This window comes from Ktedonobacter sp. SOSP1-52 (assembly GCF_016587395.1).
Window position 1 is genome coordinate 2,409,381 of the sequence record NZ_BNJH01000001.1, and the last position, 55,858, is coordinate 2,465,238.

At 52.6% G+C, this 55,858-nt stretch carries 56 protein-coding genes and 8 pseudogenes (2 of these 64 only partly in view); 22 read left to right on the forward strand and 42 right to left on the reverse strand.

Annotated elements, in window-relative coordinates; all coding sequences use genetic code 11:
* Together JMJ16_RS11360 and JMJ16_RS11365 are read left to right on the forward strand one after the other, a co-directional pair.
* Positions 1–66, forward strand: the 3' portion of a protein-coding gene (locus JMJ16_RS11360; protein WP_201381268.1) for a CU044_2847 family protein. Its footprint begins 246 nt before the window's first position; the window shows 66 of its 312 coding nt (coding positions 247–312); its start codon lies beyond the left edge, outside the window; the stop codon is at positions 64–66.
* Positions 67–72: 6 nt separating this feature from the next.
* The gene (locus JMJ16_RS11365; RefSeq protein ID WP_201382831.1) at positions 73–957 is read left to right on the forward strand and encodes a tetratricopeptide repeat-containing serine protease family protein; all 885 of its coding nucleotides are present in this window, start codon (positions 73–75) and stop codon (positions 955–957) included.
* A gap of 176 nt (positions 958–1,133) precedes the next feature.
* Here JMJ16_RS11365 and JMJ16_RS11370 read toward each other — a convergent pair whose 3' ends face one another.
* Positions 1,134–1,925 carry a hypothetical protein gene (locus JMJ16_RS11370; protein ID WP_201381270.1) on the reverse strand — a complete coding sequence of 264 codons (792 nt, stop codon included), beginning with the start codon at positions 1,923–1,925 and terminating at the stop codon, positions 1,134–1,136.
* Positions 1,926–2,296: 371 nt separating this feature from the next.
* Here JMJ16_RS11370 and JMJ16_RS11375 point away from each other — a divergent pair.
* Positions 2,297–2,905: pseudogene (locus JMJ16_RS11375) on the forward strand (IS6 family transposase); the annotation flags it as partial.
* Between the two features lie 153 nt (positions 2,906–3,058).
* Here JMJ16_RS11375 and JMJ16_RS11380 read toward each other — a convergent pair.
* On the reverse strand, positions 3,059–4,324 hold the full coding sequence (locus JMJ16_RS11380; protein ID WP_201381272.1) for an amidohydrolase: 1,266 nt from the start codon (positions 4,322–4,324) through the stop codon (positions 3,059–3,061).
* Positions 4,325–4,453: 129 nt separating this feature from the next.
* Here JMJ16_RS11380 and JMJ16_RS11385 point away from each other — a divergent pair, with 129 nt between their 5' ends.
* Entirely contained in the window at positions 4,454–4,822 is a 369-nt protein-coding gene (locus JMJ16_RS11385; RefSeq protein ID WP_236601407.1) for a transposase, read from the forward strand.
* 177 nt (positions 4,823–4,999) lie between these two features.
* Positions 5,000–5,647, forward strand: a complete 648-nt coding sequence (locus tag JMJ16_RS11390; protein WP_201381274.1) for a trimeric intracellular cation channel family protein — start codon at positions 5,000–5,002, stop codon at positions 5,645–5,647.
* A 270-nt stretch (positions 5,648–5,917) separates the two neighbouring features.
* Here the strand turns inward: JMJ16_RS11390 and JMJ16_RS11395 are convergent, their stop codons facing one another.
* From JMJ16_RS11395 to JMJ16_RS11415, 5 genes are all read right to left on the reverse strand, one after another.
* Positions 5,918–7,726, reverse strand: coding sequence for an ATP-binding protein (locus JMJ16_RS11395; protein ID WP_201381282.1), 1,809 nt, complete (start codon positions 7,724–7,726; stop codon positions 5,918–5,920).
* Between the two features lie 539 nt (positions 7,727–8,265).
* Positions 8,266–8,628: a hypothetical protein gene (locus tag JMJ16_RS11400; RefSeq protein WP_201381284.1), complete on the reverse strand. Its 363-nt coding sequence runs from the start codon at positions 8,626–8,628 to the stop codon at positions 8,266–8,268.
* A gap of 11 nt (positions 8,629–8,639) precedes the next feature.
* Positions 8,640–9,605, reverse strand: coding sequence for a sodium:proton antiporter (locus tag JMJ16_RS11405; RefSeq protein ID WP_201381292.1), 966 nt, complete (start codon positions 9,603–9,605; stop codon positions 8,640–8,642).
* Complete coding sequence (locus JMJ16_RS11410; RefSeq protein WP_201381294.1) at positions 9,602–9,835, reverse strand: hypothetical protein; 234 nt, start codon at positions 9,833–9,835, stop codon at positions 9,602–9,604. The genes JMJ16_RS11405 and JMJ16_RS11410 overlap by 4 nt, the downstream gene beginning before the upstream one ends.
* Before the next feature lie 362 nt (positions 9,836–10,197).
* Positions 10,198–11,535: an NAD(P)/FAD-dependent oxidoreductase gene (locus tag JMJ16_RS11415; protein WP_201381296.1), complete on the reverse strand. Its 1,338-nt coding sequence runs from the start codon at positions 11,533–11,535 to the stop codon at positions 10,198–10,200.
* Between the two features lie 473 nt (positions 11,536–12,008).
* Here JMJ16_RS11415 and JMJ16_RS11420 point away from each other — a divergent pair, with 473 nt between their 5' ends.
* Positions 12,009–12,389, forward strand: coding sequence for a hypothetical protein (locus JMJ16_RS11420; protein ID WP_201381298.1), 381 nt, complete (start codon positions 12,009–12,011; stop codon positions 12,387–12,389).
* 368 nt (positions 12,390–12,757) lie between these two features.
* Here JMJ16_RS11420 and JMJ16_RS11425 read toward each other — a convergent pair whose 3' ends face one another.
* The 3 genes and pseudogenes from JMJ16_RS11425 to JMJ16_RS11435 form a co-directional block, all read right to left on the reverse strand.
* Entirely contained in the window at positions 12,758–12,970 is a 213-nt protein-coding gene (locus tag JMJ16_RS11425; RefSeq protein ID WP_201381300.1) for a hypothetical protein, read from the reverse strand.
* Positions 12,971–13,001: 31 nt separating this feature from the next.
* Positions 13,002–13,139, reverse strand: a complete 138-nt coding sequence (locus JMJ16_RS11430; RefSeq protein WP_201381302.1) for a hypothetical protein — start codon at positions 13,137–13,139, stop codon at positions 13,002–13,004.
* Positions 13,140–13,350: 211 nt separating this feature from the next.
* Positions 13,351–14,449, reverse strand: a pseudogene (locus tag JMJ16_RS11435) (sensor histidine kinase); the annotation flags it as partial.
* Positions 14,450–14,537: 88 nt separating this feature from the next.
* On the opposite strand from JMJ16_RS11435, the gene JMJ16_RS11440 reads away from it, so the two are divergent.
* Entirely contained in the window at positions 14,538–15,674 is a 1,137-nt protein-coding gene (locus tag JMJ16_RS11440; RefSeq protein ID WP_201380589.1) for an ISAs1 family transposase, read from the forward strand.
* Between the two features lie 13 nt (positions 15,675–15,687).
* Here JMJ16_RS11440 and JMJ16_RS11445 read toward each other — a convergent pair.
* A pseudogene (locus JMJ16_RS11445) lies at positions 15,688–17,550 on the reverse strand (PAS domain-containing protein); the annotation flags it as partial.
* Positions 17,551–18,632: 1,082 nt separating this feature from the next.
* Here JMJ16_RS11445 and JMJ16_RS11450 point away from each other — a divergent pair.
* Positions 18,633–19,151, forward strand: a complete 519-nt coding sequence (locus JMJ16_RS11450) for a hypothetical protein (RefSeq protein ID WP_201381303.1) — start codon at positions 18,633–18,635, stop codon at positions 19,149–19,151.
* A 323-nt stretch (positions 19,152–19,474) separates the two neighbouring features.
* Here the strand turns inward: JMJ16_RS11450 and JMJ16_RS11455 are convergent, their stop codons facing one another.
* The gene (locus JMJ16_RS11455) at positions 19,475–19,642 is read right to left on the reverse strand and encodes a hypothetical protein (RefSeq protein WP_201381305.1); all 168 of its coding nucleotides are present in this window, start codon (positions 19,640–19,642) and stop codon (positions 19,475–19,477) included.
* Between the two features lie 42 nt (positions 19,643–19,684).
* Here JMJ16_RS11455 and JMJ16_RS56935 point away from each other — a divergent pair, with 42 nt between their 5' ends.
* On the forward strand, positions 19,685–19,969 hold the full coding sequence (locus JMJ16_RS56935) for a helix-turn-helix domain-containing protein (RefSeq protein WP_201381307.1): 285 nt from the start codon (positions 19,685–19,687) through the stop codon (positions 19,967–19,969).
* A 186-nt stretch (positions 19,970–20,155) separates the two neighbouring features.
* Here the strand turns inward: JMJ16_RS56935 and JMJ16_RS11465 are convergent, their stop codons facing one another.
* Positions 20,156–21,166 carry a hypothetical protein gene (locus tag JMJ16_RS11465; RefSeq protein WP_201381309.1) on the reverse strand — a complete coding sequence of 337 codons (1,011 nt, stop codon included), beginning with the start codon at positions 21,164–21,166 and terminating at the stop codon, positions 20,156–20,158.
* Between the two features lie 16 nt (positions 21,167–21,182).
* Entirely contained in the window at positions 21,183–21,983 is an 801-nt protein-coding gene (locus tag JMJ16_RS11470) for an acyl-homoserine-lactone synthase (protein WP_201381311.1), read from the reverse strand.
* A gap of 1,425 nt (positions 21,984–23,408) precedes the next feature.
* Between JMJ16_RS11470 and JMJ16_RS11475 the strand changes: the two genes are divergently transcribed.
* The gene (locus JMJ16_RS11475) at positions 23,409–23,795 is read left to right on the forward strand and encodes a response regulator (protein WP_201381313.1); all 387 of its coding nucleotides are present in this window, start codon (positions 23,409–23,411) and stop codon (positions 23,793–23,795) included.
* Positions 23,796–23,987: 192 nt separating this feature from the next.
* Here JMJ16_RS11475 and JMJ16_RS11480 read toward each other — a convergent pair whose 3' ends face one another.
* On the reverse strand, positions 23,988–24,188 hold the full coding sequence (locus JMJ16_RS11480) for a phage holin, LLH family (protein WP_201381315.1): 201 nt from the start codon (positions 24,186–24,188) through the stop codon (positions 23,988–23,990).
* 170 nt (positions 24,189–24,358) lie between these two features.
* Here JMJ16_RS11480 and JMJ16_RS11485 point away from each other — a divergent pair.
* Positions 24,359–24,640 (forward strand): annotated as a pseudogene (locus JMJ16_RS11485) (reverse transcriptase domain-containing protein); the annotation flags it as partial.
* 126 nt (positions 24,641–24,766) lie between these two features.
* The gene (locus tag JMJ16_RS11490; protein WP_201381317.1) at positions 24,767–24,982 is read left to right on the forward strand and encodes a hypothetical protein; all 216 of its coding nucleotides are present in this window, start codon (positions 24,767–24,769) and stop codon (positions 24,980–24,982) included.
* A gap of 19 nt (positions 24,983–25,001) precedes the next feature.
* Here JMJ16_RS11490 and JMJ16_RS11495 read toward each other — a convergent pair.
* From JMJ16_RS11495 to JMJ16_RS55960, 9 genes and pseudogenes are all read right to left on the reverse strand, one after another.
* Positions 25,002–25,712 (reverse strand): annotated as a pseudogene (locus tag JMJ16_RS11495) (IS6 family transposase).
* Between the two features lie 126 nt (positions 25,713–25,838).
* Positions 25,839–26,360, reverse strand: coding sequence for a hypothetical protein (locus JMJ16_RS11500; RefSeq protein WP_201381319.1), 522 nt, complete (start codon positions 26,358–26,360; stop codon positions 25,839–25,841).
* Between the two features lie 88 nt (positions 26,361–26,448).
* Positions 26,449–26,805 carry a hypothetical protein gene (locus tag JMJ16_RS11505; RefSeq protein ID WP_201381321.1) on the reverse strand — a complete coding sequence of 119 codons (357 nt, stop codon included), beginning with the start codon at positions 26,803–26,805 and terminating at the stop codon, positions 26,449–26,451.
* A gap of 460 nt (positions 26,806–27,265) precedes the next feature.
* A pseudogene (locus tag JMJ16_RS11510) lies at positions 27,266–27,511 on the reverse strand (DDE-type integrase/transposase/recombinase); the annotation flags it as partial.
* Between the two features lie 60 nt (positions 27,512–27,571).
* Positions 27,572–28,382: pseudogene (locus tag JMJ16_RS11515) on the reverse strand (IS6 family transposase).
* A gap of 233 nt (positions 28,383–28,615) precedes the next feature.
* Positions 28,616–28,942: a hypothetical protein gene (locus tag JMJ16_RS11520; protein ID WP_201381323.1), complete on the reverse strand. Its 327-nt coding sequence runs from the start codon at positions 28,940–28,942 to the stop codon at positions 28,616–28,618.
* Between the two features lie 111 nt (positions 28,943–29,053).
* Entirely contained in the window at positions 29,054–29,215 is a 162-nt protein-coding gene (locus tag JMJ16_RS11525) for a helix-turn-helix transcriptional regulator (protein WP_201381325.1), read from the reverse strand.
* 442 nt (positions 29,216–29,657) lie between these two features.
* A complete protein-coding gene (locus JMJ16_RS11530; RefSeq protein WP_201381326.1) occupies positions 29,658–30,644 on the reverse strand; it encodes a hypothetical protein in 987 nt (328 codons plus the stop codon).
* A gap of 237 nt (positions 30,645–30,881) precedes the next feature.
* A complete protein-coding gene (locus JMJ16_RS55960) occupies positions 30,882–31,007 on the reverse strand; it encodes a hypothetical protein (RefSeq protein WP_255553178.1) in 126 nt (41 codons plus the stop codon).
* A gap of 259 nt (positions 31,008–31,266) precedes the next feature.
* On the opposite strand from JMJ16_RS55960, the gene JMJ16_RS11535 reads away from it, so the two are divergent.
* Positions 31,267–31,473: a hypothetical protein gene (locus JMJ16_RS11535; RefSeq protein ID WP_201381328.1), complete on the forward strand. Its 207-nt coding sequence runs from the start codon at positions 31,267–31,269 to the stop codon at positions 31,471–31,473.
* Positions 31,474–31,742: 269 nt separating this feature from the next.
* Positions 31,743–32,204 (forward strand): NUDIX hydrolase, encoded by a 462-nt coding sequence (locus JMJ16_RS11540; protein ID WP_201381330.1) that lies wholly within the window; start codon positions 31,743–31,745, stop codon positions 32,202–32,204.
* Positions 32,205–32,210: 6 nt separating this feature from the next.
* On the opposite strand, the gene JMJ16_RS11545 is transcribed toward JMJ16_RS11540, so the two are convergent.
* The 6 genes from JMJ16_RS11545 to JMJ16_RS11570 form a co-directional block, all read right to left on the reverse strand.
* The gene (locus JMJ16_RS11545; protein WP_307813094.1) at positions 32,211–33,812 is read right to left on the reverse strand and encodes an ISL3 family transposase; all 1,602 of its coding nucleotides are present in this window, start codon (positions 33,810–33,812) and stop codon (positions 32,211–32,213) included.
* Between the two features lie 245 nt (positions 33,813–34,057).
* Positions 34,058–34,972 carry an LLM class F420-dependent oxidoreductase gene (locus tag JMJ16_RS11550; RefSeq protein WP_201381333.1) on the reverse strand — a complete coding sequence of 305 codons (915 nt, stop codon included), beginning with the start codon at positions 34,970–34,972 and terminating at the stop codon, positions 34,058–34,060.
* Between the two features lie 185 nt (positions 34,973–35,157).
* Complete coding sequence (locus tag JMJ16_RS11555) at positions 35,158–35,577, reverse strand: MerR family transcriptional regulator (RefSeq protein ID WP_201381335.1); 420 nt, start codon at positions 35,575–35,577, stop codon at positions 35,158–35,160.
* Between the two features lie 214 nt (positions 35,578–35,791).
* Positions 35,792–37,093 (reverse strand): transposase, encoded by a 1,302-nt coding sequence (locus JMJ16_RS11560; RefSeq protein ID WP_201381337.1) that lies wholly within the window; start codon positions 37,091–37,093, stop codon positions 35,792–35,794.
* A 156-nt stretch (positions 37,094–37,249) separates the two neighbouring features.
* Positions 37,250–37,423: a hypothetical protein gene (locus JMJ16_RS11565; RefSeq protein WP_201381339.1), complete on the reverse strand. Its 174-nt coding sequence runs from the start codon at positions 37,421–37,423 to the stop codon at positions 37,250–37,252.
* 56 nt (positions 37,424–37,479) lie between these two features.
* Positions 37,480–37,923: an exonuclease domain-containing protein gene (locus tag JMJ16_RS11570; protein ID WP_201382835.1), complete on the reverse strand. Its 444-nt coding sequence runs from the start codon at positions 37,921–37,923 to the stop codon at positions 37,480–37,482.
* A 544-nt stretch (positions 37,924–38,467) separates the two neighbouring features.
* Between JMJ16_RS11570 and JMJ16_RS11575 the strand changes: the two genes are divergently transcribed.
* The 3 genes from JMJ16_RS11575 (at position 38,468) to JMJ16_RS11585 (ending at position 40,188) form a co-directional block, all read left to right on the forward strand.
* Positions 38,468–38,875, forward strand: coding sequence for a VOC family protein (locus tag JMJ16_RS11575; RefSeq protein WP_201376648.1), 408 nt, complete (start codon positions 38,468–38,470; stop codon positions 38,873–38,875).
* 378 nt (positions 38,876–39,253) lie between these two features.
* Positions 39,254–39,748: a hypothetical protein gene (locus JMJ16_RS11580; RefSeq protein WP_201381341.1), complete on the forward strand. Its 495-nt coding sequence runs from the start codon at positions 39,254–39,256 to the stop codon at positions 39,746–39,748.
* A complete protein-coding gene (locus JMJ16_RS11585; protein WP_201381343.1) occupies positions 39,745–40,188 on the forward strand; it encodes a recombinase family protein in 444 nt (147 codons plus the stop codon). The genes JMJ16_RS11580 and JMJ16_RS11585 overlap by 4 nt, the downstream gene beginning before the upstream one ends.
* Before the next feature lie 85 nt (positions 40,189–40,273).
* On the opposite strand, the gene JMJ16_RS11590 is transcribed toward JMJ16_RS11585, so the two are convergent.
* From JMJ16_RS11590 to JMJ16_RS11605, 4 genes are all read right to left on the reverse strand, one after another.
* Positions 40,274–41,026 carry a hypothetical protein gene (locus JMJ16_RS11590; protein WP_201381345.1) on the reverse strand — a complete coding sequence of 251 codons (753 nt, stop codon included), beginning with the start codon at positions 41,024–41,026 and terminating at the stop codon, positions 40,274–40,276.
* Between the two features lie 30 nt (positions 41,027–41,056).
* On the reverse strand, positions 41,057–41,242 hold the full coding sequence (locus JMJ16_RS11595; protein WP_201381346.1) for a zinc ribbon domain-containing protein: 186 nt from the start codon (positions 41,240–41,242) through the stop codon (positions 41,057–41,059).
* Between the two features lie 227 nt (positions 41,243–41,469).
* On the reverse strand, positions 41,470–42,330 hold the full coding sequence (locus JMJ16_RS11600) for a class I SAM-dependent methyltransferase (protein ID WP_201381348.1): 861 nt from the start codon (positions 42,328–42,330) through the stop codon (positions 41,470–41,472).
* 180 nt (positions 42,331–42,510) lie between these two features.
* Positions 42,511–42,720 carry a transposase gene (locus tag JMJ16_RS11605; RefSeq protein ID WP_307813076.1) on the reverse strand — a complete coding sequence of 70 codons (210 nt, stop codon included), beginning with the start codon at positions 42,718–42,720 and terminating at the stop codon, positions 42,511–42,513.
* Between the two features lie 14 nt (positions 42,721–42,734).
* On the opposite strand from JMJ16_RS11605, the gene JMJ16_RS11610 reads away from it, so the two are divergent.
* Complete coding sequence (locus tag JMJ16_RS11610) at positions 42,735–43,451, forward strand: IS6 family transposase (RefSeq protein ID WP_201381350.1); 717 nt, start codon at positions 42,735–42,737, stop codon at positions 43,449–43,451.
* Positions 43,452–43,924: 473 nt separating this feature from the next.
* On the opposite strand, the gene JMJ16_RS11615 is transcribed toward JMJ16_RS11610, so the two are convergent.
* Positions 43,925–44,500, reverse strand: coding sequence for a DinB family protein (locus tag JMJ16_RS11615; RefSeq protein ID WP_007913552.1), 576 nt, complete (start codon positions 44,498–44,500; stop codon positions 43,925–43,927).
* A gap of 198 nt (positions 44,501–44,698) precedes the next feature.
* Between JMJ16_RS11615 and JMJ16_RS11620 the strand changes: the two genes are divergently transcribed.
* Positions 44,699–46,306, forward strand: a complete 1,608-nt coding sequence (locus JMJ16_RS11620) for an ISL3 family transposase (RefSeq protein ID WP_201377749.1) — start codon at positions 44,699–44,701, stop codon at positions 46,304–46,306.
* Positions 46,307–47,102: 796 nt separating this feature from the next.
* Here JMJ16_RS11620 and JMJ16_RS56940 read toward each other — a convergent pair.
* The gene (locus JMJ16_RS56940; RefSeq protein WP_201381352.1) at positions 47,103–47,525 is read right to left on the reverse strand and encodes an N-acetyltransferase; all 423 of its coding nucleotides are present in this window, start codon (positions 47,523–47,525) and stop codon (positions 47,103–47,105) included.
* A 213-nt stretch (positions 47,526–47,738) separates the two neighbouring features.
* Between JMJ16_RS56940 and JMJ16_RS11630 the strand changes: the two genes are divergently transcribed.
* On the forward strand, positions 47,739–47,897 hold the full coding sequence (locus tag JMJ16_RS11630; RefSeq protein ID WP_201381354.1) for a hypothetical protein: 159 nt from the start codon (positions 47,739–47,741) through the stop codon (positions 47,895–47,897).
* 321 nt (positions 47,898–48,218) lie between these two features.
* On the opposite strand, the gene JMJ16_RS11635 is transcribed toward JMJ16_RS11630, so the two are convergent.
* The 6 genes from JMJ16_RS11635 to JMJ16_RS54050 form a co-directional block, all read right to left on the reverse strand.
* A complete protein-coding gene (locus JMJ16_RS11635; protein WP_201381356.1) occupies positions 48,219–48,806 on the reverse strand; it encodes an ATP-binding protein in 588 nt (195 codons plus the stop codon).
* Between the two features lie 655 nt (positions 48,807–49,461).
* A complete protein-coding gene (locus JMJ16_RS11640) occupies positions 49,462–51,408 on the reverse strand; it encodes a S9 family peptidase (protein WP_201381358.1) in 1,947 nt (648 codons plus the stop codon).
* 1,051 nt (positions 51,409–52,459) lie between these two features.
* Positions 52,460–52,630, reverse strand: a complete 171-nt coding sequence (locus tag JMJ16_RS11645; protein ID WP_201381360.1) for a hypothetical protein — start codon at positions 52,628–52,630, stop codon at positions 52,460–52,462.
* Positions 52,631–52,645: 15 nt separating this feature from the next.
* Positions 52,646–53,536, reverse strand: a complete 891-nt coding sequence (locus tag JMJ16_RS11650; protein WP_201381367.1) for a tyrosine-type recombinase/integrase — start codon at positions 53,534–53,536, stop codon at positions 52,646–52,648.
* A gap of 115 nt (positions 53,537–53,651) precedes the next feature.
* Entirely contained in the window at positions 53,652–54,149 is a 498-nt protein-coding gene (locus JMJ16_RS54045) for an IS5 family transposase (RefSeq protein ID WP_236601241.1), read from the reverse strand.
* On the reverse strand, positions 54,094–54,519 hold the full coding sequence (locus JMJ16_RS54050) for a transposase (protein WP_236601243.1): 426 nt from the start codon (positions 54,517–54,519) through the stop codon (positions 54,094–54,096). The genes JMJ16_RS54045 and JMJ16_RS54050 overlap by 56 nt, the downstream gene beginning before the upstream one ends.
* A gap of 273 nt (positions 54,520–54,792) precedes the next feature.
* Between JMJ16_RS54050 and JMJ16_RS56945 the strand changes: the two are divergent.
* A pseudogene (locus tag JMJ16_RS56945) lies at positions 54,793–54,957 on the forward strand (DUF4158 domain-containing protein); the annotation flags it as partial.
* A 13-nt stretch (positions 54,958–54,970) separates the two neighbouring features.
* Positions 54,971–55,858 carry the 5' portion of a DUF4158 domain-containing protein gene (locus JMJ16_RS11665; protein ID WP_305068094.1) on the forward strand. 111 nt of this gene lie beyond the right edge of the window, so only the first 888 of its 999 coding nucleotides appear in the window; its start codon is at positions 54,971–54,973; its stop codon lies off the right edge, out of view.

Genomic DNA, 55,858 nt, shown 5'->3' on the forward strand with positions numbered 1-55,858 from the left:
TATGTTGCTAAAACAAATTTTGGAGCAAATGTGCTTGTGAGGATGACGCTCAAAAATCAGGGGTAGCGGTAAATGGACAATTCATGGCAAAACTCAGTAGTCCTAATTACCAGTGGCGCTGATGGCAACAACGTCTATGGAACAGGTTTTGTAGTCCATCGGGATGAGCAAGGAACCTACTTGCTCACTTGCACCCATGTTATCGATGATGTTGGCGGAAAAGAGTTGGTAAGAGTGAATAATATTCCAGCGAAGGTGATAACATCAGCCCCTGTTGATGGTGCTGATGTAGCGGTATTACTCGTAGTCGGGTTGGCGGATAAACCGATACTTGGTCCATATGTGAATAGCATAAAGAGTGAAGCGCTTGAATTTGCAGGGTATTATCATTTAGATGATAATCCCAAGAAAAAACTTGTGTTCAAACGGTTTCGCGGGAGCTTCACTGGCGTAATACAAGCAGGAATGACATTAAATACCCTCGTTCCGTTTTGGGAGATAGAAGTCGAAGGTAAGGACGAACTGCGGCCCGGCAATAGTGGCTCACCGGTAGTCAATAAAAATAACTATGTAATAGGGATAGTAAATACACGACTTGCAGACAAAAAAAGGGGTTGGGTCACACCTATCAGGGTTCTTGAGGATATCTGGCCAGAGATGTCTCCAGATTTATTTGTACAAAGGACCGACGATACGAGTGAGGAAACTACTCAGCTTGCCTTCGATTATCTGGATATTGACGATAAATATATTTCTATGTTTTATGTGCAGCAAGCCGAAAAACTTATAAATGTCGGTGAATATGAACAAGCTTTACAAGCGTATGAAGTGGCACTTAGCTTCGACTTATATGATCACGAATTGTATAGAGAAAAGGCTGTCTTGCTAGAAAAACTTGGACGTTATGATGAGGCATTAGAGGCATATCGGCAAGCATTAGAACTCCAAGAGATGTAGTTAAATCATCTCTTGCTTTTTTTGACGCAATTCATTAAATTATATCTATTTGGGTGGTCACTCTGAATAGCGGTGATAAAGAGATGCCAAATGGTACAATCCCGCTTTCAGAGCGGCTTTGCGAGATCATTGTCTGGGTCCTAGAAGCGCATCACCTCTATACAGAGCGACTACTTCTATTTGGAAAGTCGCCGTAATACTTCCTCAATCCACTTTTCGGGCAAAGATTGTTTCCTAAAAATTTCTCGAAGTTGAGCATTCGTTATATCAGGATTAGCTTCTTTCATGAACTTCGCCGTCTGGAGCATCTTTTCTACATTTGTTTCCATTACTTCAGGTATATCTTTGATATGTGATAACGCGTCTGGACGATGGATGTCTGCGCTAGGGAAACCTGTAAGTTTATTCGCCTCTCGGCGCGTTCTTTTTTTGTTCGAGTACAGCCAATTTTCGCCGTTCATGTAATAGATCGCCGTCATTGTTCCAAGCCGCCACGTAAGCGTAGATGCAATAATACCATCTAAGACAGCGTTTGCTGCGAGACCTGCAAATGGGATGAGTGAAGCTCCTAGTCCCAAAAAAAGTTGTGGCCACATTTCTGTAATAAGCTCCACTAAAAAATCGGTTGTAAAATCGAAGAGCAACTCTGCACCCACATCGTAGACAGTCTCCTCAATAATGGTACTTGCCTTCATACCCTTTGTTATCTTGTCAGGAGAGGCTTTATAAATGTAGGCAAGCTTTTGCGTCAGAGGATTATAAATCACTGGGATAGCGGCAACCAGTGCACCTGCTAATCCAGCGAAACTAGCAACCGGAACAAAGATACCTATAACCCCACTACCCAGACCAACAGTGATATCCATAGCTTTATGTCTTTGGGCATAAATCGCAATGACCTCATTAGCTAATTTATTACGTGCTTCCCACTGAAACGCGCTATTTGGAATACCAGGGACATCACTCATAACGGTTGACTCCTCCAAACTTTAGCAAATGAAAGAAAGAGTGAGTAATGACTCTTTCGAGCGTCTGCTACCTATGTATTTTAACAGAAATGAGTGTAAATGTATAGATTATTTGTGGGATATATGGAATGAGGATCTCGTGTATAATAATTGAATAGGTTGGCCCCAGAGCTACATTGGCCCAATAGAGCTAGTTTTCTATGCCGAGTCGCTGTTCCTACCATGCTCAAACTCCTATATTGCGAAAGAAGCTCTAGAGAAAATTGGTACCCAAGCATGAAGCCAGTTGAAATAGAATTATTCATCCAATATCATTAATACCCTTTTGCTTGTTCCTCCTATGTCCTATTTTCCACGTATCTCGGCTTTAGGTCTTTTTAGCGCGTGGTTTCATCTTTACGCACGAGGCCGTTCGCGATTGGGAAGCACGATTCGCCCCATTGATAGCGGAGCAGTTGCGAATCAAGCGGCATGGGAAGGTGGGAAGATCCTGGCACGTTGACGAAACCTACCTGAAAGTGCATGGGAAGTGGTGTTATTTGTATCGAGCTATCGACCAGGATGGAACGCTGGTGGATTCCATGCTGAGTGAGAAGCGGAATATGGAAGCGGCTAAATGTTTTTTTCGACAGGCTGTTGACGTTGTTGGTCATATTCCCGAGCAGGTGACGACAGATGGGCATAGTTCCTATCCGCGAGCAATTCGTGAGATAATGGGCAGCGATGTTGTCCATCGAACGAGTAAATATCTCAACAATCGGTTGGAGCAAGACCACCGTGGAATCAAACAACGATACTATCCAATGCGCGGTTTTGGAACAGTTGAAGGGGCAGCACGCTTCTGTTGTGCCTTCGACGAATTGCGCAATTATCTTCGTCCTCGTCGCACCATGGGTGAAGCGGTCTCTCTCCTAGAACAACGACAGGTTTTTCTCCAGCGTCTTGCTGCTCTCCAGACAGCTATACAAGCAACCTCATAGGTCAACGAGCGAGAGGTGAGCCTTCCATTTGTCCGAGAAGCTTTTCTGTGATCTCAGTTCTGACAGAACCTGTCAGCATGGCAGTTGTATTTCCTGTAGTCATAAATATGAACCTGGAAAAATGATCAGGCGGCAAGGACGCCATCTGTCACGTCATGGCTTGCCCAATTGAGAAAGGGCCGCGACCGAAAGTGCCTGTAAACCTATCTTCAGTGAGCGGTCCCGGTCAGGGGCATAGTAGGGCGAATGTGGGCCTGGAACATCCCCTTTTTTCCTCTTATAAAGCTCAGGATTGGTGATTCCAAGGAAATAATAGCAAGAAGGCACGCCCGCCCCGCCTGGAATATGTCCGTAGAGAGAAAAATCTTCACTGGCAGTCATTGCCGGAATCTCTTTGACGCGGTTTGCTCCGAAATGCTGAGTAAGTGCCGCCGTAACTTGCCTAGTTGGTTCGGGATCGTTATAGGTTGCCTGGGTGGCTTCCATAATTGAAACCTCGGGAGGCTTCGGAGCATTGGAGGCCGCTGCTTCAGCCCGCGCAATCCGGGTAATAGCAGAGTAGATGTGTTGAAAGATCTCATCTTCAAAAGTCCGAATGGTGAGATCGAGTTCCGCCTCATCAGGGATAATATTGTAGCGCGTCCCGCTTTTGATCACGCCAATGGTGACAATAGCTATCTTCCCCGGTGTGATCTCGCGCGCGACTATTGTTTGCAGGCGCATCACGACCGCGGCAGCCATCACGACCGGGTCGATACTTTTTTGTGGCAGCGAACCGTGCGCGCCGATGCCAAAAAGGCGGATGCGCACATTATGCTCGGCCGCTAAGGTATAGCCAGGGTGATAACTGATGGTCCCCGCTGGGAAGGAGTTGGTGTGCTGGGCCAGAGCAACGTCAGGTTTAGGAAAACGCGTAAAAAGCCCATCGTTAAGCATCGCTCGTGCACCTTCCATTGTTTCCTCGCCAGGTTGCGCTACGATCATCAATGTCCCCGACCAATTCTGCTTCCCCTGCGCGAGCAACATGGCCGTCCCCACCAGGCAACTGGTGTGCACATCGTGCCCGCACATATGGGCGACCGGGACCATTTCTCCAGCGCGGTTTTTCGCTTTCACCTTGCTGGCATAGGGTAAGCCAGTCTGCTCTTCTAAAGGGAGGGCGTCCATATCTCCGCGTAACATGACTGTGGGTCCTGATCGATTGCATAGTATGCCTACGACTCCTGTGCCCCCAACACCGCTTGTGACGTCAAAACCGGAAGATTTGAGGTGTGAAGCTACTTTTGCGGCAGTCTTGACCTCCTGCATGGAAAGCTCCGGGTGCTCATGCAGATCGGTGTACAGTGCTTCAATGGCAGGATAGATAGTGTTCAGGTTATTAAGCACAACTCCTTCGCGTGATACTTGTTTCGTTGTCATAGGAATATCTCCTTCTCATGGATGAATCTGCGTTCCAGCTTCGATGCCGCTTTCTCTCATCCTCCTTCACTAACACGCTCAATGAGAAAAGGGTGACTCACTTTTTCCAGGGTTCTCATCGCTGGCAGGTTGTCACAGACAACCTCAACGTTCATCAATCTGAGCCCCCTGGTGCGATGGGTCGCTCACATCTCAGGCATCGAAAAGGATCAGGGGAAGAAAGGCGAATATGGCATCCTGGCCTTGATGCCCCGCCGAGCTGCCTTCTTGAGTGATCCCACCCATCATGTGGTCTTTCATTACACGCCCAAGCACAGCTCGTGGCTCAATCAGATCGAGATCTGGCTTTCGATCCTGGTGCGCAAGGTGCTCAAGCGTGGCTCCTTTCTCAGTGTGCAAGATTTGCAAGCCAAGGTGCTGGCTTTCATCGACTACTATAATGCGACGATGGCTAAGCCCTTCAAGTGGACGTCTCAGGGCAAAGCGTTAACCATCTAAACCACCGAAGGATTCCGGTTCCCATGTACTAGTTCTTCGACTTGCGCCAAAGAGCCGATTAGAATAGAGTATACACATTGGCTTGAGCAGAGAGTATGCTTCAATAAATAGCCGGTCGTTCGGTCCTGCGTGGCACAATGTGGCTTGCTGGTTCCTGTGAGAAGGGCGAGGAATAAGATGTACTCAGTCGTTTTTAATCCTATCCTGGAAGAGTCCCTTAACCTTGTTGGCACCTTTGCCTTTGCTGAGTCTGGCGCCCTTCTTGCAGTCCGCAAAAATTATGATATTGTTGGTATGGCAGTGCTGTCTGTGATAACAGCAATCGGCGGCGGAGTCATACGTGATCTGATTATTGGAGCTGTTCCTCCAGTAGCTTTTACCGACGCGAGCTATTTATGGATAGCGCTCTTCGTCACGGGTCTGACCTTCTTTGCGCATTCGCTGATAAATCGGCTCAATGCCGCGGTACTCGTTTTCGACGCCGCTGGGCTTGCTACGTTCTGCATCTCAGGCGCGACAAAAGCCCTGGTCTACGGTCTCAGCCCGCTGCCAGCTATTGCGCTCGGTACGCTTACGGCTGTGGGAGGCGGCATCATGCGTGATGTACTTGCTCAGGATCGGCCAACAGTGCTGAGGGCAGGGAGTGAGCTTTACGCTCTCCCCGCTGCTCTTGGCGCAACGATTGCGGTGATTATACCTCACTTTCCTATAAACGGCCCTCTCTCAGTTGGCCTCACCGCGGTCTTCGTGTTCGCGCTGCGCCTGCTCGCGTTGCGGTACGGCTGGAAAGGTCCTCGGCCCTGGCGCACCAATAATGGGCATTAAGGACGCGGGTGAATGGTTCTGTGCCTGCTCAAAGACGGAAAATGCGTACTTGGCAACCTAATAAGCAAACAATATACCCATCTCCTAAGACATCTCCTACATAGCGGAGCCAGAATTCTCGGTTCGAGTTGCCTGTGTCAGCGTTCTCGACCTGTTGCAGCATCAAGCATGCAATAAATCGAGAACGCTCCAGATCACCCACAGTGGCGTGCAGGAACAGTGTGTCTGCGTGCAGCGTAGACAGGAAAACAAGAGCTTCTCTTGCGTCTGTCATACTCCTGCAGGTCTTGCAATCGGTAAGGTCAACCAGAATGTCGTTCCCTGACCGGGGGCGCTCTGAACACCAACAGTGCCATGATGGCGTTCGATGAGCGCCCGGCACAGGTAGAAGCGTAATCCTAAACTCAGATCCAGTTCATGCTGAACCGCGCTGCCTTTTCCCCGATAGAAGCGATCCCAGAGCCGACCCTGCTCTTCAGAGGGGATGCCTGGTCCTTCGTCATGGACTGAGACGCGTGCACGCTGGTCCTCTTCTTGCACATTGACCGTCACGGGCCGCTCTGCCGGGGAATAGGCGAGGGCAGTGGCCAGGTAAATGGTGAGCACCTGGGTGATCCGCTCGGCGTCGGCGAGGACCAGCATGGTGGGCTCGGATGCCAGGATCTCTAGCTCGATCGCACGTTTAGGCACGGACGCTTGCTGCTTTGCCACAGTTTGTTTGACCAGGACGAGCAGATCACAGGATTTCAACGAGAGATCTAGTTGATCGGTCTGGAGACGCGCGTCATCGATTATATCCTGAACCATGCGTTCTTGCAGCTGGACGCTTTGCTCGGCGGCTTCCAGAGACTGCCGGGTCTGTTTAAGGTGCTCACCCATGCGCTCAGATTGTTGGTCCAGATCGCGCTTTAACCGCTCTAAACGGCGCTGCGCTAACTGCAGATTGCCCTTGATCCCCGTCAGCGGGGTGCGCAGTTCATGGCTGGCCAGCCGCAGGAAGTCGTTGCTCAGCCGCTCCGCTTCAGGCAGCACACGCTCTCTGGTCTGTTCACCCCCGTACTCTGGCAAGTAGGAGAGGCATTCAATGAGAAGCAGGGCTTGCGCGGCGACGGCTCTCACGAGATCAATCTCCTCCTGGCTATACCCATTCTCCCACCCGTGCTTGGAGATCAGAAGCATCCCAATCAGGTTCTGCTGCCAGAACAGAGGAATCACCAGGAGGGTCGCGGTCCCCAACTCTGCAGGATACCCGGTCGGAATGCGTAGGCGATGCGGCGCGAGAATCACTTCCTGGTTGGCCTGGAGACGAGCAAGCACTGTTTGGTCAAAAAAATCGGCGAAGAGAAGGTGCCCGCGCTTCTCCCGGAACAGGCGTTCTTGCTCGGCGGAAAAACCACTGCCCACGATATGAAAAATATGAAATGTTGGAGCGCGAAAAGCCATCAGGCTCACGCGCCAGCACGCCAGGACCTGACGAATGACATCCACGAGCTGCTGGTCCACGAAGATCACCGGAGGGGAGAAGAGGAGGGTTTTATCAGGGAACGCTAAAGAGAGGTGCTCAGGAATGCGCGCGATCGCTTCGTTCAAGTGCACCAGCGCTTCGTAGACACGCTGGATGTGGAGGGCCTTCTGATAGCGGGGTGCCACCTCATGAAAGACCGAGAGCATACCTCTCGGCTGCTGCTTGGCATCTCGCACCAGTGAGCAACGCATTTCGAGGAACACCTTGCGGTGGGAAGGGAGACCGAGCACAAGGGTTTGTTCGTAGGAACGGGATGTAGTAGCTTCCTTGTGGGTTGTTGGGGCCAGCAACCAGGAGGGGAAGAAGAACGGTCTTTGCTGTTCGTCATGCCAGGTATAGCGCTGGAGAAACTGCTGAGTGGATGTTCCCACAAAGGTGCTGGAATCCTGGACCTCAAAGAGTGTCAGAGCCGCGGCATTCAGGGAGAGGATCTTCCCTGCCCAATCCCACGCCACGATGGCATCGGGAAGCGACGCACAAAGCGATTCGAGTTGCTGTGACGATATCCGCTCTTTTTGTGTTGATTCTGCTGGAGGCTTTGGGTTCTGACCCATCTCGTCCTTCCTTAGGAGGAAGCGATCAAACATTCCACGTATGAGGAGACGTGCGATCTGCCTCCAACACGATGGAAGAGATGACACACCCGTCACTTTCAACCGTCCTTCGCCTTTCTCCATCCATCATAGCACCAGGAAAAAACTGCTGATCCCTTAATCTGAGCAGCCGAGTATCGGCCCAACATTTCTGCCTATCGCTGCAGGACGATAGGCAATCAGCTGCAAATCCTGCTCCTCTAAAAGGCCTCTTTTTCAAAATGGTATTATCGACTTGGGAATGTAGCTGAATATGATTCCTACTCCTACAGTTATCGCTGAAAGAGCAGTCTCTCTCTGGGGAAGCCTGATCAGCGCTCCCGGCTCGCATGAGCAATCGAATCGGACTCTCTTCTTGTCGCGCCATTTCTCGTGTGGGAAAAACGAGGCATGTGCAAGCCATCGCTTCCACGTTTTTTCCTCCAGATCCAAGAATTGTGTGTACGTGTAAATGCTTTTGCACGGGGAGCTTTCAGACTGCCGCGTGCGTAGGAGTGAACTTATCTTCCTCGCAGGCGCTCGTCTTCCAGGTCCAAATCGTGTTCAACGGAGTGAAATACTCCATCGTCGATAACTCCACTATTCCGTAGCCCGATCAACGCCTGGTGTATGTCATGCGACAATTGCTGTAAGGTAGACCTCCTCTGTCGCTGGTGTTGTCGTGCCTCCTCTGTGTCTTGCGTCAGAACACCCAGTTTCTTCTCATAGTAAGCGCGTAAGTGTTCTATGGTCTCAATAGATGCGGCTCCTTCCAGTTTCAATTCTTCCAAACGCGCAAGGGCGGCCTGGGTTACCGTTTGGAGCGCCAGATGCCTCTCTTCTTGCTCTGCTGGATCATTGTGGAAACCAAGTTGACGAATCAAGGGACCAAGGGTTAACCCCTGGAGCAGCAAAGTAGAAAGAATGACGCCAAAGGAGATAAAGATGATGGTATCGCGCCCGGGGAAAGGGCCGCCAATCGTGGTGGTCGTGGGGATAGCCGTGCCGTCGCCATCGAAATGCCACCCCGCATCCCACTCCATCCAATGATGAGCAAAGCGGGGATGGAGTGGTAATGAAACGGCAAGAACCTGTTTAGTTGGCGCAGCAGAAAGCCTACCGCGAAGGTCCAGACCAGCCGTACGAAGATTACCGTCAGGCTTATCAAGGCCGCATATTCAATCAAGAGGAGAACGGACGATTTTCCAAAGCCCAGATGGCCCAACTGAATGCCGATTAACAAGAAGATTAGGCAATTGAGCAGAAAGACGATCACACGCCAGAAGGCGTATGATTGCAGGCGCGTATTCGCGGCAAAGAAGTTCGCAGATTGCCTGCCCAGGCATATACCGCCCGCCACCATAGCAATGACGCCCGATGTACTCAGCCTCTCGGCAATCAAGTGCGTTGCGAAAGGCGTAATGATGGAAATTATGATCTGCTCCAGAGGATTGTCGGCCCAGCGGTACAGCCAGACCGCAAGCCAGGCGATCGCCAGGCCAATCACGATGCCACCAATACTTACTAGCATAAACTGTGTGCTGGCGTTTAGCAAGGAGAAGGAGCCGGTAGAGACGGCTGCAATTGCGAAGCGATAGGCGACCAGCCTCGTCACGCCGTTTACCAGGCTTTCGCCGCTGATGATCGTCGCTATGCGTCGATTGAGTCCCAGGCTTTGCATGATGGATTCAGCCGCGACCGCATCAGTTGGCGAGACCACAGCCCCCAGAACGAATGCGGAAGGCCAGGAGAGACTGGGGATAACCGTATGCGCGACCACCGCCACGCAGAGTATCGTCGCCAGGACCAGGCCAATGGCCAGGGAGAAAATGCTACGCAATTCCTTGCGAAATTTACTCATGAGATAAACCAGGCGGAGAAAGAGATCAAGGGAGGCAAGAAAATAAGAAGCACAAGATTTGGATCAAGGCTAAGATAGGGAAGATGAGGGATAAAGCCAAGGATAGCCCCGCCTATGATCAGCAGAACCGCATATGGAATGCGTAGTCGCGCGGCCACTACAGTGAGCATGACCGCGACAATCAGCAATACCAGTGTCAGCGAGAGGATCTCGTGTAGAAACTCAGCCAAGGTAGCCTCCCAACTTTTGGGAATGTAGACATGAATATGTTTAGAGCAAGAATGTGCTCCCTTCTCTATGGTAGCAATAGTGGTAGTCGCTCATGTGAGAAGAATAGCCCAAGCAAGATGGTAGCGAGAGAGAACGAGGAGAAGGTATGCCTCATGCATTCCCACCGACTCTGAAAAAGAGAACCTCATGCGGACAAAACGAGCCAAAGGCGGACGGCCTGGCCAGCATCATGCTTGCTACTATCCAGAGGGGCGGCAAAAACCGAGGTGAAAAGGAAGGAGCAGTAAAAGGAGAATCAAGAGCAGTGCATCTCTTTTCAGCCAGGCTCCTCAGTTTTTTTCGCTATGTTGATACTACCAAGTCAAGAGAGTGCACGACTTGCTCGAGATCGTAGAGCCTCTTCGTCCTCATAGGAAACAAGACATGCCCCACGCTCAAAGGTGAGGTAGCTCCAGGCCCACTGAAAGAGCGTCACATACCGATTGCGAAACCCGATCAGGAAGAGGAGATGCACGACCACCCAGATGAGCCAGGCCAGCAAGCCAGCAAGTCGAATGTGCCCCAGATCCGCAATGGCATAGGAGCGGCCGACCGTGGCCAGTGTTCCTTTGTTCCGGTAGTGGAAGGGCTTCCTGTGCTCCAGGCCTTTCACGCGAGCAGCAATAACCGAAGCAGCATACTGACCCTGCTGAATGGCAACCTGCGCGACGCCCGGGAGCGGTTTGCCATTTTGATTCAAGGTGGCTGTATCTCCAATCACAAAGATGTTCGGATGGCCCGGTACCGTGAGATCACTGGTGAGCCTAACGTGCCCTTTTCGATCCACCTCAGCCCCAAGCCACGCTCCAGCAGGTGAGGCTTTTACCCCAGCCGTCCAGATGACCGTTTTGGCCGGGATGTGTTCTCCTGCGACGACGACCCCCTCTTCGTCGATGGCGGCGACATGGTTTCCTGTTCTGATTTCGACCCCCATCCGGATCAGTTTGTTCTGGGCCTTCCGGGCTAAAGACACCGGCAAGGTTGAGAGAATGCGTGATTCTCCTTCGATGAGGACAACGTGTGCGAGCGCTGGATTAATATGGCAGAACTCAGACGCGAAGGTTTTGCGGGCCATTTCTGCTATCGCACCTGCCATCTCAACACCGGTCGACCCCCCTCCCACCAGCACAAAAGTGAGCAGGGCTGCCCGGTGTTCTGGGTTGCTCTCTTGCTCAGCCGCTTCAAAGGCAAGCAGGAGTTGACTGCGAATCGCTCTGGCCTCCTCGACGGATTTCATCCCGGGCGCATACTGTTTCCAGGCATCATGCCCAGCATAGTTGTTGTCTGCCCCTGTTGCCAGTATCAGATACTCATAGGGGATCGACCGATCGTGCATGAGGATTTGCTGGGTCTCGACATCGATTCCTGTCACCTCAGCCATCACGATCTCCGTTTGGGTTCGCTTGCGGAGAATATGGCGAAGTGGTGAGCAGATGTCGGCAGGGGACAAGATGCCGGTTGCTACCTGGTAGAGCAAGGGCTGGAACATGTGGTAATTATTGCGGTCGATCCCGATTACCTGAACAGGCACTTTGCCCAAAGCGCGTGCCGCTTGTAAGCCGCCAAATCCCATCCCCACAATCACGACACAAGGGAGAGGAGCCACCTGCTTCTGCCTCGGTTCAGCTTCATACCGTGTGCTCTGCGTATTCTGATCCATATGCCTTGCTTCGTTCCTCCTTAGCATGAAGAATGCATTCCTGCCCTCGTCGGCACCACGACCTACGACTGTTCATGCGCGATTTGAACCTGCATTGGCGTCTGTACGTCCTCTCGGCTCTGCAGTGAGTTTTTGTTGAGCGCATTCATATCCATCATATCCACTCTTTCTTCAAATCTATTATAAGGGGGGCGGAAAACTGGCTCATAGAATAGTTTGAGTGTAGCCTCCAAGGGAATCCCTCTGAAGGATGTACTGATGGAAGTTGCGGCGCGACACAAAGGCGCATGTGAGGAGTAGAGTGTTAAGCTCTCAGCCCAGTGTCCAGGGCTGTCTCCAATCCCTCTCTGCGCACTGGTAACGGTGAGGTAGAAGGCGAGAGGTAATGTCCAAGGAAGCGTCGAGCCGAACAAGGCAACCGGGCTAGGAGAAAATTGGAAGGATGAATGCAAATGAGCCTTTGAGGAGGCTGTGTGACACTAGGTCATCGAAATGGCTATCACGATGATGAATGGGACATTGGTCGCCTGAGCCGTTGCTCACATTTTGGAGAGGGGCTCCTGCAAGTTGGGATCGGTAAAGACGTCGAAGAGGTCAAAGAAACCGGAAAGCGTCTCATCAATCCACTCGCCCTGCCAGGGGGAGGAAGTGCCCATAGTTGTGTGCGTAAAAGGGTGCGATATCGTATAGATTTATGCGTGATCTGCTTGACAGTGGAAGCGGGCGAGGCCTCCCTCAAGGGAAAAATCTTGCAGGCTCCCCTCCCTGCAAAAACAACGCGCTTAGATGGGCAAGAAAGGCCCTCACGTGCTCAGGCTGGTCATTGGGAGTCCGCGCCAAAAATCGCATTATAGCGCGATTCTGCGCGGGCGGGCACTCCTGGCTCCTCCGTGATGGGCATATGCGCTCCAACGTAAGCGCGAAAAAATCAAAGTTTCTATCGTAACCGCGAAAAAAAGCATAAGCTCCTGGTCAGGCTCTCTACTGTAAGCGCGAAATAGCTGCACCGGCTTTATAGGCTCGGCCATCTGTTTGGAAGAGACGGCTTTTCTCTCAGTCCTTCGTCTCGCGCTGTCCGGTTGCTCTGACCAAAGCCGCTTTTCTCGTGCTTCTAGCCGCGCTGCTTTTTTTCGCAGTTACGGAAGAATATGTGCTCTTTTTCGCAGCTACATTGGAATTTTTCACGATTGAGATCATGAAAATGCCCATCTCCAAGCTCGTTTCATTTCGCGCTTACGTTAGGGCTTACAGGGCAGTCCTGCGTCACGCGAGCACGATCGCGCTCCCTGTGTGATGGGTGGATCCACATCACAACCGCTCCAGCAGAATGTGATAGGCTCTCGGGCGTCACATTGTCGCCTGGCCGGCGCGCCTGTGACTCATGGCGATGTGTCACGCTGGCGGGGGTGATCGCCTGCCCTGGCTGGCACCTCATAAAAAGCAGGTACCCCCCCTGGGTGTGATAGCTAGCCACGCGTCACACAGCCAGCACCAGGTCGCGGGTGTGATAGCCAGTGCTGCGTCACGGTCCTGGATCCAGCCTGGTGGGTAGGCTCTCTCCAGCTCGCGAGGGCGTTGCTTGCCAGCAGTGGAGTCTCCTGCATTGATACGTCTCTCTTCCGCTCGTGGTAAATGCCCCGAAAAGTGCCTCTTGGCCATCTTTGGTGAATCGAGAGACGAATGCGTTTTTAGGAGAGACTGTTTGAGCTGGCCTTTGTCATTTCGTCTCCTAGATACGCTCACCCATCACCAAAGGTGGCCATGAGCCACTTTTCAGGGCGTTTACTCATAACGTGCGTAGCGTGCTTTCCACGGTCAGGCATCCCTCCTTTTGGGAAGGGTGACCGTAAAGGTCGATCCTTTTCCGACTTCGCTCTCCACCGTAATGGTCCCCCCATGGCGCTTGACGATTTCCGCCACAATGTAGAGTCCCATTCCCAGGCCGGGAATCGCCTTCTGCCTGGGACCAGTGACCCGATAGAAGCGCTCAAAAATCTTGTCGCGCTGTTCTTGTGGGATGCCCAGCCCATGATCGCGGACACGGACCGTGACCATCTCTTCGGAGGTGCTCAGGTCCATCTCGACCGTCTCGCCGCCGGGAGAATACTTGATGGCATTGCTGATCAGGTTGGTGAAGACCTGTCCGAGCCGGTCTTTGTCTCCGACGAGTGAGTGCGGTGCGGCACCGCGCACTACGATGGCATGCGTCGTATGTATCTGCTGCATCGTGTCTGCCACCTCATGGAGCAACGCATCAAGGTCGACCGTCTCCTGCCGATATTCCAATTTGCCCGCCTGGATCTTGGAGACATCCAGTAACTCTCCGATCAGGCGTTCCAGTTGCTTGACGGGTCCCTCTACCCTGGAAAGCGCTGTGGCAGCCTCGTGATGGGATTGCCTTTCCAGTCGCTTTCGCACCAGTTGGGTCTGCATCTTTACTACGGCGAGCGGGTTCCTGAGTTCATGGCCGGCCATACTGATAAAGTCATCTTTGCGTTGTTCGAGTTCCTTGCGGGCCGAGTTATCTAGCACAAAGCTGATGAACTGGCGCGGACGCTTCTGAAAGATGATGCCTCCCAGCAACACCGGCAGGCGACTGCCATCTTTACACACCACCTCGGTTTCAAAGGGGGGGTTGCCCGTGTTCGGCTACCTCCTGGAGCGCGCGCTGGAAGAGAGGCGCCTGTTCTGGGGCTATGATCTTTACCCGGTTCAGCGTTCTGCTGCACACATCCTCCTGGGTATAGCCGGTCATGTGAAGCCAGGCATCATTGGCTTCCACCAGCACTTCCTCCTCCCCCTCGATAGAAGTAATCCCGATGATGTTGGAGTCGATGAGGGCGCGAATGCGCTCCTGACTCTGGCGTAAGGCCTCCTCGATGCGCTTCTGCTCGTCGATATCGGTGGCAGTCCCAGGGCAATCGCATCTAAATAAGCTCAGCAACAATAAAGGAAAGGAAGAAGAGGTGATAAAATAAGCCAAAAAAGCGGGAGGCTATGAGATGGAGGAGAATGGCCGACGAGATCTTGAACGTCTGTTTGCGCAAGTAGAAGACCCTCGGGTGGAGCGAACCAAACTGCATCGATTACGGGATATCATCATCCTGGCGATCTGTGGAGTCTTATGTGGAGCAGAAGGCTGGGTTGAGATCGAGGAATTTGGGAACGCCAAAAAGGCCTTTTTTACGGATTTGCTCGACTTGCCCAATGGGATCCCGTCTCACGATACGTTCGGGCGTGTGTTTGCGCTCATTGATCCCAAACAGTTTGAAGCCAGCTTCATCCGATGGGTGCAAGGGATCAGCCAAACAGTCAACGGAGTGATCGCGATTGATGGCAAAACGCTGCGCCGCTCGCATGATCAGGCAGGAGGCAAAAAAGCGCTGCATCTGGTCAGTGCCTGGGCGGTCGAAAATCGTCTGGTGTTGGCTCAACTCGCGACGGAAGGGAAGTCCAACGAGATTACCGCCATCCCGCTGCTCTTAGAGCAACTGGCGCTCAAAGGCTGCATTGTGACCATTGATGCGATGGGGACGCAAACGAAGATTGCCGAGCGGATTATTGAGCAAGACGGTGACTACGCCCTGGCTCTCAAAGACAATCACGGGAACCTCTTTGACGAGGTGAAAGCGACGTTTGCTCTCGCGGAAAAAGACGGCTTTGCCAGCCCGTACTGGGAGTTGGATCGACAGGTGGAGAAAGGTCACGGTCGATTGGAAATTCGCGAACAGTGGACCCTGAGTGATCCGGAAATCCTGGCGTATCTCGACCCGCAACACCAGTGGAAAGGCTTGCGAGGCATTGGGGTCGTTCGGGCGCAACGGCGCATGGAACAGAAGACCACAAAAGAAACGCGCTACTTCTTGCTCAGTTTTTCGTCAGTCAACACCTTTGCCACTGCGGTCAGAAGCCACTGGGGCATTGAAAACAGCCTGCATTGGGTCCTCGATATCGCCTTTCGGGAAGATGAATCGCGCGTCAGGCTCGGTCATGCCGACGAAAATCTCGCGGTACTCCGCCATATCAGCTTGAATTTGTTGCGTCAGGAACGCTCTTCCCGTGTTGGCATCCATGCCAAACGTCTCAAATCCGGATGGGACAATCAGTATCTTTTGCGCGTTCTGGATGGGGTTAACTAGATGCGATTGCCCTGGTGGCAGTCCCAAACCACTTGACGATCTGACCGGTGTCATTGCGCACCGGCATGGCGCGCGTTAAGAACCAGCGATAGGCTCCGGTCTGGCTATTTCTGAAACGCTCTTCGTGCTCATACATTGCTCCCGTCTCCAGGGCATGTTGCCAGAGCGTTCGGGTGCCTTCCCGGTCATCGGGATGGATGAACGGGAGAGGAGCCCATCGGTCGCGTTGCATGTGTTCAACCGTGACCCCCATGTAGTCACACCAGCGCTGGTTCACATACTCGTGCTGCCCGTCTGAGCGCGTCGTCCACACCAACTGTGGCACCGTTTCGGCCAGCACGCACAAGTTCTCCTCGCTTTCTTTGATTTTCTGTTCAGCCTGTTTCTGCTCATTGATGTCAGTGCAGGTGCCAAACCATTTGATGATCTGACCAGTGTCATCGCGCACCGGCATGGCACGAGCTAAGAACCAGCGATACGTCCCCGTTTGGCTATTTCTGAGACGATATTCCATCTCATAGGGTTCACCTGTTTGGAGTGTCTGCTGCCGAAGAACCACAACCCGTTCAGCATCCTCAGGATGCATGAACTGACGCCATCCATAGCCTTGGAGGTGCTCAAAAGCGGCATGGGTATACTCACAATAGCGCTGATTACAGTAGTCAAAACGGCCATCTGGTCGAGTGGTCCACACCAACTGCGGCACCGTTTCGGCCAGCACGCGCAAATTCTCCTCGCTTTCTTTGAGCAGCTGCTCAGTCCGTTTCTGCTCGTCGATGTCGGTGCTAGTGCCAAACCATTTGATGATCTGGCCGCCTTCATCACGTACCGGCATGGAGCGGGCTAAGAACCAGCGATACGCTCCGGTCGTGCCCTGGCGCAGGCGCAGTTCCGTTTCATACACTCCGCCGGTCTGGACGGCGCGCTGCCACATGGAAAGGACGCGTTGCCGGTCCTCAGGATGGAGACACTGCACCCACCCCTCCCCCTGGGCCTCTTCGGTACTCAGCCCGGTATAGTCGCGCCAGCGTTGATTAAACGAGTCACGATAGCCGTCCGGTTGCCCTGTCCAGACCAGCTGGGGGATGGCATCGATGAGGGCATGGGTTTCCGCTTCGGCGCGCTTGCGTGCGGTGATGTCGATGCCAGCGAGGACGAGGTACTCGATGTGGTGCTCCACATCCATGTGGGGGGTGATCGCGACTTCCAGGTGACGGTCCATGCCTTCCCTGGGATGAACTACCGTCTCGAAACACACCGTTTCCCCCATGCTGGCTCGCGCGATGGCGGCGCGTAGCTGCTCTTGACTAGGAGGAAAACAGGACCACCACCGGGTTTGGGCGAGCGGTTTGCCAATCACCTCCTCGCGTTGGACCTGCGCGTCGTCTAACGGGATCGCATTGATGTCCAACACGATCCCCTCTGGCGTCAGGATCCCGATCCTGGTATGCAAGCCATCCAGGTCATCGATGCAGAGGCGCTCACCCTGGGGAAACGGCTCCTGGCGTGGTGTTGGTGCTCTCCCCTCGTGGAAATGCAACAGGATCCCCCCAACGGTCGGAGCGAGCTGCACGTGCAGCCAGCTCTGGGTCATGCGAGGACGATACTCCACTTCGGTCGGTTCCTGGGTTTGCCTGGCCTCCATGACTGCCTGGCAGAGCGCGGTGCTCACCAGCTGGGGAGCGCAGCGCCAGAAGCTGTTCCCAAGGTATTCCTCGGGTGGTGTTCCGGTGATGTCCTGCGCGCTCGCATTGGCATACACAATGGTATCGGCGTCATCGACGACAAACAAGGCGCCAGGAAGCGTCTCAAGCATGGTGAGGAGCGTCTCACTCGACGCAGGCATGAGACGCTTGGTCAGCTTTGGATTCGACATAGTGCGGTCAATCTCCCTTTCACGTGTTCCCATCCCTGATGGCGAAGATGCGTACCTGCTCTCACCGAAAGCCAGTCTCGTGAAATGATGTGTTATCTTCAAGAAACAAGCAACTGTACAATGAGATATCGGTGAAATCGCTCGTCCTATACATAGTACTATTGGCTTATGCACATCCATGAGACGTTGAGACTTCAGGGGAACGTGTAAAAATAGACTCAACATCTCTCTATGGCCCATACCATTTTTTCCACCGAGCGGCACGCTGACCGCTCGAAGACGTCATACGTCGCAGCCGCACCACCCGGCAGAGAACCTTAGGAAATGCGCCTCGTCCTCTTGCTCTGTGGTCGTTCTCGATGAATTTACACCTTCTGCACACAATCATCCGCATCTGGAGCGGTTTTTCAGCTCGTCAATGGTTGAGCTGCTCACGTTTCGGGGCAAGTGCTCACCCTTGGGCTCATGGCCACCTTTGGTGATGGGTGAGCGTATCTAGGAGACGAAATGACAAAGGCCAGCTCAAACAGTCTCTCCTAAAAACGCATTCGTCTCTCGATTCACCAAAGATGGCCAAGAGGCACTTTTCGGGGCATTTACCAGCTCGCGCTCGGTTGTCTCGGTGGTGTACCTTTCTCTGGTGGTATTGCTCGCTCGCTCGGTCTATGCTACAGTAGTGACGGTTTAGCAGTGAGTGTTCGCTTTGATGAAAAGAGAAGAGTCTCAGGCGTCTACGGCGCGCGTGGTGGTGCCCCTGGTTGGGGTGGGTACGCGCAAAGTGCAACGCCTGAGACTCTTCTCTTCTTTTCTCTATTTATCTGAGGAATTTTAGGCTCCTTCTGCGAGGTGGGCCTACTAATCACATAGCTAACTAAAATCTAACTGGCAAGCCAGCTATAAGCGGACTCGTTCCCGCGCCAGTAAGGTCAGACCAGGAAACAAGACCGCTTTTCGACCGGATTACAGACCGCTTTTCGATACTTCTGCGCATCAGCAAGCAAGCGTTTACTCTTACCTGTTTCCTCCGTCTCTATAGAAGGATTCCCAAAACTCGTCCATCCACTGAAGAGAAAGGATTCCTTATGCAAAATGATCCATTTGCGGATCTCGCCAGCGCTGGGGGTCAAATCGTGGGGAACATGGCCCGCAACGTCCATGCGGCTATCAAGGACCCTGACCGACCGTTCGGCGTCACCCTCCTGGCAACCTGGGTTGGATTCTTGGGCAGCCTGTACGCAACCTTGCTCTTTGTCAGCCTGTGCGGCCTCAACCTTATCTCGCAACTCCTTCCGCCGCCTGCACCGGGGGCGTCAAGCATCTACCCGGAGATACAGGTCGGGCCTATTATCCTGTACCTGCTCTTTATCACGGGGCTGGCCGCTGCCCATATCGCCTTTGCCCGTGGCCTTTTCCAGCTCAAACTCTGGGCGTATTGGGCAACGCTGGGCATCGAGGGCTTCAACGTCGTCTCGGCCCTCTGCACCCAGTTCAACGATCACAACACGCTCAAGTTCGTCACAAGCGTGTTTTTGCCTGTATTGACGATCATTTATATGCTCGCTGTCCCTGGGGTGCGTAAAGAGTTCGGCGTCTCCCTCTAAGCGCCCTCCCTGGCACACGAAAAAGATGGGCCTGCCCTCCTCTCCCTCGGTCTTGCGTGCGAGGGGAAGAGAGCAGGCCCGCGTCTCTGGTGCGCTGGCAACTACTGAACGGCTGCAAGCCGCGTCATGAGCCGGTCTATGCGCTCCTCGATGTAGGGGACGGGCTTAAAGATGGGGTCTATGGCGCAATGGAACAGAAAAGTGGTTTAAGCTCTGAATTAGCTTCCAGAGCGGGTTAACAGGAAGCACAAAAAAGAGTTGCATCGCTGATTTCGTTGCATCTATGCTCTTTATGCATTCATTGCAGCTTCTATGAGGCTATCTCACGCCGGAATCGGCCTTAAACCACTTTTCTGTTCCATTGCACCACAGACCCCAGCAACAAGCACCAAAAGGTTGTTGTGCAGGTCTTGCTCCGAGTTGATGCTAGCCAGCCACCGCAACAGCGGCAGCTCGACAAAGATATTGCCCGCGATTTGAAGATCGGGCATCGCACTGTGCTTCGCATCAAAAAGCGATGCTGCGAGGGGGGGATGGAGTGGGCGTTAGCTCGCACGAATGGGCAAAAAATCAAGAGGCCAAACCCGACAAAAGTTGCTTACGCGCAGCAAATGTACTCCTCTGGCAGACCTATCAATGAAATTTGTGAAGAGTTACGTATCTCTCGTGCAACAATGTATCGTTGGTTTCGAGAGGCCGCACAAGACGCGAACGCCGCGAACGCGAAAAAAGTGGATCCTTTTGGGGTATCAACCACACGCTCTGGTAACGTTCGACGAGTGCAAAAAAGACATCAAGTCATCGAGAATTATAGATAAGCGTGACTGTCAGCTCCGTGTCACATTGTTGACCAGGTGCGCGCGAAGTGACCAACGGCAGCAGTCACACCCGCGCAGCCGATCAGCCACCGCAAAAGGCGTCAGAATACAATTCTAGGAGAAATAAAAAAGAAGCACGCAACAGAGGATGAACTTCTGTTGCGTGCTTCTCAATGTGCGTTAGCGTTAGCGTCGTGGGGGTTGTGCTGGACGACCAAAGCCAGACATGGATGAGAGCCGGTCGATAATAGGGTCAAGCAAGGTCCCGGCACGACCGGGCCAAAGGGGGCGACGCCCAGCCGCCAAGTCATCCAATGCCGAAGCAAGGACCTGTGCTTCTTGCTTTGTGCGGTTCAATTCGTGTTCCGATAAGCCGTATCTCTCAAGGCGCTGGAGCATGTTGTTGATCGAGCGAGCGATGTCCCACAACACCGTGCCTTGTGGCACTTGAGCGCGCACCTTGAAATTGCCGGATGCTATTTGAGCAAGGGCCTCTCTGAGTGTTTGGGCGTCACGTTCGAGTTGTTGCTTGCTATTGGCTATCTCACGTTCAAGCGCTGCAACTTCCTCAGCTCGATTCGCACGATCAATGGCTTGATCCATAGACCGTAGAGCAAGGAACGTTAATGGACCAAGCAGAATTTGAAGAATGATTGGCCTGGCAAAAGCAATGCTCGGTCCGTGCCAGAGGGTAATGAGATCGTTCAGGTCTTTGGTGTGAGGCAGGAGGTAAAAGTCACCTAAAATACATGCAATGTGCAGAAGCACGAAGAACCAGATATACCTGCGATTCAATAATACTCCTGCTCCAACCAGAGGCACGGCAAAGAGATCAAAGGTAAGAAGCCACCCGCTACCTAATCCCCCTTGTGCAGTAGCGATGGTCCCTTCAATAATCGCTTCCATACTGAAGATGAGAAGGAGAGCGGCAAACTGCTGTCTGCCTACCCTATTTAAGAAGAGAGCGAAGAGCGAAACGATCATGAGGGAAATAATAGCCCCCATCGTTCCAGGATCACTTATCTGTTGCACCAACAACACAGGTGCAATAAAAACGGCAGGGGCGACAATGCTTGTCAATCCAGCGCGGCGCAAACGATCACGTTCCTGATAGGTTGGCGCTTGATCGTAGTTGGCAGTTCCAGGCGGTGCAGTGAGCCGAATCCACCACCCGCCGCGTGCGTTGGTCTGGTCCATCAGTAGTTTTTCTCCTTTAGATAGCTGTTTCAAAGGCTTTTTTGTCCCGGCAGAGCGAAAGCATACGATTGGCGCGGTCTCGCTCACCATTTGCTCGAATAGCGCGAGTTGTTGCAGGTAGATTGATAAGTGTTAATGCATAACCGTTGCGCTGACGAAGATTCTCTGCATGCAGGACATCAAAAACAAATTTTCCACGTGTCATCAGATGCAGGTAGCTTGAATGAACGAGGGCCAGCGCGTGATAACGTCCAGTCTCCTCTGCCACTTTGTAGACGGCTGCATATGTCAGGTCTCTGGCAATTGCCAAATCAAACCCTTCTGCCTCTTCGCCATTGAGTGTGGAGGGCGAAGGGAGGAAACGCGAGCCGCGTTTGACGCAGAGCCGGGTAATCTCAATAAGGTCGGTGCAGGAGCGTGAGGCCAACTTTTCCAACACTGGGGATGGAATCATCCCTGCGTCTTTGAATTCACTCATCGTCATTGATATGTCCCAGGAGTTTAGCGAGAAAACCCGTACCCCGCCAAGCAAATATTCCGTTCGGGATTTCTTCCCAAAAATCCCAAATAATTGGATTGCAGCGCTCTCTTGCAGATCATAATGGTCATATTCCCGCCCCTCTTTTGCGGGAATATCCCAGCCAAGGCGTTCAATAAAGGTCTCGTACCGAAGCCGCTGATATGCAACCTGCCGCGCAACAGTACCAAGTTTTTGAACTGTGTACCGCTGTCCCCGCAGGCGATGTATACGGCTAACGCTTTCCCCATGTTGTTCCTTGTTGCTAGTGATCTGAGAGGCGATTTGATCAATCGCCATGCAATAACGTTCCCCCTGATTACGAAAATATGTCCTGATAGGTTAAAAAGGCAGATGAGGACATAGCAAAGAATGCCTTGTATACACTATAGAAGTTGTATCATATGCCTGTCAATTTGTAGATATAAAGATAGGAACAAAATGAATCTTTCGATCAGAACGTTGCCACTTTCGTTACAGGTGAATGTAACGATACTATATCCGAGATGCGGAAATGTGTGACAGGAGATCGGCAGTCACACCTGCGCCGGCCAGGTCGAAGTGTGACGCGATCGGCTCGTCACGCCAGGGATTGTGTGTAAGCCCTAACGTAAGCGCGAAATGAAACGAGCTTGGAGATGGGCATTTTCATGATCTCAATCGTGAAAAATTCCAATGTAACTGCGAAAAAGAGCACATATTCTTCCGTAACTGCGAAAAAAAGCAGCGCGGCTAGAAGCACGAGAAAAGCGGCTTTGGTCAGAGCAACCGGACAGCGCGAGACGAAGGACTGAGAGAAAAGCCGTCTCTTCCAAACAGATGGCCGAGCCTATAAAGCCGGTGCAGCTATTTCGCGCTTACAGTAGAGAGCCTGACCAGGAGCTTATGCTTTTTTTCGCGGTTACGATAGAAACTTTGATTTTTTCGCGCTTACGTTGGAGCGCATAATTGTGCTCACAAATCAGCCTGAGAAGCGTAATTAGCCAAAAAACGCGCTAGGATGCGATTCTGAGCGAAGACCCCTAAGTGCCAGAGTAAGCACGTGAGGGCCTTTCTTGCCCGTCTCAGCGCGTCGTGTTTGGCGAGGGTGGAGCCTATCAGCTTCCCCAGGCCCTTTACGCCCCTGGAAAGAGGGTGTGCCACAACTTTTGACTCTTCCATGAAAAAGAGTGTGCTGATGTGACGTGCTGAAAGAAACGAAACGAGGGAAAAAAGGGTAAAAGAAAGAGGCCGGTGATGCGTCGGCGCCATCGGATGAGATCTAGAGAGAGGGCGATGGAATGCCAAGCGTGGATCAAATTCTTCCATACGTGCTTCGCCGAGGTCGGCGAGCGACAGACAGTGGTGCTTGTGCGGCATCCTCGATCATACTGTTGGTCCGGCTCGTAGCGCGAGTATCAATCCGATCTCTGACATGGCCCTCTCTCGGGTACAGTGTAACACTTTTTCATGCGCAGTGGTGCGCTTCTGGCGCATGAATTACTGTTGGCGAATGGCAAAACGGGCGCGAGGAGGTCATTCTTCACCTCAAATGCTCAAGCAAAAACTGCAAAACAAGGATTATTCCCGCATACATGCCCATTACCTACCCGAAATACCATTCGCCAACAGAGTCACTTTTTGCAAAGCGAAGGTCTTTCTCCACTGCTAAGAACGTTTCTCAGCCTCATCCGTGATAACACTGATCGCTTTTTCGGTAGCGACCAAAAAAACAGGAGAGGTGCCATGGATGCCCAATCTGAGAGTGATGATCCTTCAGCGAAAACCATCCCCATCGTGGATGATGATCCCGATATCAGAGAGATCGTGGTGCAGTATATCCAAGCGGAAACCCCGTATCAGATTTTTGCTGCCCCTGATGGTTTTACCGCATTGAAAATTGTGCAGACCATTGTGCCTCACGTGTTTCTGCTGGATTACCATCTTGGAAGTATGACGGGACTGCAACTCGTCACCCATCTGCGGAGCATAAAGGAGCATGAACGGACTCCTATGATCCTCATGAGTGCTCAGATGCCCAAAGAGGTGAGTGAGCAACCGGGCGTGCGCATCCTGCACAAGCCCTTTGAACTGGATGATCTGGCCCAGCTCTTCGCTTCCATACTCATGTGAATAGACCTTCATGCTCACCTTGCAGCCCTGTGCAAAAAGCTGTGGCATACCCCCGCCTGAAGCCCATTTCAGGCTATCTGTACGCTTACGACTATTACTTTGCGTTTACCTTCGGGAGTACCTGAGTAGGGGCGTTCCCGGCGTCCTGGTTCTGATTAATCGTGTATACCGCGGCTTCAATCAAGACGCTAATCAGTTCAGGAGAAGCATTGACGCCACATGCATAGCCTCTGCTTTCTTCTCAGAGCCAACCAGGGCGGGCCGCGCCTGCTCTACCGCCGCTACAACGATGTCTACCATGCCCTTAACCTTCTCCTGCTTATCCTTCGATAACTTCGACTCAATTAAGCGGATGAGAGCGAAGCCCAGGGAGGCCGCGACAGGGAAACACATGTTAGCAAGCAGGATACTATCAGTCTGTGAGAAGTCCAGAATTATTTAGGCATTCTAGTATAATAGAGGTAGTTCTTGTTATAGCTGGTCTAATTCACTAAGGTAAACTGGCACTACCCCAAAAACAACAGGAAGCTGGAGAGCCGGGAGAAGTCCCGGCCCTCTTTTTGTTACTGAAGGTTGAATTTCGCCTTGAGAAGATCAATTTTGTTCGTTTTGCCGACGATTTTATCGTTACAGGCAAGTCGAAAGAGGTCTTGGAAAACGAGGTAAAATCGCTCGTGGGGCAATTCATGAGGGAACGCGGGCTCACACTCTCCCAAGAGAAAACACTCATCACGCACATTGAGAACGGCTTTGATTTTCTCGGACAGCATCTCCGAAAATACAACGGAAAACTGCTGATTACACCCTCCAAAAACGTGTGGATATTCTTTTTGGAGGGTATCCGCCCACGAGATGCGCAACGAGAATTGTAGCTGAACAATAGAAGTCCTGGCACACAAGTGGAAAACGTGTCTCCTTGAGAGAGCATATGACCAGAAACCTTTCTCACCCAAGGAGGACACACAGATAGTATGACCAGTACTAACGTCACCATCCAGATCACGCCGGAATCCAGGCCCACGATTCCCTGCTGGATGGGAGAAGTGGCGGCTTTCGTTCACGTTCTCACACATGAGGGGATCCTCGCTGCGATCGCCGAGCAGGTGCGGTTTGCCCGTGCCCGTTTTGGCCAGTACGACCTCATCGGGTTCTGTTGCAAAAATATGAAGGGCCAAAGAAGAGCGTGAGTGGTCGCCTCAACCTTTCTTAGATGGCTACCCCAAACAGCTTGGCGACCAGGGCAACCTGACCTCTCACATCTCCTTTTACCACGCCTTGCACTTGCCCTTTCCTCATCATATTCATCACCTCGTATCCCTGTCATGCGCGCCACGCTGTCGCGGAGGAGAAAAAGCCCATCCCTGGCTTCGTCAGCCGTTTGATGAACCGATGATCTTGTTCAATGAGATGGTTGAGGTACTTCACTTGTCGCAATTCACAGCTTTCGGGAATGGGTTCTGCCGCCTTGAGCTCGTTGAAGGCTTTGGGATAGGCTGCGTTTTTGTCCACGTTGATCACGCGTGGCGAGCTCGTATGAGAGGCGACAAGCATTTTCACAAAGAAGCGCTTGGCGGCTTCGCCATCTCTGGTTGAGCTCAGCCAAAAATGGAGCGTGTTTCCCTGAGAATCAACGGCACGATAGAGATACACCCATTGCTTTTTCACTTTGATGGAGGTTTCATCGACCCGCCACGAGTCAGTCGTGGGTTTCACATGAGGACGGCAACGCCGATCGAGTTCAGGAGCATAGCGCTGAACCCAGCGATAGATCGTGGTGTGATCGACCTGCAATCCCCGTTCCAGCATCATTTCCTCCAGATCGCGATAGCTGAGTGCATACCGCAGATACCAGCGTACGCAGAGGAGAATAATCTCGGCTTGGAAATGACGCCATGTGAACGGATTCTGCTCAATCATGATGAAGAACTCCTCTGCTCTGTTCCAAATAAGGAAGAGTTTATCATCACGCCTTCATTCTTGCAACACAACCACCTGGAGAGGCTCTACGAAACTGGGGCAAGCTCATTGTGACCGTGTCAAATCCTATTGCGCCCACGTCTCTCTCTCTTCCCCATCCTCCAGGCGCATTTCTTCTTGGGGGCGTACTTCTTCCGCGCCTTTGTCCTTTCGGGAAGCGGCAGAATCAGGCTCATCCATCGAACTGGGCAAGGGATCCAGGACGCGATAACCAGTGCAAAGACCCTGTGCTTTCGCTGCATCAAGCCATGCTTTTAATTCGTCTGTCATCAGACCTGCGAGCGCAACATGCAAGGTAGCCTTGCCAGCTTCGATCACTGGCATGCTTGTGATCTCTTGCCTCCCTAATGCTAAATAGGACATGATTTGTTGACAGAGAGCCGGGGCACTCAAAGCATCAGTATCAACCAAAAGGATCTTCTCCTTTTCCCCAGCCGCTTCTCGTAACAGGGTATAGAGTGTCTTTCGATTCATCTGAATGAAGTCAGCTAGTTCAAAGGCCTCTACTGCATTGAGGGAGACCTGCGCCCCATCGACGGCTGTGATACAAAGGCCCGTCGAGATAATGCTAAACTGTAACTGCTGCATGCCTCGGCTCCTTCTGCTTTCTTGTAAGTTCTCCAGGACGTGTTTTACAAAGGCCCGAGGGCCCGGGATTGAGCCTCTATCTTTCTCCTTACTCCTCGTCGAATTGTAACCTCCGTCGCCTTTGTTCAGGGCTCCAGCGTGTCAGCAGCAAGCTCTCTCCATCATTTTTTTGTTCATAGAAGACGGTTGCAGTGTCAAAGTCCGTCTGATAACCGAGATGCACATAGTCAGGACTTTCCGCGCACTGAAGCCATTCTGCAAGCTTCTTCTGGGCACATTCCTCACAGAGATAGCCAAAGGCAGGCCGTTCTTGTTCATCACGATGTTCATACTCAAAGATGGGAGTCTTCTGTTTGCATCTGAAGCAGACACGATCCCACAGGTTTTCATTTCTGGTATATCGTTTGAGGCTCCAGATGACGGCCCCAGTTGGTATCCTTCCCATGAGGAACTCCTTCTGACGAGGAAGGACAAATGGTGATGCGCTGTCATTCCCCTACTTTTCATCGGACTGCTACAAAGAGTACAGTAGATGACCTCCCCCCCTTTATCATGGGTTGTTTTTATGGAGATATCCTCTCCCTACACCAGTCCGCGTATAGACTTCTCAAAGCGTATTGGAATATGATTCTCTTGGTGTGCCCCAAGAGCAACGTTGGGAATTGAAGAGTACTATATGTGAGGTTGTGCTTTTAAGTAAGCAACGGCCCATGTTCCAACACTTTCTGAGTATACCATATTCTTATGACGCCCGAAGCCCCTCTCACGATGCCATGTCGAAAGTTGCGAAATAGAGAAGGGAGGAAAAGAGCTTCGCAGAACAAATCCCAGCGCAAAAATGGCTGTGTTGCAAAAAACGCTGAGAGGAATACAAGAGGCGGGAGAACCTCGTCATACTATTGAACTTAGATTGCCACTCCAAACAATTCGACAATGAATGTGGCCTGGCTTGGGCTGTCTCCCTTTCTCACTTCTCGCATTTGTCCCTTCCTGATCATATGCATTGCTTCATATCCCTGAAGCGTTCGCCACGCCGTTTCAAATGAGAAGAAACGCATTCCTGGTTTAACCAGACGTTTGATAAAGCGGTGATCCTGTTCAATCAGATTATTCAAGTATTTGACTTGTCTCAATTCAACCGAGGCGGGAAGGTTGTGTTGCAAAAAATGAGAAGAAACAAGATGAGCGTGGAATGCCTCTCCTTGTTCAGCTTAGACAACAACTCCAAAGAGTCTGGCGACTAGTGCGGCCTGCCTTTGTACATCGCCTTTGTTCACTCCTTGTACCTGCCCCTTCCTCAGCATATTCATCACCTCGAAGCCTTGTACGGTTCGCCAGGCTGTTTCGAAGGAGAAACAGCCCATTCCTGGCTTGGTCAAGCGTTTGATGAACCGGTGGTCTTGCTCGATCAGATTGTTGAGGTATTTCACTTGCCGCAGTTCCACGTGTTCAGGCAGCACTCCGGCTGCTTTAAGCCCAGCAATCGCTTTGGGATAGGCTGCGTTCTTATCGACATTGATCACTCTTGGGATCATTCTGCGGACCTCAAAACGAGCAGAAGCGGTGGGTTGAACCGCATCCTCTGCCGAGGGATCTTTCATGAGCTCCAGGGGCAAACGGTCTTGAGGGGGAGAACACGTTGTGCGTTGCAAGGCTTTGAGGAAGAAGCCTTTGGCAGCCTCGGCATCCCGCGTTGGGCTCAGGAGAAACTCGAGCGTATTTCCTTCAGAATCCACTGCGCGATAGAGGTACATCCAGACTTTCTTGACTTTGATGTACGTCTCATCGACTTTCCACGAATCATTCCAGGCTTTCAGGTGAAGCCGACAGCGTTTTTCCAATTCTGGAGCAGAGTGCTGAACCCAGCGATAGATGGTCGTATGGTCGATGGATAGGCCCCGCTCCCGCATCATCTCCTCGAGATCTCGGTAGCTTAAAGCATACCGAAGATACCAACGAACACAGAGCAAAATGAGCTCCGCTTCGCGCATGACGCCATTTGAACAGTTTGGCATTTTCCATGACAGGGCCTCTCTTCAGAAAATAAGCCCAAGCTTATCGCATTGGCGTCATCTTTGCAACACAACCCTTTTTGGCATTGCAAGATCAACAACAGATTGGTTGCTCATTCCATCCTATCCTTCTTGATTGGAGAGTTCTCTTGTAGGAGATTACAGTAGCTCATCTATCGCGTTGGCTTGAGCGTGACCAAATGAAGAAAGGCAAACAGCACCTTCGTGCCGAATTTGTAGCCGTTATTGAGGATGTTTAGACGCATACTTGCTCCTTTGTTTGTCAATCATTGCCTCCTCCAGGGCGTGAAGTGCTGCTTCATATTGCCGCGTAGCGGCACCGATGGCGGCGCAGACCACCAGCTCGAAGATCTGATCCTCGCTTTCGCCCAACGCTAGAACAGCGGCGATGTCCTTGTCAGTGATCCGCGTCGGTTGCCTGGCGACCTTGTTGATCAGCGTGCGCAGTGGCTCGCCGAGTCCTGCGTTCTCGAAGGCGGCACGTCTGGCGGCGCGCGAGGCTCTGCCGTCTCCTTCGAGGACCCGGACGACCACTGCCCTGTGCGCCATGCGCTTTTTGTCTTCAATGTCCATTGTATCCAGCGTTCCTCCTGCTCGTTCTGTGATGGCTTGGCTGTAAGTATAGCCCAAAGAGGAAGCAATGTCTTGTAAAAAAGGGAACTAGAGCTTGGCAGAGAAAGCTCGGCCAAATTCATTGACGATGGCAGTATATTGCTGCGGCGTGAACCCGGTAAAGCGCTTAAACTCTTTAATGAAGTGAGGCTGGTCATGATAGTACGCAGGCCATTGGTCTCGAAAGAGGGAAGGTGACGTGTGCTGCATCCATCCCTGGTACACTTCCTGAAACCGCAGGATGCTTGCGAGTGACTTTGGAGGGTAGTGTTGCAAAAAATTAAAGCTCAGCAAATCGAGAGTGTATATGAGCAGGGTCCACGAGAAAAAGATGTAGAACATTCACCTTTTCTCTGCGGCAATGATTTTTATGCCGTAATTACTTGCTCCGTTTTCTCATCTCAAAATTTTTTGCAACACTACCCCCTGACGTCTCCACGTTTCGTTAGCGTGCATTCACCTGGAGGTCTTGGGCATTGGGAAAACGCAGCTTCTGTGTGGAGTTGTCAGGGAAGAGCGTCATCGAGTGGTGAACATCTTCACTGTCCCAAGGGATGTGGGTTTGCGCTGGCTTTGGAGCAAAAGAAACGCGCGAGCAAGCCTCAACCTGCTCGCGTGCTTCTTCTCGTCTATGGAAAGCATTCTCTCCTGGCTAGCTGGTGGTCACGCTAAATGGGCGCGCCCACGCGAGTCCGCCATGCGCGCAGTCAGCATCCTGGCACCAGAAAACTTCTACAGTTCCTTGAAAAGTGACGTCATAGGTAGAAAAACTATGCGAGAAATATCCATACCCATAGGTATCTTGATCGATATACTTGGACATGGCTGTATCTTTCATTTCACCATTGACATACCAGCGAGTTTGGACATAGCCAGTGTTGCCTTGTGCCCATTTGTAGGACAGATAGACCGTCTGGCCGCTCTGGAACTTCGATTGCAGCGTGACTGGTCGTTGCTGACTATCAACCTCATTTGCCAGTTGCGCGGTAGGAATCACCTGCTGCGCGGCCTCGGAGAAGGTCGCCCCCGAAGGTGATTCGCTTTCGGTATAGGGTGGATATGGCGTAGGTGTGAGCTGCACTGAGTATGCTGTTGCTGTGGCATTGCCTGCTGTCGCCGTGGCATCGTCTGCTGTCGCCGTGGCGTCCTGATTCATCGTTGTAGTTTTGTTATTCTGGACAACAATATAGATTCCGCTAAAGCCACATGTGAGAACGAGCAGCACGGTGAGTATGATAATTGCCGCGATGGCGCCTCCTGATTGTTTCCGCGGCTGCGCCACGACTGGTGCCATGATTGGCTGTCCATATGGAACCTGCGGAGGCGGAACGTGCGGCAGCTGGTTGTATGCGTTTGACGATGATGGTGGTGTGCCTGCATTTCCATAGGGATTATAGGCGGCACCTCTATTATACGGGTTGCTCGCGGGTGTGGGCGGCGGTGGCGTTAACGAGGCATTCGGAGCAGAAGCCTGTACGGTTGGTGGAAGCGCGTTGTGCTGCGGCGACGAGCCTCCGGCAAGCACCGTCGGGGGGACACTATTTGTGGCGCGTGCAGCGCCACATCGCACACAATGGGATTGACCCGGAGAATTAGCGGCCTGGCAATGAGGGCAGATGTTCGTGGATTCTTGTGACACTTTTGATCCCCTCTAAAGAGAAATACGAATGCTACATCAAACAATCAAACGAGCAGATAAGAGTATATCCCTTGCGGGCATCCGCGAAAAATGAACTACTTCATAATTCGAAAAAGTGGTCAGTAATCTAATACTGTCAAAACTGGCTTTTCATTATGAGACGAGAAGAGGGACAGTGAGCTTCGAAAGAGGAGCCACTGTGTGAAAATGTCCCAAAATGTTACATGCCCTTGGTGCCTATGGACAGGCATAAGAGAGGAGGCCTTCGCTGAAGAACTGTTGATCCAGGACCAGGTCGCGCGCGCCTGGTGGTGTTCTGGTGCGCCAGATCCACAGATATAGCGATCCCCAATTCAGATCCATACTCCCGAGTTCCTGCGCCTGCTCATCTGTTGGCTGGTTCCAGCGGCGATCGTAGTCCCGAAGCTTAAACTGACACCAGTTTTGAGTTTTCAGCCGTAGTTCGGGGTTATTTTGTACCTCAAAGAAATCATGCGTTTGCCCAGTTCAGGCCGCAGGCGATAGAGGTTTCCTCCATCCAGCAGTAACCGCACCCGTGATCGCTTGATCGCTCCGGTGTGCCTGCCTAGCGTCGTTTTCTGCGCCTGGGCGTTCCCCAGATGTGCCAGCCTATGATAGTGTGTATTACCAACAGGTGCTCCTGAATTCCTATGCGGAGCGTCTGCGCGTTGCCTTTGAGCCAGAGGACTTCGCCCAAATCTTTCGTCTGGATGCGCAAACAAGTTTTTTTGATCGCCCCGTGGAGCAAATGCACGTACGCTGGATCCGGTATGCGCCTGAGGTGTCTGGCGTGGAGGAGAATGGGTGATGAGACCAGAAGAGCTAGGTCCTCAAACGTACATGCGAGCTGTGGCTGAACGAAGCGCTTCCTGAATCGAGTATTGGGTGGCCTTGTCATGGTAGCGTGTAAATTTGCGCACTTCATGGGTCTTCCGCTGGTTTGGTGAATCCGCTCGCGTGCTCGCAACTTGAAATAGTCAGTTTTACTGTCCATTCGTCTTTCATACGAAAAAAGTTTGCTTGAAATGCAAAATGGGCCTATGATACAAAGAAAAGAGCACAGGAGAAGGACCATCAATGGATTATCAGCATACTGCATTGGCACTAGCAAGACGAGATGGAAAATGTCTGTTAGTGAAGCACCACGGGAGAGACCATCTTTCCTGGTGGTTACCTGGCGGGGTGGTAGAGCCAGGAGAAGGGCTGGTAGACGCATTGCAAAGAGAATTGCGTGAAGAAACGGGTTTGCAGCTCGAAGGAACGCCGATCTTGGCCTTTGTTGTTCAACTGTTTCGGGAGACTGAACAGGGCCTGCGGGAAGCTGGTTTCGCCTTTCATTTTTCTTGCGAAGTGACTGGAGAGATACACCCACAAGATCCCGATGGGCTGGTGCAGCAAGCCCAGTGGAGGGGTGAACAAGAAGTGCTTGACCTTTTGAGTGTGCAAGCTTGGTATGATTGTGAGCCACTACGCCGATGGTTCTCTGGAGAAGCAGGTGTCGGAACGGTCTACACTCAAAAGATTGTGAGCAACGTTTGAGCATCCCTACAGAGCATGGAGCACGCGCTGGCGCAGCAGCGGGAATCCTGCCCTGCCAAATCCCATCCGTTTAATGAGCTTGAGCTTGTTCACTTTTCCCTCGACGATGCCATTGCTGTGAGGCAAAGTCAAACCTGCGACAACAGCGGGTTTATCTCGTTCAATGCCGAGGGTAAAGCTCTGTAATTCGGGGATCTGACTATCAGCTACCTGGGCAAGCCAACTATCGAGGTGCTCCCCCGTGCGAGTACGTACCATCTGTGCAAATTGCTGAACCAGATCGTAGGTTCGGTCCACTTCTGGATGGATCTGACGAAGCGTGAGAAGATTTGCTTGCTCGTCAGGAGTCAATTTTTTCGGCTGCCGGAGGAAAAGAAAGGTTGCCTGCCGTGAGGGGAGAGGGGCAGGAGAAAGCATGGCTCCTCTTGCCGCATTCTTCTTGCCTTCTGGGAGTTGGCGAACAATGTGATCACGTACGCTCTGGTATGATCCTTTGTAGCCACGATCGACCAGTTCGCGAAAAAGGCCCGCCATATTGTGGCAACCCGCTTCCCACCGTTGGAAAAGGTAGGGCAGATAGGGGTCGAGTCGGCTCACATAAGGGCCGCGCGTGGTCTCAGGAAACGTGCCAGCAGCCAACCATCTGCTCACCGTGCTGTGACTAACTCCCACCCGTTCGGCAATGGCAGCCTGGCTCATGCCGAGCTTGTGCAATGCAACCACCTGCTCATAACAGGCCAGACGCTCTTCTCGCCGAGCCTGTTGAAGACGCTCGACCTTGGGAGAACGCCTGACAGATCGGGTCGCATGCTCGATGGGAAGATGTTCTTCAAACGTTTCTTGGGTTTGCTTCTGGCGTTGGGTCGCTAGATGACGCGCAAGAAGTCCTTCCAACGCCTCTCCCAAATTTTTCAGGATATGGAAGCGATCTGCGCACTGGATAGCCTGAGGGGCGCCTGCGACGGCAGCCGAGGCATAGTCTCCTCCCCGGTCCCTGCTTACCACCTCAATTTCAGGATGCTCGCTCATCCAGGTCGCAGCAGACTTCGCGTCGCGGTCAGGGAGGAGATCGAGGACGGCGTGGGTGGCTAAGTCGACAAGGATCGTGCCGAATTTCCTTCCACGCCGGAAACTCCAGTCATCTATTCCCAACACGGACACCTGGAATGAGGAGGGTGGTGGAAACGCCATCATGCGGCGAAGCATGGTGGTGGGAGAACTGTGAATTCCGATGCGATCGGCAAGTCGCGTTCCCAATTCTCCACTGGTAGCCAGTCCGATGGTCTGTACGGCCTCAAACAATCGCTTCGTCACTTGTGCCCACGGCTCAACAAAGGTGGGGAGCCGCTCGGTAAAAATTTTGTGAGCACAGTCAGGATTGCGGCAAAAGAACTTGCGGACAGAGAGATGAAGGACGACCCGACGGCCTGCACAAGGAACATCTCGCAGCGTCCGCTGATACCAACTATGGACCTGCGATGATGCTTGAGAGCAGCGTGGGCAACAAGAGGAGGGAAGAACGGAAACAATGGCAATGGCCAGGATGTCTCCTTGCAGTTCTATCCGCTCAACATGTAGCCCTTCGGGAAGAGAGAGAAGAGATGACACGCCAATCAACACATGGCTCCTATTGAAGTAGCAACGAAAGATCATTTTCTGGAACACTCTACCACATGGTGTCGATCTACTTCTCACCAAAGCTCATGCTTCACCAAAGGAGCGGAAGACCCTGAGCGAAAATCGGATAAATTGGTGAACGGCTCCTCCCTCAAGAAGAAAGCAGATTGCTCACCGATTTATCCTGATTCCAACCAGAGAATTCCCAAATTTACACCCTGGAGGCAAAAGACACCCTAACGGCCAGCGACAGGGATTTTTTCAACCGCTGGAATGATCTCGTGCTCAAACAACTCAAAGGGTTCCGCCTCGTGGACATCTTTCAGGCTCAGCGTCACCTGGTCGATGCCCAGTTCCGCCAGGTGCGCGCACTGCTCTATGAAGGCCCCAGGGGTGCAGGACTGATCACGCCCATCGCGGGTAAGCTGGAGCAGCACATGGCTGTAGGCCGTCTTCTCGATCTGCTCATAGGGACGCCCCTCGCTCTGGCAGTGCTCGCGCAACACGTCGAGCTTGTGCCGTAACTCGGCGTGATCGCCAGAGGTGAACAGGTTGCAGGCATCACCATAACGGGCCACGAGTCGCAGCGTCTTGCGTTCACCACCGCCGCCGATCAGAATCGGCGGGTGCGGTTTCTGAATGGCCTGCGGGCTGTTGAGTGGCCGGGCCAGTTGATAGTGCTTGCCCTCGTATGGCCGCTCATCGCCCGACCACATCTGGAGCGCAATTTGCAACGTCTCCTCCAGCCGCTCGAAACGTTCTTTGACAGGTGGGAAAGGCACCCCCAATCCCCTGTGCTCCTCCTCGTTCCAGGCCGCGCCGATGCCCAAGTAGGCCCGCCCGTGCGAGAGCACATCCAGCGTCGTCGCCGTCTTCACCAGGATACTGGGATGACGATAGGTGACGCCTGTGACCAGCGTGCCCAGTTTGATGCGGTTCGTGCGAGCCGCCGCGAAGGCCAACGTGCTCCAGCCCTCAAGCATCTCCTGTTCCACCGATCCTATGCCCTCGAGCTGAAAAAAGTGATCCATGACCCATAGACTGTAGAAACCAGCGCGTTCGGCGTGTTCAGCGATCAGTCCAAAGGTCTCGCCAAGCTGACTCTGCCCGCCTGGCCAGGTAAAGCTAGGCACCTGTAATCCAAGACGCATACACAAGTTCTCCTTTTGCTCATGTGACGATGGCACTGTTCTGCGCAAAAATTGGGCAAAACGTACCCGGACCTAGCTGTGTGCTAGGTCACAATTAGTGTGGGGAGGCTCGAAAAAAGACAATCTACCACGCGACCAGCAACCGATCTTGCTGGCCTGGCCGACAATGAGTGGCGTACGCTCCTTTAACGCGCGCTCTCCTCTACTTTCTCGGTTTCACGAGTCAGCAAAGCACCTTCATAGGTGGTGATTTTGTGATCGATAACCACGAGATATTCTTGCAATTGCTGAATGTGAAGCTCAACCTGTTCATGATGTGCTTTGAGCAGAGCGACGCGCTCGCGCAGCGTTGATTCGCCCAGGCGCTGCAAACGGGCATATGAGAGCATCTGCTGAATGGACATGCCTGTGTCACGCAGCCTGAGCAGAAACTGAATCCACTGGACGTCAGAGTCTGTGTAGCGCCGATGCGTGTTTGAGAGCCGATCCACCTCGTGGATCAGTCCGATGCGCTCATAGTAGCGCAAGGTGTCGATGCTGAGTCCTGTGAGCCTGGCAACGTCGCTGGTGGTGTATGTCTTCTCCATATGCTCAGCATAAAACATGGAGTGCACTCCATGTCAAGCCCTTCTGACACCAGATTTCCGATGGGGTGCGGCAAGTTTTTTTGCGTGAGACAGAGCCTCAAACAAACGTGAGCGGACCGCATCATGCACGCGCTTGGATAGCGTATGCACGGTGCGAGTCCGCCCGCGTTCCTTTCGCTCGGTGTCTTGCCTTATATGTATCACTAAGTTTGCACATTTCCAAACAAGCCGCTTAAGCGGTCAAGAGATCAGCAATTTGCTCGCTTGTGGTGCCTTGAAGCGCGTGATCAGCGATCCATGCCACAAGCAAGCGGTGATGAATGTGCTGGAGATTCCGTTTGGCTTCCCCCAGCGTTACATTCTGTTGCCATTGGGTCTGCAACCAGCCGCGATGCTCCTCCAAAAAGGAGAAGGCGATCCAGCACAAACTCCAATAGCGCTGCAGCCCCTGGGCACTCATCAGTTGATAGTGATCAATACCCAGCAGTTCTTTGACGTCTTCAAAGAAGACCTCGATGTCCCAACGACGAGAGATATGGGTGAGCAGCTGCTCCACATCGGCCTGCAGATCGCTTGAAGCCCAGAAGCGAGCCCGGCTCACTGGATCATCCAGGTGCTGACGAATGATGATCAGTTGACAGCGATACAAGCTTTTCACCGAACTGCTCAGCACATGCACCCACACCCGATGCTCGGGGTTGCGTGGCCAGGCACAGGGCACAAAGGCCGCATCTGGTAGGCTTTCGGCATAGGCGCAAAGGCGTTGCCACCTCCAGCCTTGTGGCGAGGTCGCATCCGGGATGCGCACCGAGCGATTGCTGCGCAAGGCCGTGGTGATCAGAAAGCCACGATCTCGTGCCGCTTTCCAGATGGCTTTGGCGCTGTACCAACTGTCGAGCAACACGTGGGTGAGCGTGTCCTGCGGCGGCTCAAACTGCTTGATGATCTCAATCATGAGAGCAATCTTGCTCTGGAAAGGGACCCCTTCTTGCTCACAGGTCGCCTGCTGACGGTAGAGTCGGGGCTCAAGCGGAAAATGCTGTCCAAGCAAGACATAGAGGCCTTGCACCAGGGAATGGCCCTTGACCCGTTGGTTCTGCTTGCTGTCGTGATGCCGCCCCAGGCCTTGCATCTTCACGCCTTTCGGTTTGCCAATCGTCGAGTCGTCGCCAATCAAGTAGCCTATCACGAAGAGCTTGCGAGGGCGACCTCGTCTAACAGGTTGCAATGTGCGCTGGCGTGAGAGATCCTCGTGTACCGAGGGCTGCATCTGAGCCACAAAGCGAGACCAGGCCAGGGCATGTATGAGTCTTTGGCTCCACGGAGCTTGGGCAAGGAAACGGCTCAGACTTGCCAGACTTTTGCTCCCAGCCACCGCCCGTTTGAAGTGCAAGAGCGTGAACCCTTGGGAACCGACGATCAACGCAAGCAGCACGGTAACGAAGTGCTGAAATTGTGGGCGCGAAAACAAGGTCTGCCAGTGGTCTAGATACTGGCGAAAACGCGCGTCCAGACATACAATAGGGTGTGGCATGGCTGACTCCTGACAAAAGACGTTTTTTGCTTGTTTCTTTTGTATCATGAGTCCTCCATGCTTTCAATTTTTTACCCATTTGGGAAAGTGCAAACTTAGTGTATGTATTCCTCCAGCCAGAAAGTCGGACGAATACACCTCTCTAGCTTAGGAGTTCTACTGGGGTTCCTTCCCGATCGGTCGCCCCGTCGTGAGAGCGGTGACGATCTGCCTGGCTGCCTCGTCACGCTCGTCCGGGGACATTGCTGCAAAGTGCGCGTCGAGGGCCGCTTCGGCCTGTTCGCCGGGGAGCGCTTTGATCAACTCGGTCAGCTTGGGGGAGTCGCTCATAGCGAATTCCTTTCGTGAGAGAACGGATGGTGCATGACACGAGCAATCGGTTTGGCCTATCCTTCCTGTTCTCGAAGGAGGTTCATCTCAAGAGACAAGCGGTCAACTCGTCTCACGGTTCCTCCTGTATCCTCCGCGAGCCGCTTGATGATGTGAGCGGTTGCCGCAGCGTCATGCTCAGCATCGTGAGCTTCGCCGGGAACTGTAATGTTGAGGTGGCTGATAGCAGTTGTGAGTTTCTGCCAAGTGTAGCCACCCCAATACTCATGCTCTTCTCCGTAGAAGCGTGCGAAGAGCATCATGGCGCACTCATGCTTAAATTCGTCCCAGCGCATAGGGATATCATGAGCACGCGCCGAGGACCAGAGCATACCTATGTCAAAGTCTGCGTTATAAATGACGACCGTTTTCCCACTAGTAGTAAGCAGGTCGCGGATTGTGGACCAGGACTCCGCGAACGAGGGGGCACCTGCGAGCTGTGCATCAGTAATGCCGTGTATCTCGAAGCGCCCAAACTGATTGGCACAGTCGGCTTGATATAGCCGCTACCCAGGAGCTTGCCCTCCTGGTCACACACGGCCCACTGGATAATCTGATCCTCACTGTCTAAGCCAGTTGTCTCGCTGTCAAATGTGATAAAGCCTTGCTGGCACAGTTGGCGAGCTTTATACAACACGCGTTGCCTTGTTGTTGCAAGTGTTTCGCTCATTGTCATTGTTCTCCGCTAAAAACAGGTAATAGAAGATGATGGTAAATAAGGTGAAGAGCGAGCGGGTTTTGAGGCGAAGAGTGAGCAATCAGCGCGAAGCATGAGCAGTAATGGGAGAATGCCTGGGAAGGCCGCTCCACACTTGGTCTACTTCTCCTAAGAGATGGAAATAAGAACGAGCAAGATACGAGAAGTTTTGTCCCTCCTACTGTGCTACACTGTGCCATGTCGAGAACAGATGCGCTCTGCGCCAGAACGAGTGACAAGGGGCCTAACTCGCGTATGCGCATGGACTCTCGTTCCGACGCGACAAAGAAAGAAGAGAGGTGTACACCATGGTTCGCGATATCATTGCATCTGTGTTGTTTGTCCGAGACCTGGGCAGATGCCTGACGTTTTATCGAGATACGCTCGGGCTTGAGATGCAAAATAGCGATGCCCATTCTGCCGGTTTCAAAATGAAAGACATCTATTTCCTCCTGCTGGATTCCTCAGCCGCCGCAAGCCTGATCGATTCAGAGGAAGATGAGCTCAAGACCAAGATCGAGGGAGGACCTCGGGGACTCCTGGCCGCTGAGGTTGAGGATGTCGACGCCGCCTACGAGGAGCTTTCGGCTAAGGGAGTCACGTTTAGGAGACCCCCAACCGACCAGCCCTGGGGGAAGCGCACGGCACACTTTGCTGATCCCGAAGGCAACCTCTGGGAGATCAACCAGCCCATTGAATCAAAGCCAGAGGAGTAGGCAAAGTCGTTCCGTGGCGCCTTCTGGTCATCACAGCAAGGCTGGCAGGACCCGAAGCCTTGCAGGTTTTTCTTTGAGTCTCATTGGGGAGACTCAAAGAAAAACCTGAGCCCTCAGTCACACCCCTCTTCGTCTCCTCTGTATTTCCGCGAGTATGGGTTTTTATTTACAACTTTCCATTCCTGCCCACTGGATGTGGAGCGGTTTTCCCAAGTAACGCGCGCACCAGTGCTCATGCTTCGCGCTGATTGCTCACTCTTCGCCTCAAAACCTGCTCGCTCTTCGCCTTATTTACCAGCAAGGCGCGAGTATTAGATTTGGCGCAAGGGGGATATATAGGGAAAGCAGAGACAATTGTGTTGATAGGCAATCCCGGGCTTGGCAAAACCCGACCAACTCACTACCCCCATTGATCTGATCATGCCATCACCGCAAGAGACGGTCACGGTGGTAGATCCCTGTCATCCGCTCTTTGGACGCACGCTTCCGTGTCTTGGGATTGCCAATTCCCCCTATCAAAGCCAGTGCTGCATTGTCTGGATTCGTCCCACCATTGAGCGTCATGTCCCGATCACAGCGACCAACCTGGCATATGACTCTGCCACACTCTCCCCTCTTCCCATCTCGGTCGAATCTTTGCAACAATTCCTGCAGGAGTTTTTGTTGGTGTTTGGTGGCTGGAAAGGAGACCCCACCGATGACAATTCGACCGCCGAGTGCTCCAGTGACTCAGTCGAAGGAGCAACATTCGCACAAGATCAGGCCGAGCCGCGTTTGGGCCACGCTCACCCAGGTGCAGCAAAGCGCTGTGCTCCAGGAGTTCGTCACGATGTGTCAGGAATGTCTACTTCACGCCGAGGAGGCCAGCCATGATGCCCATTGCTCGCTCGCTGAAAATCACGCCAGCCCATCTTGAACGCAAAGCGGTAGTCTACATTCGGCAATCGACGCTCAAGCAAGTCCGGCTCAATCCCGAGAGCCAGTACAATCAACGGGCGCTGGTCGAGCGTGCCCGCAGTCTAGGGTGGGCGGCAGAGCGGATTGTGGTGCTCGACGCCGATCTGGGCCACACGGCAACTACACGCGAGGGCCGCGATGACTTTACGCAATTGGCAGCCGAGCTGGCCCTGGGCCATGTGGGCATCATCTTCGGGTGGGAAGTCTCGCGGCTAGCGCGCAACAATGCCGACTGGTATCACTTACTGGATCTGGCTGCTGTGGTGGGGACCTTGATTGCGGATATCGAAGGGGTGTATGATCCTCGTAGTTACAATGATCGTCTCTTGTTGGGATTAAAAAGACTTGCGTCATAACACACCTCTTGTTCAACTTGGCCAGAGATGCCGACACACGCGCAACCGTGGCCGACCTCTCCTGGCTCATCTCTGGTGTCTCTCGTCATGTGGCTTGATCGGCGCTTTTGAGCATATGAGGCCCTCTGCGTCCGTAGCCATCCCGGCGACAAATGTAGCCAACATGCTGGCTGTTGAAAGGGCGCCCAAAAGCGGTGCGCCAGCCTATCGCATTGAGCTCTTCCGCAATCTGCGCATAGCTCAAGTCGGCAGCGAGTTCGTGAATGCGCGTAACAGCTTGTTCGGGTGTTTTCAACGACCCTTCTCTCGGTTGGGCGCGCTTCACCTCCAGCCGTGTCACCACACCGGATCGCCAGCGGATCTGGACCTCAATCCGGCCGGGTCGGCTCACCCCATCGAGCTGGACCGACTCAATGGCCAAGCGGAGCAATTGCTTGCGCTCGGCCTGGGTGGTGGTTTCAGCTTGCCAGATAGCTGAGAGATCCTGGGCGAGGGTTTGCATAGCTGCACGCTCCTCCGGAGTGAGGGTGAAGCTTGCTTCCTGCTCGGCTTTGGCATATGCCTGTTCCAGCTCAGCCACCCGCGTGAGTTGGGCATTCCAGCGACGCTCCAATTCGGCGGCAACGAGTCGGTTGTCAGGGTCAACCGCATCATATTTTCTTTGGGCCAGGCGCGCCTCGTAGCGCGTTTGTTCCAGCTGTAGGTCCCATTGGCGTCGCAGATCCTCCAGCTGCTGCTCAACGTGAGTCAGCACTTGAACGGCGACTTCCACCCCCATCGGCGAAACCGCTTCGAGGAAGGCTTGCATCACCGCGGCATCCACCGGGCGAGCCGTCATGCTTTGGCAAATCCGGTCCTCCCCGTCCTGTTAATGCCCCAGTTGACAGAGGTAGGCAGACGACCGCTTTTCTTTGGCTGTATGATGCTGCACTCCCATCTTGCGCCCACAGTGCCCACACCACACGATCCCTTGCAACAGCGCGTTGCCCTCTCGGGCTATGCCCCGGTTTCCGTCTCGTTGCCAGTTCTGGCGCAACTGGTCCTGGGTCTGCATGTATTCCTCCCAACTCACATGACACCATGCCGAATTTTGTGTAAAGGTAGAAGTGAACAACTGAGGAATGCCCCGAAACCTGGACCGCTGGTGCGTTCGCCAGCGGCGAGCCCGTGCCCCGAATCGTGAGCACAAGCAGGAACACGCCAGAGCAAACCGCTCTCCACCGGGGAGACTTCTCCGCAGGGGTGGAAATGGTATCCGAACGCATGGATAAGAAAGCCAAGCTAGACTCGTCTCTGGCAGACATAAATCATGTAGGGAGAGGTGGCTGTCAGAGGCTCTTGCTGCCAGTTTCCATAACACGAGCTGATCTGGAACCCATTGTAGAAGAGCAAGGCTTCCATCTCCTGGGGAAAGACATAGCGCAGTGCTGATCGATACTGCTTCTTCTCTTGGAGACCTTCTGGCGTGAGCCAGTGTTCAGAGAAGGTATAGTGCTGAATCTGCGTGACCGGGTCGTACTCTGGGTGCTCACTAATCACATATTGCCTTCCATCAGACATGGTGTACGTCTGTGGTTCTGAGAAGCGAGCTTCAAAGAGATTGCGTGGTGAGGGATGGCGTGTTCCAAAGAGAAAGCGTCCTTCAGGATGCAAATGCTCCCGCACACGAGCCAGCAGTGCCTCCTGGTCCTCTCGCGTGAGAAAGTGTTGAAAGGCATTCCCCAGCATGTAAATAAAGGGGAACTGCTTCTGGAGATGGAATGTGCGCGCATCCGCCACACCCCACTCAATCGAGACACCTGGTTGTGCCGCCTTCTGGGAGGCCAACTCGATCATCTCTGGGATGATATCAACCCCCGTGACCTCATAGCCAAGCTCGGCCATGCGAATGGCCATCGTTCCGGTTCCACAGGCAAGATCAAGCAGAGGCCCGCCAAGTGAGCGAGCCAACTGCACGGTCAGTGGATAATCCGCATCGTAGCCGCCTTCTTCCAGATCATATGCCTGTGCATCTCGATACCCTTCCAGATACTCTGAATAATCAATCATCATTGGCCCTTTCGCTCGTTCGTCGTTCGCCACCAAATTGACAAAACCCAGGAACAGTATACCAGATAGAGAGCGGTCCAGGTTTCGGGGCATTTCCCAACAACCTCCACCAGAAAAGCAGAGGTGCGAGGAGGCAACAAAAGCGGAGAAGAAGAAGCATCAAAGAAATTCTTGCTATTCGATAGAAAAATGGCAAAAAAGACAAAAAACAACCTCCCTCTAACCCCGTGTGGAAAGCGGGTTGCGTCTGCCTCTCTCCTTCTCCCCTCAAGGTTACGAAACGGGAATACGGAGTAAATGGATATCTTGCATCGTTGCCCAAACAATCGTGAGGCAACTGGTCTCAGTAGTAAAGGTATCGATCTGATCGGTGCGTTGGCGAACGTTGCTGAAAAAGCTTTCAATTGCGTTGGTACTACGAATATACCGATGCATCACTGGTGGGAACGGTATTGTCAACTTGGCAATAGAACTGAACAACATGCTAGAATGGCTTTATGGAAACAAACAACATTGCTTCTGCATACAAAGGTTACCGCTTCCCGCCCGAAATTATCAGTCACACGGTGTGGCTCTATTTCCGTTTCCCGCTCAGTTTTCGTGATGTGGAAGAGCTTTTGGCACAACGTGGGATCGTTGTGAGCTATGAAACGATCCGGCAATGGTGTTTGACGTTTGGGCAGGCCTATGCGAATGAATTGCGACGTCGTCGCCCTCGCTGCGGCGACAAGTGGCATCTGGACGAAGTTTTCCTCACCATCAGGGGCAAGAAGCATTACCTCTGGCGAGCAGTAGATCAGCATGGTAATGTGCTGGATATCCTCGTGCAGAGCCAGCGCAACAAAAAGGCGGCCAAACGATTCTTCCGCAAACTGCTCAAAGGGCTACTCTCTGTTCCACGCGTGATCATCACCGATAAACTCAAAAGCTATAGCGCAGCCAAACGCGAGGTCTTGCCAAGCGTAGAGCATCGGCAGCACAAAGGACTGAACAATCGAGCCGAGAACTCCCACCAACCCACTCGACTGCGTGAAAAGAAGATGCGGCGCTTCAAATCGACCAAACATGCCCAACGCTTCCTCTCCGCCTTCGGTGCCATTGCTGGGCATTTCCAGACTCGACGCCACCGTTTACGTGCCGGAGAATATCGTACCATGTTACGGGACCGATTCCAGCAATGGAATGAGGTGACTGAGGTAAAAATGGCCGCATAACCCCAGAGGCATTCCCATCTTTCCCCACACTTCAACACCTCACTTCGTTCTAGCGCATCAATATGTTTTATCCCTGCGAATAAGTTGACAATATCCTTCTGAAGCCCCCAAGCCGGGTGATCGCCATTCCCATGTTGGGTAGGTTACACCATGACTACCGGAGGGCCGCCTAAATAGCCAAAAGCCAGAGAAAAGAGAAGATGCACGAATGTGTTTCTGTGCAGTCTGACCCTTTGCTTCATTGAGCAAAGAGAACACGTCCTCTTGCCTCATCGCAGAGGTCTGGCGTGCTGACGATGGGGTGTATCCACTTGAGATAAACCCTTTCCGTGCTTTTTCTGCCTCTCGTTTCTTGGCATGAGTCAGAGATTTTGGAACGGATATGCTAAATAGCCAGCACACTGTACTTTTGTTTTGGCGTTAGCATTTTTGCAGAGCTATGGAGCGACTTTAGCCGCCCCATCACAACAATGTCACACACGAGACGCGCTTGCCTGGTGCACTATTTCACGCATTTGATCCAGATGAGATGCATCGTGGTATAAACCCAGGATAAAGCGGCCAATGGCATTGAGTTCGCCAGCTTGCGGGAAGAATGAATATGTCATTATAGTATCCAGGTGAGGCTCGTCAGGCCACGCGTCGAGCATAGCTTTACGCATACGACGGCTCTCCTCAAGACGCTGGCGCACCTGAGCGATACTTGTCACGCTCTCCCAGGGAGTCTCGTAACGCGAACGACCCTCAACCTGCAGACCACGGGCCAGCACGAGAGCCAGGGCGGCGGCCTCTTCGGATGAAGCGGTGGCGTGAACCACCACGTGGCCCAGAGTCCACGCCAGGGCGGCCTCTTCAGAATTCCCAAATGTATCGTTCGCCTGGGGATCTAGCGGCACGAATGTCACGTCCGCATCAACTGTATCAGTAATGATCTCTTGCATTACATTGATCGTTTCATCGGTAAGCTGATAAAGATCGGTCTTTGTCAGACCAGCGGCTATGTCTGCCAGGGTCTGAGAGCCGCTTGTCACTGCACTAAAATCGAGCATAGGGGTCTCCATCAATGAATTTTTGTTAGAAAGTAAAAGGATCTCAGGTTTTTTCAGCGCCTGTTTTCCTTAAGCAAGGCTTGGTAAATAAGGTGACGAGTGGTTCTTACACACTCCCGGTGAAGTTCGCTTGCTATAGACGTATCGATAGATCGTTCTACACTAATAATACTGCTTTTGTAGAAGGATCAGATGAAGATGGAAGTACCTGTTACGCTTGCCTTGCCAGAGGAACTGGAGGTCACAGAGATCGAGATGATTGATGAGGTCTTCACAATTACCGCTCATTGCATACGGAAACATCCCTGCTGCCCCCTCTGTGGCACTCCGGCACACCGATTTCATAGCCGTTACGTCCGCCAGATCACGGATCTCCCGTCCGGTGGAAAGCGTGTCTGCTTGCGCGTTCTGGTCCGCAAATGCTTTTGTGATGTCAGTACGTGCGCGCGAAAAATCTTTGCCGAACGTTTCACCCCCTTTATTGAACCTCTGGCGCGAGTCACTGCTCGCCTGTTTCAAATCGTTCAGGCTCTCGGCTTAGCAACTGGCGGCATGCTGGGAGCGCGTTTAGCTGAGCGATTAGGGATTAAGACCTCCTGGATGACGGTGCTTCGTCGGATCATGGCGCTTCCAAGAGAACCGCTCCAACAGGTGATAGAGCTTGGGATCGACGATTTTGCGTTTCGGCGAGGACGCAAATATGGCACGATCCTGGTAGACATGCGCAGTCACAGGGTCATTGATGTGTTGCCTGATCGATCGGCAGAAACCACCGCAGCCTGGATAACGACCCACCCAGAAATTGAACTGGTGAGTCGAGATCGGGGAGGGGACTATGCATCAGCAGCCAAGACCGCCGCTCCCCAGGCGGTACAGTGTGCAGACAGGTTTCATGTCCTCAAGAATCTTGGCGAGGCTCTGGAGGGGGTGCTGGCCCGCCACTTGGCTGCTCGTCGTAGAGGTCAGGCCGAGAAGTCCTCGGCCCCCTCTCTCTCGGAAGTGCAAGCGAAACAGCCACCCAGACCTCATCGGAAGGGAGCCGAGTTGAGCCAAGCGAAGCGAGCGGAGCGTCTGGCTCAATACGAGCAGGTCGTGGCCTTACGGAAACAAGGCTTCACCCTGTCGACCATTGCCGAGCAGGTTGGCATCGGTATTGCCACGGTCACACGCTGGTTGAGGAGTGGCACCTTTCCTGAACGACAATCACCTCTGCGCAAGACGGGTGTTGATGGCCACCTCCCCTATCTGCGAGAACGGTGGGAAGCTGGTTGTCATAATATGGCGCAGTTGTATCGGGAACTGCTGGAGCGTGGCTACACTCAATCGTATCAGTCAATGCATGACCAGTTGCTTCGCTTGCTTCCAGAGGGGAAGAAGAACGCTGCAAAAGCATGCACCCTCTCTCCAATGCCTCTCTCATCAAAGTCTGCGGCTTTTCTCTTTCTTCGTCGGCCTGAAGCACTTTCGACCGATGAACAAGAAATACTTCTCACCCTCCGCCAACTCGATCCAGAGATCGAGCTGGCTTACACCCTGGTTCAGCAGTTCGCCCAGATGCTGCGCACTCGTACCGGAGAACGGCTTGACGGCTGGCTTGAGAAGGCCAGAGCGAGCCAGATTCGTGAACTGCAAGGGTTTGCTACCAGTGTTGAGAGAGACAAGGCCGCAGTCGTGGCAGGACTAACCCTCCCCCAAAACAACGGATTGGTTGAGGGGCACGTCAACAAACTGAAGCTGATCAAAAGGATGGGGTATGGACGAGCAGGTATCTCTCTGCTCCGCCAGCGAGTTCTTCATGCTTTCTAGCAGGAAAGAAGATTTCGCCATGAAACATCAGGCCGTATTGGGAAGCAAGCGAGCTTCACCGGGAATGTGTAAGAACCGACGAGTGATCAGGTTTTAGGGCGAAGAGTGATCAAGCGGCGCGAAGAGTGATCAGCTCAACTATTGGCGACGAGGGAAGCCGCTTGAGATGCGGATCGTTCTCAATCGTTTCTGTCAATTCGCGTGCGAATTTTCCTGTTTTTGCCTGTTATGAATGGGCTATAGTAGCATGAACCCCAGCGAGACGCGCCTGCTTCAGCCCAAAAAAGGCCGGAACAGGGCAGCAGAAGCTCACAATCCAAGCAATTTTTGCTCATGAATTTACACTATTGAAAGTGGTACATCTGCTTGTAGAGCCATGTTGCTCATCAGCAATAGATGAGCTGATCACTCTTCGCGCCGCTTGATCACTCTTCGCCCTAAAATCGGGTCTTGGTTACTTTCGGTGTTTAAGCTCATCAACAGACACGAGGGAAAAGGCTTCCGGGCTTTCTGGAGCAATCTCTTGCTGTGTTTAAACACCGAAAGTGGCCAAGACCCCGAAAATCTGTCAACTCTTCGCACTTACTACCATCTCGATGGCAGCAGTATACTACGACAATGGAACTGTTAAAAGAGCCATTCATAGCTATAATAAGGGGGCCATTTACGAGCAAGCGAGGTCTTCAAAACGTTTCAATAAGAAGAACAGACAGGAGCGTATGTCTACAACCCCCAAAAATGCTGATCTTTCATGGAGAACAAAAAAGCAGAATTTAGTTTCAACTCAACTTCTTCGCTATAAATACAGATTATATGAATAGAGCTGTCTGTCTTTCTGCCACCCTGCGACCTCGTAGAGCGTTTGTGCATCGCTATTATTGACGGCAGTTTTTAAGGTTAAGCCTCTGGCCTGGGTTTCTACGGCAAATTCTCTTGCACGATCTAAGAGGGCCTTGCCAATACCAGAATGTCTTGCTCCCTGTATGACAAAAAGGTCGTTTAATATCCACAGAGGTTTCAGTGAGACCGAGGAGAAGGAGGGGTATAGCTGCGTAAATCCATACGCCTGCCGTACTCCATTTTCGTCACTTTTGAGTGACTGTTGTTGATAAATGAAAAGGGGACCAAATGGCTCCGAATGAGAAAAAAAGGGGCCAAGAGGAGAGGGAGCCAAGGCCAGTGAGAAGGAAAGGAGCCACAGATACACTTGTAAGGACATGTTGTTGTAGGTGAAAGTGGAAAGAAGAGTGAAGGAGGATCATGCCCATGTGGGCGTGAGGAGAAATGAGAAAGAGGGGAGCCACAAGGAGGAAATGAATAGATGTATAGAGATATATGGAAATGGAAGAAGTGATAAGAGAGGGTTGCCAAGGAAAAGGAGATCGGGTATCTTAGAAGAGTGATAGGCTTCAATAGATGGAAGGAGCGGAAGGTGTCTCTGGGAGGAGAAGAGTGGGAAGTGGTCCGACGAGCGTATTATCTGGAGCGGAAGAGTCAACGCCAGGTCGCGAAAGGGGGAGGGAGGAGTCGCGAAACGATCAAAGCGGTGCTGCAGGAGGCAGAAGGGGAGACGGGGAGAACGCAGCGTTGATTTCCCTGCCTGCGGTGACCATTCCCTCCCAGAAACACGCCGAGGAGAACATGTGTTTTGCATCCTCGACCTTGGAGCCCTCAAGCACTTGCGTACCCAACCAGGATTTCTTGAGGACCTCAATATGTACCTTTAAGTAACCTATCTGCTTGTGTCAGGAGACCAGCAACTTCCAGCGGCGCGAGAGCAGAAACACCTACGGACAGCGCTCCGCAAATACTATGTAAGCCAGTGATGCTCTCCGGCACCAGAGCGTTTGTAGCGAAGAAGGCCATATCCCACGTTGCAGTCGTTCGTTTTCTTGCCTGGCAGTGTTTCGTCTCATGTCGCTTTTTCCATAGTATCTATGAACACCGTGTTCTGGCCGAGTGAGGTGAGATTGGCGATGATGGAGTTGTTTGGGGAATCGAAATCGGTGATCGTGCGCCAAGCAAAGACACGGCCTTCGAGAGCTGGATCGCGCTGCAAGGTGGTTCTGAGAGAGGAAGAGCCAACGAGAAGAAGCGCACAGGTATGGTCATCAAAGAGGTAGGAACGAATGCACTGGGCGAGGATGAGGGAGAGGTGTTCTGCCTGGTCAATGATGAGCAGATCGACCGGGGTGTATTTGAGGGTAGTAGCAGCCTCGTTCCAGAGTTCGGACGTGCTGCGTGCAGACGGGGACCATTCCAGGTCCTCGGCCAGGCGGCGCGCGAATTGCGCTGGCGTTTCTTGTTTTTTGGCGGAAATGCGATGGGCGAAGATCGCTGGCGAGGTTTGGTGTGTGGAAAGGGAGGTGAGCCATTCTTGCACGAGGAGCGTTTTGCCACTGCCTGGCGGGCCTTCGAGAACCAACATCCCTGGAAGTGGAGTCGAGTGAAACCGAAGAAGCGTTGTAATCCACTGGTGAAAGTTGGTGATGCGCACCATTTCCCTTTCCTTCCCAAGATTCCTCTTGTCGGCCTTTGGTACAAAACCCCGCCGATACGTATTGCAAGCACTACTCCCCCTTTTACAGTATACACATGCCTGCAAGCATGAATAGAGAATAAGACATTTCTGCGCTTCTCCTGACAAGCCAGGCGTTTTGCAGGGGAGGTTTTCTGTCTCTGTGTTTTAAAGAATAAAATATAGTTACTACTTGACAGTAACAAAGGAACATATTATACTGTGTGTAAGACATGTTGTTTTTGAACCAAGGAGGAGCAGATGGCGACTGTTTTGGGATGGGTCCAGCGGCGCTGGAACGACGTCTTAGAGCCTGTTGTGGTGTAAATCCCACAATTAAACTGGCGAAGGAGTACAATTATTCTGGTGGCCTACAACTTTCTCTGCTTGCTGTTCTTCGCGCTTGAGAGGCGAAATGAGCTATCTCCCTCCCTCAATCAATGTCTCGCTACTGACCAGGATAATTGTGCCGCTCTCGCCAGTTTAATTATGGGATTTACACAATAACCAATCTGCATATTGCATGCATGGCTCCTCGTACCTCCAGCGCTCATGTATAGATGGTATGAGCGTGACACTCGAACCTCCGCCGAGTACTACACTCATACCATCTACTGTGAAATGCGACTCACATTGACTATGTGTGCAACCAGCGGTCATACCAGGCACGCACGCGGCGGAGCAGGTCAAGCTGGTGGGCGCGCTCGCGAATACCGTGAGGCTCGCGGGGGTATACAACCATTTCCACGGGTGTTTGATAATGGCGCAGCGCGCGCTGGAAGCCAATAGCCTGGCTTAAGGGGACGCGTGCATCGCGCTCACCATGCAGGATCAACACAGGCGTCTGCACCTGTTGCGCGAACGAGATAGGGCTGAGCTGTGCATGCCGGTGCGGGCCAACACCATCCCAAGGCGAGGTCTCGCCCAGCGCCTGCTCAAAGGCTGGAAGATCGCTAGTAACGACCATCATACCCCAATCGCTGACGCCCGCGCCCATGATGGCAGCCTTAAAGCGGGTAGTCTGCGTCACAGCCCAGGCGCTCATAAAGCCGCCCTGGCTCCAGCCGCCAATACCCAGGCGCTCTGGATCGGCAATGCCACGCTCAATCGCGGCGTCCAGGGCCGACATGACATCCTGGAAATCGGCGCCTCCGACATCGCCTCGGGCCGCAGCGGCGAACTCCTCGCCATGACCCAGGCCACCACGTGGATTGGGCATCAAGATGGCGTAGCCCGCCGTTGCCAGCCATTGCGCCCATTTACCCCAGCTTAAGCTTAGATGCAGCCCATGGCCCCAGCGACCATAGGGGCCGCCATGGACCAGCACAATCGTTGGTAGAGGCTGATCCATTGAGGTCTCTGGAGGACGAATGAGGATGCCATCCATCTTCCAGCCATCAGATGCGGTCCAGTAAAAGGCCTCCTGCTCGCCCAGCGCAAAACCGGTGAAATGCTCCTGGTGATGCGTGATCTGGCGTAGCTCCTGAGCCGCTTTCCCCACTTCGGCGACACCACTCCAGATCTCAAAGGCTTCTTGCGCCGATGAACGCGTCAGGGCCACGACAGTATGGCCATCCACCAGTACGCACGCGTGAGCGCTGCTTATATCGCTTTCACGCACGTCCTTGCTGTCAGGCAGGAGCGAGATCAATTCACCGCTCTGTGGTTGCAAACGGCAGAGCTTCGTCTCCAGCTCCTCGGCAACTATTACCAGCACATCCTCGCGTAAATGTTGCAGTTCGAAGATGCAGTTGGTCTCTCCGCCTGCGAGGCGTTTTGGCTCGCCTCCACTGGCGGGAACGGCGTAGACCGCCATGGAAGATTGATCTCGCTGTGCAGTGGCAGAGATAAAGAGCAAGGTCTCGCCATCGGCAGACCAGGTTAGATTCGACGCGCCATAGGCAAAATGACAGACCACCTGCGGCTCACCACCTGAGAGGGGAATGCGTTCAATAACAGTCTCCTGCATGGATGAGTTCAATTCGGGTGTCTTCCAGGTCGTATAGGCCAGTTCCCGCCCCTGAGGATGCCAGGCGAAGTTGGCCACATGCCGCTCACCCGAGACCAGCGTACTGACCTCCCTGGATGCCAGCGAGAGCAGGCGCAGGCGCGCATAGGGCCACTTTTCTCCATATACCTGAGCGTCGTCCCGCTCCTTCTCGCGGCGCTCATCCTCCTCATCTGGCTCGTCAACACTGGTAAAGGCGATCTGACCGCCTCCAGGAGACCAGGCGAACCGCTCTACGCCGCGCTTGTTCTCTCTGGATGTCAAAGCCTGCGCTTCACCACCATTGGCGGAAATAAGGTAAAGTTGAGCAGTTCCACGCTCCGCGCGATCCGAGAGGAAGGCCAGTGCGTTACCATCGGGCGCCCATTGCGGGCTTTTATCCTGCACACCGCCTGCGGTAAATTGCCGGGGCGCCTCCGCACCATCTGTTGTGGCAAGCCAGATCGCGCTCTCTGTGTGCTCATCACGTTTGCATAACGCGCCCAGGGTATACGCGATACGCTTGCCATCGGGGGAGATCTGAATATCCTGGGGAATTTGCAAGTCAACGATCAGCTCAGGGGTCAATTCACTCATGCCTGCTCCTTTACTTCTCTCGCAACAACTTTTTTTGGCTTCTTCGCGTTTCCCCACCACCCCCTCTCCAAATGATATACGTCTCTTCGCCTGCTTCTCTCTCCCTAAATCTTCTACATAAGGGCCGACAGGAAAGCAGGAAGAGGGATTTCATCCAATAATGTGTGTTCCAATACAGGAAGTATAGACGAACGGAGTGACAACCCTATGTCAGTAGCGACCATGGCTTTATGTGTAGCCCGACGCTACTAAAGTACGCGTCTACATATCATGGCTTTCTGTGTAACGCCTACAAAAGCTCTTGTGTTCGCGTTTCATGTGGAGTGGTTCACCGCACTAGCAGCGCATGACGTTTCGGGCAGCATATCGCCTATTTATGTGTTGTTCTCGACACCATACCGAATTTTGTGTAATGGCTCATTCCCGAATTCCTCTGATCCCAGGACTAGAGCGGATTGAGTCATTTGGCAAAGGCTCCTTTTACACAAAACACGGTATGGCATCCGGGCTTGTGGCCGGGATCTCAATATGAGAGACTGCATATTTTGTCATAAGAATTGTTCCTTTTCTGATACGTAAGCTCCTTGATGATAGTGTCGATTAACACCACATCGTCGGACACTTCATTTCTGTACCAGGACACTATACTTCTGAAATGGCGACACCCTTATGTCATAATTCAGCCCGATTTAAATAATTTCGTGAAGATACATACTAATATGCTCGTTCAAGTCCATGATGAGCACAAAGGGGGTGAATACGGACACCATACTGAATTTTGTGTAATGGCTCATTCCCGAATTCCTCTGATCCCAGGACTAGAGCGGATTGAGTCATTTGGCAAAGGCTCCTTTTACACAAAACACGGTATGGCATCAATGCTCCGAGTTTAGGGCTGGGTTGAATGACGAAGGGAAAGGTCATGAGATTCTACACAGAGGGGCCTTCTAAAAGATTCCCGTGAGTATTAAAAGGAGTAATGTGCCAGGGTAAAAAGAAACAGCCAATCAGAAGGAGAAGGTTGCCAAGAAAAAGGAGGGCAATTTTTGTTCTATTGTTCATGATATCTCCTAAGCTCGAATTTGTACATTTGGCTGCCAGCCGGTGTTTGTTGCTGCTCGATGTTCGCGCCCATTGCTTTATGCACAATCTTGTTGAGGGTGTTTATATTCGTCGTATGAGTGCGCTGGAACTGTTTCTGCTGGCTTTGCTGATCCACCATAGTGTTTCCCTTTCTTCAGTATTCAATATGTAACGCTACCATCGCGTCTTCACGATCTTGAAGCAATGGTAAACTGTAACGTCGTGTCGTTTCCAAGCGTTTATGTCCTGCAATCTCAGCAACCAGCACCAGATCGCTTCCACGGCGGACGAGGTTGGTCAAACAGGTGTGACGCAAGACATGTGCAGAGAGTTCCAGATGCGCATCAGTTCCAATACGGCGAATGATCAAATCAATTGAACGGGCAGAGAGCCGTTTTCCTTTGAGATTGAGAAAACAAGCCGAATCTGTGGGCTGCGAGAACCGTTTGTTCCGCTCTTTGAGCCAAACTTTAAGTGTCTCACGTATCTCTGCATTTAGTGGCACTTCGCGGTAGGTATCACCCTTGCCTGAGCGGATAATGACCACTCCCCGACGTGCAGAGACTCGCAGATCATCCAAATTGAGCGCCGCACATTCTCCGAGGCGGATAGCTGTGTAGAATAAGAGGTGCGCAATAGCCTTGTCGCGTACGGAGGACGTTCGTTCAATAGCGCGCAACAAGGCTTTTTGTTCTTCCGGTTTGAGAGCACGAGGAGCTTGTGCTGGCAAGCTTTCCCGCAGGACCTGTGGCCGATCATTTCCGATTAACAGGTGGAAATGGTCAATGGCCGCCAGAGCAAGATTGACCGAAGTTGGTTTTGCTTTTCGTTCGGTTTTCATGTAGGTTTTGTAGTCTCGGACAGCATAGTCACGAGCAAAGGGCGTGCGCAAAGGATCGTCTGTGGTTGAAGCAGCACGCTGGGCGAGATATGCTCCATACTGATGCACTTGGAGCCGATAAGCAACGCGCGTTTTCTCCGCCAATGATTGCTGGTCCAACCAGGTATCGTATGCTGTCAGTGTCTGTTCCAGTGTCTCTGTCATCGCTGCTCCTTGTTAGTAGAAGTACCTTTGGTTCTCTATCAAACACGAAATTCCGTATTAGTAGAAGTATACCCTAGGTTGAGCTTCCACTAAGAGTGTGTCTTAAGACGAATAATTAGTATCGGGAAGGAGCCAAACGGGTCAATAAAAGACGAATGGAAGCCACCTGGATGAAGGCCTCGCTGCTTGAAGGCAACCCCTCGTAATCGCGAGCGAGTCGTCGGTAGCGGATAAGCCAGCCAAAGGTTCGTTCCACGATCCAGCGCTTGCGCTGAACCTGGAAGCCTCCCTTTGGTTTGCGAATCTCGACCGGCTGCCCATTGATGAGCGCCCACTCGGTATGCACCTCACGCTCTTGCTGGGGAACGATTTCGATCTCCCATCCAAGATGGTGTTGGAGCCATTGCTCAAAGGGTTCCCCGTCATAGCCATGATCGGCGAACAGATGCGAGAGACGAGGGAACTGGTTGGCGAGCCCTTCTAACAAGAGGCGAGCGCCAGTCACATCGGCGATGTTGGCTGCAAGGACCATGACAGCCAAGATGAAGCCCTGAGTGTCAACAAGGAGGTGCCTTTTGCGTCCCCAGATTTTTTTTCCCGCCATCATAGCCACGCCCGATGCCTGGGACTGGACTGGTCTTGCTCGATTGGCTGTCGATGATACCGGCGCTAGGTTCTTCCTCTCGCCCCATCGAGCCACGCACCTGGCGGCGTAAGGCATGCATCGCTTTTTCCCAGGTCCCATCCCGTTGCCAGCAACGGAAATAATGAAACACCGTTTTGCCATTGGGCAGGTCGTGAGGCATTTGTCGCCAAGAACAGCCTGTCCGCAGGACATACAGAATGCCATTGACGATTTCTCGTCTGGGAATCACTTCCTGGGTTGCGTTGGGGGATGGTGGTGGGATGAAGGGTGCCAACAGGTCCCATTGTGCATCGGTAAGATCCGATGGATAGCGCTTTCTGTTGATGCTCTCATTCATCAGCTTCGACTCCTTCTTGCTCAGTTTGGCGTTCCTTTATTGTCTCCTTTCAGTTTACTCCTGGCTCTCTGAGCCTCTTAAGACATACTCTAAGTCCTATTAGTGGAAGTCGTGAAGGAGGCGAAAAAGCGTTTAGACGCTCAAAGTAGAGAAAGAAAATCCTTGGCTATCTTTCCTAGTGTTTTGGAATTTTTACCCATACGCGTATCCTGTAGAGAGATAAATACACACATATAGCTTTTTCTGTATAGGATGTAGACAGGGAGGATATGGATGACATCAATTGAACGTACCGCTTATCCGCGCTTTACTCGAACCCCATCCGTGAAAGAGTTGCGCGAACTCTATACGCCAACACCACACGATATTGCCTTTGTCACTACCAGGGCACGCGGTGATAGCCCACAGTTTGCCCTTATGATCTTGCTCAAAGCGTTTCAGCGCTTAGGGTATTTTCCCCCCCCAGGAGATCCCTGGGGTAGTGATCAGCCATATTCGAACCGTGATGCAGTATCCCAACGATCTGGTTCCCGATATTGTTTCGCGCACCCTGTATCGGTATCATGCCGCTATTCGAGCGCATCTCGAAATCAAAAGTGAGGGAAAATATATCCGTCATATCGCTGCAAAGTCGATCTACGAGGCCGTCCAGATCATGGATACTCCAGCAGACCTGATCAATGTCGCTATTGAAACCCTGGTCAAAGAGCACTGTGAGCTTCCCGCCTTTCGTACCCTGGATCTGCTCTCTACTCGCATACGTAAACTGGTCAATAAACGCATGTTTCAGACGGTCCTTGATCGACTCGATGGCACCGAAGAGCGACTCCTTAAACAGCTTATCGACCGAGATGAGCCAGGCCACTTTACGAACTTCAACCGGATCAAGGAAGCGCCCAAGAGCGCCAGTCTGACGCATCTGGATGAGTGGCTAGATAAACTGTCTTGGCTGACCTCCCTCGGCAATATGGAGCGTGTCCTGGAAGGCATCCCCTACGCCAAGATCAAACATCTGGCGGCAGAAACCCGCGCTTTGCACGCCACCAACCTCTGGGATTTCACACCACCCAAGCGCTTCACCCTCCTCGTTTGCCTGATCCATCAGACGACTATTTCAACCAGGGATGAGATCGTTCAGATGTTTCTTCGGCGTATGAACAAATTCCAGGATCGTGCTAAAGAGGAGCTGGAAACCATTCGTGGGAAGGAACGGGTGACGACGGAGCGCTTGATTGATGTTTTTACAGATGTCCTCAGCGATTCGCGGGAAGTCTTCCAGCAACTGGTAGATACCCTCGATGCCTTTTCTGAGGATGAGCTCCAGGATCTGCGGCGCATC

What these genes read in the sequence shown, in the direction of transcription:
- JMJ16_RS11365 (WP_201382831.1), top strand. Translation starts at nt 73, where the DNA reads ATGGACAATTCATGGCAAAACTCAGTAGTCCTAATTACCAGTGGCGCT.
- JMJ16_RS11370 (WP_201381270.1), bottom strand. Translation starts at nt 1,925, where the DNA reads ATGAGTGATGTCCCTGGTATTCCAAATAGCGCGTTTCAGTGGGAAGCA.
- JMJ16_RS11380 (WP_201381272.1), bottom strand. Translation starts at nt 4,324, where the DNA reads ATGACAACGAAACAAGTATCACGCGAAGGAGTTGTGCTTAATAACCTG.
- JMJ16_RS11390 (WP_201381274.1), top strand. Translation starts at nt 5,000, where the DNA reads ATGTACTCAGTCGTTTTTAATCCTATCCTGGAAGAGTCCCTTAACCTT.
- JMJ16_RS11395 (WP_201381282.1), bottom strand. Translation starts at nt 7,726, where the DNA reads ATGGGTCAGAACCCAAAGCCTCCAGCAGAATCAACACAAAAAGAGCGG.
- JMJ16_RS11405 (WP_201381292.1), bottom strand. Translation starts at nt 9,605, where the DNA reads ATGAGTAAATTTCGCAAGGAATTGCGTAGCATTTTCTCCCTGGCCATT.
- JMJ16_RS11415 (WP_201381296.1), bottom strand. Translation starts at nt 11,535, where the DNA reads ATGGATCAGAATACGCAGAGCACACGGTATGAAGCTGAACCGAGGCAG.
- JMJ16_RS11425 (WP_201381300.1), bottom strand. Translation starts at nt 12,970, where the DNA reads ATGAGGTGCCAGCCAGGGCAGGCGATCACCCCCGCCAGCGTGACACAT.
- JMJ16_RS11430 (WP_201381302.1), bottom strand. Translation starts at nt 13,139, where the DNA reads ATGCAGGAGACTCCACTGCTGGCAAGCAACGCCCTCGCGAGCTGGAGA.
- JMJ16_RS11440 (WP_201380589.1), top strand. Translation starts at nt 14,538, where the DNA reads ATGGAGGAGAATGGCCGACGAGATCTTGAACGTCTGTTTGCGCAAGTA.
- JMJ16_RS11450 (WP_201381303.1), top strand. Translation starts at nt 18,633, where the DNA reads ATGCAAAATGATCCATTTGCGGATCTCGCCAGCGCTGGGGGTCAAATC.
- JMJ16_RS11455 (WP_201381305.1), bottom strand. Translation starts at nt 19,642, where the DNA reads ATGCCCGATCTTCAAATCGCGGGCAATATCTTTGTCGAGCTGCCGCTG.
- JMJ16_RS56935 (WP_201381307.1), top strand. Translation starts at nt 19,685, where the DNA reads ATGGAGTGGGCGTTAGCTCGCACGAATGGGCAAAAAATCAAGAGGCCA.
- JMJ16_RS11465 (WP_201381309.1), bottom strand. Translation starts at nt 21,166, where the DNA reads ATGGACCAGACCAACGCACGCGGCGGGTGGTGGATTCGGCTCACTGCA.
- JMJ16_RS11470 (WP_201381311.1), bottom strand. Translation starts at nt 21,983, where the DNA reads ATGGCGATTGATCAAATCGCCTCTCAGATCACTAGCAACAAGGAACAA.
- JMJ16_RS11475 (WP_201381313.1), top strand. Translation starts at nt 23,409, where the DNA reads ATGGATGCCCAATCTGAGAGTGATGATCCTTCAGCGAAAACCATCCCC.
- JMJ16_RS11480 (WP_201381315.1), bottom strand. Translation starts at nt 24,188, where the DNA reads ATGTGTTTCCCTGTCGCGGCCTCCCTGGGCTTCGCTCTCATCCGCTTA.
- JMJ16_RS11490 (WP_201381317.1), top strand. Translation starts at nt 24,767, where the DNA reads ATGACCAGTACTAACGTCACCATCCAGATCACGCCGGAATCCAGGCCC.
- JMJ16_RS11500 (WP_201381319.1), bottom strand. Translation starts at nt 26,360, where the DNA reads ATGCAGCAGTTACAGTTTAGCATTATCTCGACGGGCCTTTGTATCACA.
- JMJ16_RS11505 (WP_201381321.1), bottom strand. Translation starts at nt 26,805, where the DNA reads ATGGGAAGGATACCAACTGGGGCCGTCATCTGGAGCCTCAAACGATAT.
- JMJ16_RS11520 (WP_201381323.1), bottom strand. Translation starts at nt 28,942, where the DNA reads ATGGCGCACAGGGCAGTGGTCGTCCGGGTCCTCGAAGGAGACGGCAGA.
- JMJ16_RS11525 (WP_201381325.1), bottom strand. Translation starts at nt 29,215, where the DNA reads ATGCAGCACACGTCACCTTCCCTCTTTCGAGACCAATGGCCTGCGTAC.
- JMJ16_RS55960 (WP_255553178.1), bottom strand. Translation starts at nt 31,007, where the DNA reads ATGGATCTGAATTGGGGATCGCTATATCTGTGGATCTGGCGCACCAGA.
- JMJ16_RS11540 (WP_201381330.1), top strand. Translation starts at nt 31,743, where the DNA reads ATGGATTATCAGCATACTGCATTGGCACTAGCAAGACGAGATGGAAAA.
- JMJ16_RS11550 (WP_201381333.1), bottom strand. Translation starts at nt 34,972, where the DNA reads ATGCGTCTTGGATTACAGGTGCCTAGCTTTACCTGGCCAGGCGGGCAG.
- JMJ16_RS11555 (WP_201381335.1), bottom strand. Translation starts at nt 35,577, where the DNA reads ATGTTTTATGCTGAGCATATGGAGAAGACATACACCACCAGCGACGTT.
- JMJ16_RS11560 (WP_201381337.1), bottom strand. Translation starts at nt 37,093, where the DNA reads ATGCCACACCCTATTGTATGTCTGGACGCGCGTTTTCGCCAGTATCTA.
- JMJ16_RS11565 (WP_201381339.1), bottom strand. Translation starts at nt 37,423, where the DNA reads ATGAGCGACTCCCCCAAGCTGACCGAGTTGATCAAAGCGCTCCCCGGC.
- JMJ16_RS11575 (WP_201376648.1), top strand. Translation starts at nt 38,468, where the DNA reads ATGGTTCGCGATATCATTGCATCTGTGTTGTTTGTCCGAGACCTGGGC.
- JMJ16_RS11585 (WP_201381343.1), top strand. Translation starts at nt 39,745, where the DNA reads ATGATGCCCATTGCTCGCTCGCTGAAAATCACGCCAGCCCATCTTGAA.
- JMJ16_RS11590 (WP_201381345.1), bottom strand. Translation starts at nt 41,026, where the DNA reads ATGACGGCTCGCCCGGTGGATGCCGCGGTGATGCAAGCCTTCCTCGAA.
- JMJ16_RS11595 (WP_201381346.1), bottom strand. Translation starts at nt 41,242, where the DNA reads ATGCAGACCCAGGACCAGTTGCGCCAGAACTGGCAACGAGACGGAAAC.
- JMJ16_RS11600 (WP_201381348.1), bottom strand. Translation starts at nt 42,330, where the DNA reads ATGCCCCGAAACCTGGACCGCTCTCTATCTGGTATACTGTTCCTGGGT.
- JMJ16_RS11605 (WP_307813076.1), bottom strand. Translation starts at nt 42,720, where the DNA reads ATGTTGTTCAGTTCTATTGCCAAGTTGACAATACCGTTCCCACCAGTG.
- JMJ16_RS11610 (WP_201381350.1), top strand. Translation starts at nt 42,735, where the DNA reads ATGGAAACAAACAACATTGCTTCTGCATACAAAGGTTACCGCTTCCCG.
- JMJ16_RS11615 (WP_007913552.1), bottom strand. Translation starts at nt 44,500, where the DNA reads ATGCTCGATTTTAGTGCAGTGACAAGCGGCTCTCAGACCCTGGCAGAC.
- JMJ16_RS11620 (WP_201377749.1), top strand. Translation starts at nt 44,699, where the DNA reads ATGGAAGTACCTGTTACGCTTGCCTTGCCAGAGGAACTGGAGGTCACA.
- JMJ16_RS56940 (WP_201381352.1), bottom strand. Translation starts at nt 47,525, where the DNA reads ATGTCCTTACAAGTGTATCTGTGGCTCCTTTCCTTCTCACTGGCCTTG.
- JMJ16_RS11635 (WP_201381356.1), bottom strand. Translation starts at nt 48,806, where the DNA reads ATGGTGCGCATCACCAACTTTCACCAGTGGATTACAACGCTTCTTCGG.
- JMJ16_RS11640 (WP_201381358.1), bottom strand. Translation starts at nt 51,408, where the DNA reads ATGAGTGAATTGACCCCTGAGCTGATCGTTGACTTGCAAATTCCCCAG.
- JMJ16_RS11645 (WP_201381360.1), bottom strand. Translation starts at nt 52,630, where the DNA reads ATGGTGGATCAGCAAAGCCAGCAGAAACAGTTCCAGCGCACTCATACG.
- JMJ16_RS11650 (WP_201381367.1), bottom strand. Translation starts at nt 53,536, where the DNA reads ATGACAGAGACACTGGAACAGACACTGACAGCATACGATACCTGGTTG.
- JMJ16_RS54050 (WP_236601243.1), bottom strand. Translation starts at nt 54,519, where the DNA reads ATGAATGAGAGCATCAACAGAAAGCGCTATCCATCGGATCTTACCGAT.